This is a genomic window from Streptomyces sp. DH37, assembly GCF_029813835.1.
Lineage (GTDB): Bacteria > Actinomycetota > Actinomycetes > Streptomycetales > Streptomycetaceae > Streptomyces.
In genome coordinates this window covers 1-54,149 of record NZ_JARVKV010000045.1, presented here as the reverse complement: position 1 = coordinate 54,149, position 54,149 = coordinate 1, and the positions used below count along the sequence as shown (strand labels likewise).

Sequence of the window (54,149 nt, the reverse complement as noted above, 5' to 3'; positions counted from 1 at the left end):
CCCCTCCCGAGGGGCGGCGGCCCGGCGCCGGGGAGGAGCGGTCAGACCCGCTCGCGCAGCGACTCGGCCGGGTGCTCGCCCTCGGAGGCCTCCCGGTACTCGCGCCCGAACATCTCCCGGTGCTCGTCGATCACCCGCTCGCTCGGCGGCGCCTCGCCGCCGTGGATCTGCTCCTGCATCCGCTCGAAGCGCTCGTGGGCCTCGCGCACGTACCCCGCGCCCAGCGTCGTCAGGTCCAGCTGGGTGGCCAGCAGCTCGCGGATGTAGCCCTTGTTGGGCTCGAAGGTCAGGACGTTGGGCAGCGCCGGCGCCAGGACCTCCTCCGGCTCGCGGCCGTCGTGCCGCCGCATCAGGTCGCAGGCGATGTGCAGGTGCTCCAGCTCCATGTTCAGGTGCAGCTCCCAGATCGCCTTGACCTTCGGGTCGCTCTCCTGCTGCATGAACGAGTAGTACAGGTAGCACTCGTTGTACTCGTGGTTGACCAGGCGCTCCCACCAGGTCTCGCCCGGGTCCACCAGGGACTCGTAGTGCGTGACGTGCTCCTCCTCGATGAGCCCGATCTCCTGGTAGAGCCGGCGGGCGATGGGCTCCATGTACTGGGGACCGACGTTCATGTAGAAGTTCATGGTCTGCTGCTCGGCCGACATGATCGTCAGCGCGTGCAGCTTGGAGAGCGGGTCCGTGCGGTCCTTGTCGTACGGGTCGCGCACGTTGTCGGCCGGGTGGCGGTGGTGGTACTTGGTGGGCCGGCCCGGGATGACCTCGGTGAGCTGGTCGACGATCTTCTCGGCCTTGCGGTGCTCGATCATCTCGTACAGGTTCGAGTACCGGTACAGGTGGTCGAAGTCCTCCAGGACGCCGAACTGGTACGCCTGCTTGAGATACGGGTCCGGCTCCATCCGGGCGACCCAGGCGGTGAGGTCGACGGCCACCTGCTCGTAGGCGATGGTCGTCTCCAGGACCGAGGAGGTTCCCGGCAGCAGCCAGTTGACCGCCTTCTGCTGCTGCTGCTCGGTGTACCGCACCTCGGCGAGCTGCCGCTTGACGTCCATGTCCGGGCACACCCTGGCGAAGTGGTGGCTGAACATGATCGCCTCGACCTCGATGCCGTTCATGGTGATGATGCGGCAGCGGGTGTACGGGTCGGCGTGGTTCGGGTCGATCGGTTCCACGTCCAGCTCGCGCCAGTTGCGGATCTGCCGGTCCAGCGGGATGCCCCGCTGCTCCAGGGGGTTGAAGGTCACCTGGGTCCTCCTGATCGTGTACGGCGTGGTCGTGTGCGACGTCGGCGCGTCCGGGAGGGCTGCGGCCACCGCTGTTCCACAGCCCTCCCGGCATCTCCCCCGGCGCCGGGCGCGCCGCGCCGGGGTACCCCCGCCACCGGCCCCGAAACGGCGTGATCGGGGCACAGCCCGGACATGTGCCGCGTTTCCGCTGGGTGGCGGCGGGTACCGGCGGGGCGATGACAACGGACCGGATCACCGACGCGTGCGCGCCCCTGACCGACACCGGGACCCGGAGGGAGACCGACCATGGCTGACGAGAACGAGCCCGTCGAGACGGACGAGACCGGCCCCGGGCTGAGCGAGGAGGGCGCCACCGCCACCGACGACGAGACGCCGGGCCTCCCGCCCGAGGGAGAACCCGCCACCGGCCCCAGCCCCGGCGACTCGGCACTGGACGGCGGGGACGACCCGGGCGGCCGCCCGGAGGACGAGGGCATCCCGGACCTGCAGGACGGCATGCCCGAGCAGGAGTGGATGAACGACCCGCAGCAGATGCCCGTCCCCGGGGAGCGCCCGGTGGCCGCCGAGGAGTGGGGCACCACCTACTCCGAGCAGGTGGAGGGCAAGCCCCTGGGCGACCGGCTGGCCGAGGAGGAGCCCGACGTGGGGGAGACCTCCACGGCGTCCGGTCCCCCGGAGGAGGCGACCGGCCAGCTCAGCGACGATCCCCTCGGCGACCGGCCCGCCAACCAGGACGTGTTCTCCCACGAGTCCCCGGCCGAGGGGCTGGGCCCGGAGGAGTCGGCCGTCCACATCGTCGGGGAGGACCGCGACATCGGCCAGCTCAGGGGTGACGAGGACGCCGACCAGACCGGCCCGCCCGAGGGCGTGGGCGAGGTCGGCCCGTCCGGCGAGGGCGAGGGCACCGGCGTGCACCCCGAGTCCGGGGGGAGCGGACGGCCGTGAGCGCGCTCCCCTCGGACCCCTCCGACCGCGGGTCGTACTGGCTGGCGACCGTCCCCGCCGGCGCCGACGTCTCCCACCCGCCGCTGGAGCCCGGCGGCGAGACCGACACCGACGTCGTGGTGGTCGGCGGCGGCATCGCCGGCCTGTGCACCGCGTGGGAGCTCGCCCGGGCCGGACGCCAGGTCACCGTCGTGGAGGCCGACCGGATCGCCGCGGGGGTGACGGGCCACACCACCGCCAAGGTCACCGCCCAGCACGCGCTGATCTACGACGACCTGCGGCGCATGCACGGCGCCGACGGCGCCCGGATGTACGCGCTCTCCCAGCAGGACGCGGTCGAGCACCTGGTCGCCACCGTCCGCGAACTGGGCATCGAGTGCGAGCTGGAACGCCTCCCGGCCTACACCTGGGCCGAGTCCGAGGAGCAGGACGAGAAGCTGCACGCCGAGGCCGAGGCCGCCGCCGAGGCCGGGCTGCCCGCCGCCTACGTCACCGAGACCGGCCTGCCCTTCCCGGTGCGGGGCGCGGTGCGCGTGGCGGACCAGGCGCAGTTCCACCCGCGCAAGTACCTGATGGCGCTCGCCGAGGACCTGGTGCGGCGCGGCGGGCGGATCGCCGAGCGCACCCGCGTGGTGGGCCTGGAGGAGGGCGAGCCGTGCAGGGTGACCGCCGAGAACGGCGCCACGGTCACCGCGAACGCCGTCGTCGTCGCCACCCACTACCCCGTCTTCGACCGGGCGCTGCTGTTCTCCCGGCTGGAGCCCCACCGCGAACTGGTCGTCGCCGCCGCGGTCCCCGCCGACCAGGACCCGGCCGGGATGTACATCACGCCCGAGGACAACACCCGCTCGGTGCGGAGCGCGCCGTACGGCGACGGGCAGCGGCTGCTCCTCATCACCGGCGAGAGCTTCCTGCCCGGCACGGCGGACGTCACCGAGCGCTTCGGGAGGCTGGAGGCCTGGACGCGCGAGCGCTTCCCCGACGCCCGCGTCGTCCACCGCTGGGCCACCCAGGACAACAGCTCCACCGACCGGGTGCCGTACATCGGCCCCTTCCACCCCGGCGCGCGGCACACCTACGTCGCCACCGGCTTCGGCGGCTGGGGGATGAGCAGCGGCGTGCTCGCCGGCCGGCTGCTCGCCCGGTACGTCACCGGCGAGGACCTGCCGGCCTGGGCGAAGCTGTACGACCCCCGGCGGCTGCCCGGTCTGCGCGAGGCGCCCTCGCTGCTGGGCCTCCAGGCCACCGTCGCCAAGCACTTCGTCGGCGACCGGCTGCGTCCCTCCCACGTCGACTCCGTGGCGGAGATCGCCCCCGGCAGCGGTGCGATCGTGCGGGTCGGCGGGAGCCGCTGCGCCGTGCACCGGGACGCCGACGGCCAGTTGCACGCCGTCTCCGCCCGCTGCACGCACCTGGGCTGCCTGGTCCACTTCAACGACGCGGAACTGGCCTGGGAGTGCCCGTGCCACGGCTCGCGCTTCGCCCCCGACGGCTCGGTGCTCCAGGGCCCGGCGACCCACCCGCTGGAACCGCGCGACCTTGAATGACCTTTGAGGGGCCCTTGAGGGGTCCTTGAGTGACCACTGCGCCCACCGCTGCGGCGATGGGCGCGGTGGAACGGCCGTCCACCGGGCGGGGGAGAGCACCTCGCCCAGGGCGGCCGGCCCGGTCAGCGGCCCGGTCAGCGGCGCCCAGGCCACCGCGAGGGCGAGCGGCGAGCCGCCCGGCCCGCCGGCTCGGCGGCGGACAGGCGCCCATCGCCACGGCGCCCGCCGGCAGCCCCCACAGCAGGTCGCGCGGGCGCCGTGACACCAGCAGGGCGACGGCCGACAGCCCGAGCAGCCGGACGGCCACCGCCACCCCGAGCGGCAGGTACCGCAGGGCGAGGTGGATCACGTTCATCCCGCGACGGCCGCGCCGAAGGCCGTCGGTGGCCGGGGCGCTGGGGGTGCTGGAGGAGTCGCGGGATCAGATCCGCACGCCGTGGGCGCGCAGATAGGCCAGCGGGTCGATGTCGGAGCCGTAGCCGGGACCGGTGCGGATCTCGAAGTGCAGGTGCGGGCCGGTGCTGTTGCCGGTGGAGCCCGAACGCCCGATCCGCTGGCCCGCGTTGACCTGCTGGCCGGAGCGCACGGAGATCGCCGACAGATGGGCGTACTGGCTGTAGCGGCCGTCGGAGTGCCGTATGACGACCTGGTAGCCGTACGAGCCGCCCCACCCGGCCGAGACGACCTGCCCGCGGCTGACGGACTGCACCGAGGTGCCCGTGGAGACGGGGAAGTCGACGCCGGTGTGGTAGCCGCTGGACCATCCGCTGCCCGACTGGCGGTACGCGGTGGTGGGGGAGACGCCGCCGACGGGCGCGGCGTAGCCCGGCGCGCTGTCCGCCGAGTTCTTCCGCTCGGACCTCTCCGGTTTGGCCTGGGCCCTGATCTTCTCCTGGGCCCGGGGCTTCTCCCGGACCTCGGGCTTCTCCTGCGTCCTGGGCTTCTCCCGGACCTCCGGCCTGGCCTGCGCCTCCGGCCTCTCCTGGGCCCCGGGCTTCTCCCGGACCTCGGGCTGGGTCTGCGCCTCCGGTCTCTCCTCGGCCTTCGGCGCGCCCTTCTGCCGGGGCACGGTGGCGGTCCGCTCCGGGGCGTCGTCCCGCTTCTCCCGCGCCGCACCGCTCTGCTGCAGGCTGAGCCGCTGCCCGGGGAAGATCAGGTCCGGATCGTCGCCCACGACCGTGCGGTTGCGCTCGTACAGCGTCTGCCAGCCGCCGCGCACGTCCTGCTCGTCGGCGATCCCGGAGAGCGTGTCGCCGCCGGCCACCACGTACGTCCGGCCGCTGTCGGAGGGCTTCTCGCGCGGCTGCCCGGCCTCGGCCGGGGCCGCGGCGGACTTCCTGGCCCGGGGCTGGTCCTGCTCCTGGGCCCGGTCCTGCGTCTGGGGCCGCGGCTGGTTCCGCTCCGCCGGGGCGGCGGTGCCGGAGCCCTGGTGCTCCCAGGTCAGGCCGGCCTGGGCCGAGCACACCGGCCAGGCGGTCGGGCCCTGTCCGTCGAGCACCCGCTCGGCGACGGCTATCTGCTCGTCCCTGGTGGCCAGATCGGCGCGCGGGGCGTAGGCGGTGCCGCCGAATTCCTGCCAGGTGCTCTGCTTGAACTGCAATCCGCCGTAGAAACCGTTTCCGGAGTTGATATTCCACTTACCGCTGCTCTCGCACGCGGCGACCTTGTTCCAGATCTCCTCGGGCGTGGCGTGGGCGGCGGTGGCCCCGATCAGCGGGATGGCGATTCCGGCCCCTCCCGCGGTGACGGTCAGCGATGCGCGGGAAACCGCGTTGGGCTTGTATCGGCGATGACGCCCTCGTCCGGCCACAGCCGGTCCCTCCCCTACGCCGTAACCCGGCGATCCGTCAGTTGAGCTTTCACAGAATTCCGTTGGCGAGCGCGCCAAAGATAGACGCGGCCTTCGCGTGACGGCAAGGGCCGGCCTTTGGCGCCCCCGGCGAAAGCCCCGGAGCGCGGCACGTCACGGCCTCCGCGGCGCACGACGGCGCACGGCGGAGCGGAACGGCGCGGAAACAGAAAAGGAATTCACGCCTCCGCCGCGGCGTCGAGCACCTCGTCGGCGACCTTCCGGTCGAGGGCGGCGCGGACCAGCCCCGCCGCCAGCCGCGGCAGGTCCTCGCCGGGCACCAGCCGCGCCAGCTCCCGCGGGGAGGCGGGCAGCCCCAGCCGCTCCGCGCCCTCGCGCGTCCGCCGGTCGAGGTACGGCGCGAACTCCGGCCAGACGCCCTGCGCCTCGCGCAGGAAGATGTCGGCCCCGGCCGGTCCGATGCCGGGGAACCTCTGGAGCCGCTCGCCCACCCCGCTCTCCTCGCGGAGCCTGCGCAGATCCCCCCGGTAGCGCTGGAGGAGCAGCTCCGCGCCGTCGCCGAGCTGGGTGGCCGTCCGCTCGTCGTACCGCCGGTAGCCGCCCGCGCCCAGCGCGTCCACCCGCCGCTGCCGGCCCGACTCGGCCATGCTCCGCGCGTCGCCCAGCCCGGCGTCGAACAGCGCGCGGGCCGCCGCCACCGCGGTGTCCGCCCGGATGCGGGCGCTCAGCAGCAGCGAGAGCACCAGCAGCCGGTACAGCGGCACGGGGGTGTTCCGCAGCCGGATGCCCGCCTCCTCCGCGTACGTGCGGCCGTGGAGCTCCAGCAGCGCGCGCACCGTCGCGGTGTCGCGCTTCCGCGCTCCCGCGCGTCCCCCCGCGCCGGTCCCCCCGCTCCTGTTCCCGTTCGGCTCGTCCATGGGCGCATCACTCCAGCAGTCCGCTCATCGTCTCGGCGGCGCGGACCGCCGCGTCGCCGCAGCAGTTGTTGAACAGGACGTGCACCCGGTCGGTCCGCTCCGCCAGTGCCCGTATCCGCGGGACCCACTCCGCGAGCTCCTCCCCGGTGTAGCGGTGCCGGTAGGAGTCCTCCTTGGAGCCCGTGCCCCAGTGCGGGCTGCGGCCGTGGAAGCGGACCACCGACAGCTCCGGCACGGTCGCGACGGCGACCGGCGGCACGGACGCGGGCAGGCCCTGCGCGGTGTCCACCGCCACCAGCGCCGCGCCGTGGCGCTTGGCCAGGTCGGCCGTCCCGGCCGACCGCTCGGGCGCGTACCACCGCGGGTCGCGGAACTCCACCGCCGTGCGCCACCCCAGCGCGCCCGCGCGCGTCAGGCACCGCTCCAGGAACGCCTCCGCGCCGGGGCCGGGACGCAGGGACGGCGGGAACTGCATCAGCACCGCGCCCAGCCGCCCGGCCGCGCGCAGCGGCTCCAGCGCGTCGGCGAAGCGCCGCCACACCTCCTCCACGGCCGCCGGTCCCAGCGCGTCGGCCCGCACCCGGGCGCCCGCGGGCGCCCCGGCCGGACGCAGCTCCGCCGGGAGCGAGCCGACCCGGGTGGAATGGCCGGTGAGCAGGGAGAACGCCTTGACGTCGAAGACGAACCCGTCGGGGGTGCGCTCCGCCCACAGTTCGCTGTTGCGTGTGCTGGGCAGCCCGTAGTACGTCGAGTCCACCTCGACCAGGCCGAAACGCCCGGCGTAGTGCCGCAGCCGGCCCTCCGCCCCCCTGGCCGCCGGGGGGTACCACCCGCTGCCGACCAGCGCGGGATCCGTCCACGAGCAGGTGCCCACCAGAATGTTTCCCATGGTCGCCGGGTACCCGCGCCGCGTCGGCGAGATCCGCCGTCAGCAAGTACTCGGGGTACCCGGAGCGCTCGGAGGGAACCGGGGCCCCGGCACCCAGGGAGAGGAGCGAGGCCATGTCCGACGAGGAGAACGGCACGGCCAGGGAGCGGCGCGCCCGCGAGATCGCCGAGGAGGCCGAGCGGACGCGGAACCCGGGGAACGCCATGTACGGCCCGGACGAGGACCTGCCCCGGAGCGGCGAGGACGTGGGCACGGGCGAGGACCACTGGGAGCCCGGCGGCGAGGAGGAGCCGGGCGCGTCCCCGCTGGGCAAGGGCGATGTGCACGCCGTGGCCGCCGACGACATGGAGCAGCCGGAGATCGCCGCGGGGCCCACCGCGGGGATGCAGCCGGGCGAGACCGTGGAGCGCGGCCCCTGGATCCCGCCGGTGGAGGTGGACCCGCCGGCGGGCCGCAACCTGCCCCGTGACGCGGCGGGGGAGCGGGACGCGGTCCGCGAGCAGAAGGAGGAGGGTGGTCCCTGACCGCTCCGCGGGGCGCTCCGGCGCGAGGGGCCCGGGCACGGTGCGGTTCGCCGGGCGGACCGCACCGCTCAGCCGCTCCGCGGGTCGCCCGCCCTCGGGGGCGCGTACGGCGCGCGGTCCGGGGGAGCGCCGGTGCGGGTCCCGCCGCGGCGACTCGTCGGCCTCCTCGCCGGCGTGCCGGCCGGGCGCACCGCTGCGCCCCGTCTCCCCGCGGCGCCGTGCGCGCTGCTTGCCGTGGCCCCTGCCTCCGGGTCCGGGCACGTCGATCACCCCGCCGCGCGCGGGTGCCCGCCCTCCCCGGAGCCGAAACGGCCTCCGCCCCGCCGGCGGGGCGGAGGAGCCGGGTCACTTGTTGATGCAGATGTTCCCGACGGCCGGGTTCAGGGCGCCGAGGAGGTTCACCGAGTTGCCGCAGACGTTGAACTGGGCGTTGATCGGTGCCTGGAGCACGTTGCCGCTGAGGACGCCGGGGGAGCCGAAGGCCACCGCCTCGGCCCGGGCGCCGTAACCGTCCTTGTCGTGACCGTTCTGGCCGTGGCCGTTCTGACCGTGACCGTTCCGGTCGTGGCCGTCCTTGCCGTGACCGTTCTGGCCGTGACCGTTCCGGTCGTGGCCGTCCTTGCCGTGGCCGTCCTTGCCGTGACCGTTCTGGCCGTGACGACCCTGACCGTGGCCGCCCAGGCCGTTGGCGTCCTTGCCGTGGCCGTTCTGGTCGTGGCCGTTCCGGTCGTTGCCGCCCCTGCGGTCCGTCTCGTGACCCCCCTTGCCGTTCTGGCCGTTCTTCCCGTGCTCCTTCTCGGAGCCGCCCTTGTGGTGGCCCTTCTTGCCGTTCTTGCCGTCCTTGCCGTCGTTCTCGTGGCCCTGGTGGTGGCCGCCCCGGTGACCGCCGTCATGGCCCTCACAGGCCGACGAGGCTCCCGCGCCGCCGAGAACCAGGGCGCAGGTGGCCGCGGCGATCGCGGCGGTCTTGGCGATACGGATCATCGCCGTCTCCTTTCGGACATGCGGACTGTGGAGGTTCAGGGCTGTGAATGTCCTGTCGGGAGGCGGCCCAACAGGAATGATGCGCAGGATCACCCGGTGGGCTCACGGGGATCACCGGTCCGGTTCCCCCTCTGAACCGGACTGGCCTACACGGGCCGGGCCGTCCCCGCGCCCCTTTCGGACGATCACACTCTCGGCGCAACCCCCCGCGCGTCTCCCCCGGGGGACGGCTATGCGTCTGTCATGGTTTGCTCCGATTTGGATGGCATCGATCGGAGAAGATCATGCGTGTTTCCCTGGGGCTCACCGGCCGAGGAGTGCTGTGCGCACTGGCATCCGCGGTCCTGGCGATGGCACTGCCGCCGACGGCGGCCGCCCCCGCGCCCTCGCCCGGTGAGGCGCCGCGCATCCCGTTCGGCGAGCGCTACCGCGCCACGCAGCACGGCGGCATCGTGCGCGCCGCCAACTCCGCCGCCACCTGCCTGACGCCCGCCGGCACCGGCGTGCCGTCCTGCGCGGAGGCCCGGGACGGGTCGGCCGCCGGGAACAACGGCGACTACGAGATGACGTACGTCGACGTCGACGACGACCCCAACACCTACAACTCCAGCAGCGCGGAACTGCGCCTGCCCGCCGGAGCGCGCGTCACCTACGCCCGGCTGTACTGGGGCGGCAACCTCCGGGTCGGCGAGCAGAAGCCGCCGGAGGACAACGGCCGGGTGCTGATCGCCGAGCCGGGCGGCCGGTACAAGGAGGTCCTCGCCGACGCCGTCATCGGCCACCGCCGCACCGGCGTCATGGACGGGTACACCGCCTCGGCCGACGTCACCGGCCTCGTCGCGCGGTCGGGCGGCGGCTCGTACACCGTCGGCCAGCTCAACGTCGCCAAGGGACGCACGCCCGCCGGCGCCTGGGGCGGCTGGACGCTGGTGGCCGCCTACGTCCACCCCGGGGAGCCGCTGCGCCACCTGGTGCTCATGGACGGCTACGAGCCCATGACCCCCTCCAGGGGGGCCCTGGACATCACCGCCGAGGACCTGCCGATGCCCCGCGGGGCCTCCGGCGCCGCCGGCGTGGTGGCCTACGACGGCGACCGCGGCCGGGGCGGGGAGACGCTGACCGCGGGGACCGGCGCCTCCCCGGCGTACCGGGTGCGCGACGCGGCCAACCCCGCCGACGACCCCATGAACTCCACGATCACCGACCACGGCCGCCCGGCCCCCCACCGCCTGCCCGCGTACGCCAACACGCTGGGCTACGACTCCGACGTCCACGGCATCACGCCCGCGCTGGCGGGCGGCGGCGACTCGCTGACGCTCCGCTTCACCACCGATGACGAGGGCTACCAGCTGGGCGCGGTCTTCCTGCAGGTCGACGCGCGCCCCTGAGGGCGGCGCGGGCGCGTCCGGCGCCGCCGGCGCGAAGTCATGTCAGGTCGTCGGATGGGGAGTTCACGCATGCTTCGGAGCGATGGGGAAGCGGGTCCTGTGACGGTGCTGCACCTGTCCCAGCCCGTCGACGGCGGTGTGGCCAGGGTCGTCACCGACCTGGTGCGCGCCCAGACCGCGGCGGGGACGCGCGCCGTGGTGGCCTGCCCGCCCGGCGGGGCGCTGGGCAGGGACGCCGCCGCGGCCGGCGCGGAGGTGACCGACTGGCCCGCGCGGCGCGAGCCGGGCCCGGACCTGTACGGCGAGACCGTACGGGCCGCCCGGCTGGTGCGGCGGATCGGGCCCGACCTGGTGCACACGCACAGCGCCAAGGCGGGACTGGCCGTACGCCTCGCCGTGCGGGGCCGCGTTCCCACCGTCCACCAGCCGCACGCCTGGTCCTTCGACGCCGTCGGCGGGACGGCCGCCCGGCTGGCCCTGTACTGGGAGCGGCTGGCGGCCCGGTGGGCGGACCGCGTGCTGTGCGTCGCCGAGGACGAACTGCGGCACGGCCGGGAGGCCGGGGTGCGCGCCCGCTGGGCGGTGGTCCGCAACGGCGTGGACACCGACCGCTTCCGCCCGGCGGACGACTCAGCCCGCGCCCGCGCGCGCACCACGCTGCCCGCGCTCGACGGGGTGCCTCCGCACGCCCCTCTGGCCGTCTGCGTCGGCCGGCTGTGCCGGCAGAAGGGGCAGGACGTGCTGCTGCGGGCCTGGCCCGAGGTCGCCGCCCGTGTGCCCGGCGCCCGGCTGGTCCTGGTCGGCGACGGCCCGTGGCGGCGGGAACTGACCGGGGCGGCGCCCGCGGGAGTGGTGTTCGCCGGGGCCGCCGAGGACCCGACGGCCTGGTACGCGGCGGCCGACGTGGTGGTGCTGCCCTCCCGCTGGGAGGGGATGGCCCTGGTCCCGCTGGAGGCGATGGCCTGCGGCCGCCCGGTGGTGGCCACCGCGGTGACCGGCACGGCCGAGAGCCTCCCGCCGGGCCGTGCCGCCGACTTCCTGGTCCCGCCGGAGGACCCCCGCGCGCTGGCCCGCGCGCTGTCCGCCCTGCTGGCCGACCCGCCGCTCCGGCGCGACCTGGGGCGGCGGGCCGCCGAGCACGTCCGGGCCGCCCACGACGTCCGGCACACGGCCGAGCGGGTCGCGCGGCTGTACGACGAGGTGCTGGCCGAGCGGTCCGCCGCCGGTTCCTCCCCCCGCGCCCCGGCCCGCGCCCCGGCGGACCCCTTCCACCTGCCCGTCCATCCATCCGTTCTTCCCCACCCCGATACCAGGGAGCGCACCAGGCGATGACCACGGAGAACACCGGGACATCCAACCCGAGCCGGGTCCTGCCCCTGCCGGAGCCCATGACCCGCACCACGGCGACCCACCCCGGCCCACCGCGCGGACCGGCGCACCGGTCGCTGCCGCCGCCCCTGCGGGGGAACCCGTACCGGCGCCGCGCAGCCGGCCTGCTCATGGCCGCCGACTGCCTCGCCGCGATCGCGACGGCGGTCGCGGTGGCCGGACCGGACGGCGGCGGGGGCCGGGACGCGTTCACCACCGCGGTGCTCTGCGCCGTCCTGCTGGCCGTCCTGGTGCCGCTCAACGCCCGCGGCGGCCTGTACCGCGTCGCCCTGGCGCCCTCCGCGCTCGGCGAGCTGCCCGCCCTGCTCGGCCGCACGGCCATCGCCTGGTGCGCGGCCGCGGCGCTCCCGGCCGCCGCCCGGGACGGGCAGGCCCAGGGCTGGGCCGCCCTGGCGGTCGCGGTGGCCGGCCACACGGCGCTGGCCTGCGCGGCGCGGGGCGCCGTCCACCTCGCCCGGCGCCGCGCCGGGCGCCGCAGGCCGCGCTCCGCCCTCGTGGTGGGCGCCGGACCGGCGGGGCGGCGGATCACCACCGCCCTGTACGAGCACCCCGAGTACGGGATGCGCCCGGTCGGCGTGGCCGAACCCGGCGGCGAACCGGCCGACGCGGCCCTGGCCGAGGGCGTCTCGGTGCCGGTGCTCACCGGGCGCGAGGACATCGCCCGCGCCGTCATCCAGAACGCCGTGCGCGACGCGGTGTTCACCCGCGACCCCTGGTCGGACCCGGAGACGGCGGCGCTCGTACCGCTCTTCGACGACCTGGACTGCACCGTGTGGGTGGTCGGCGCGACCTCCCCGGCCGCGCACCCGGCCACCGCCCCCCACGTCCGCGGCGACGACCACCTGTGGGGCTTCGCCTGCCGCCGCCTGGACCCGCGGCCCCGGCGCGGCCCGGCCGGACTCCGCTGCAAGCGGGCCCTGGACGTCACGGTCGCCGCCGCGGCGCTGGTGGCCGTCGCACCGGTGCTGCTGGCCTGCGCGCTCGCCGTCCGGATCGCCGACGGGCCCGGGGTGATCTTCCGTCAGGAGCGGATCGGGCTGGGCGGGCGCCCGTTCACCGTGCTGAAGTTCCGCACCCTGCGCCCCCGCGACGAGCACGAGTCGGCGACGCGCTGGAACGTCGCCGAGGACCGCCGGATGAGCAGGGTCGGCCATGTGCTGCGCCGCACGTCGCTCGACGAGCTGCCCCAGCTGTGGAACGTCCTGCGCGGCGACATGAGCCTGGTCGGCCCGAGACCCGAACGCCCCTACTTCGTCCAGCGGTTCAGCCAGCTCCACCCCGGTTACGCGGCCCGCCACCGGATGCCCGCCGGAATCACCGGGCTGGCCCAGGTGCACGGGCTGCGCGGGGACACCTCCATCGAGGACCGGGCGCGGTTCGACAACCACTACATCGACACCTGGTCGCTGTGGCAGGACGTCCGCATCCTGCTGCACACCGCGGGCTCCGTCTTCCGGCTCGGAGGCAGCTGAGGTGACCACGGCCACCACGGCCACCACGGCATCCACGGCGTCCGCTGCCACCACGGCGTCCACGGCGTCCACGGCACCTACGGCATGCGCGCCATACGCGGCGTCCACGCGGCCCGGTGCGCCCACGGCGGGTGCGGTCATCCGTCCTCCCGCGGCCCGCGTCCGGGAACGGGCGGCCGCCCACTGGCCGGTGCTGCCCGCGCTCGCCACCGTCCTGCTGGTGTGCGTGCCCGCCCACCACCCTCCCGGCGGGAGCGGCGCGGGCGCCACCCTCGCCGACGCCGCGTCGGGGATCCTGGTCGTGTGCGGCGCCGTCCTGGCGGTACGGGCCCGTACGCGCCCGCTGGACCGGGTGGCCGTCGCCGTCCTGGCGGCCCCGGTCGCCGCGCTCGCGGCGGCGGCGGCCGCCGCCCAGGATCCCGCGGCCGGCCTCACCGGTTTCGTCCGCCTGATCCAGGTCTTCGTCCTGGTGCCGGCCGCCCTGGTGCTCGTGCTGCGCTCGCGCCGGCACGCCCGGCTGGTCTCCGCCTCGCTGGCGGCGGTCGCGGTGGTACAGGGCGCGATCGGCGTCCACCAGTACCTCACCGGCACCGGCGCCTCCTACCGGGGCGAGGACGTCCGCGCCGTGGGCACCTTCGGCCCGCTGGACGTCATGGGGATGTCCTCCGCCGTGGCCTGCGGCGTCGTCGTCGCCCTGGCGGCGGCGCTCGCTCCGCCCGCCCGCGCCCCCCGGTGGCTGCGGCCGGCGGCGCTGTGCACCGCCGCCGTGCTCCTGGTGCCGCTGGCCCTGTCCTTCAGCCGCGGGGCGTGGATCTCCACCGCCGCCGCCTGCGCCGTGCTGCTGGTCCTGGCGGGCCTGCGGACCGCCCTGCGCGGCCTGGCGGTCCTGCTGGCCGCCGCGGTGGTCCTGGTCGGCGGGTTCGGGGTGGGCGGGGACCTCGTCGCCGAGCGCGCCGGCAGCATCACCGAGGTCGCCGACGACCCCGACCAGTCCGTGACCGACCGCTACGCCATGTGGGCCGCCGCCGCCGGGATCTGGCGCGAGAACCCGGCGACCGGGGTGGGGCCCAGGGGCTTCGCCGGGCACCGCGACGCCCACGCCTCCCTCGCGCTCTCCTCGGCGAGCGACACCGCCGGGGCGGGGCGGGACTTCCACCGCCAGCCGCTGCTGTCCCCGCACAACATGTACCTGCTCCTCCTGGCCGAGCAGGGCCTGGCCGGCGCCGTCGCCCTCGTCGGCGGCTGGGCGGCGCTGCTGGTGCTGGGGGTGCGGCGGCTGCTGCGGGCGCGGGCGGCGGGGCGCGGCACCGACTGCGGGCTGGCGGCGGTGGGCCTGCTCGTCATGGGCTGCGTCGACTTCCTCTACGCCGACATCGGGGGGCCCTCGACCGTGCTGACCGCCGTGTCGTTCGGCCTGGCCGCATGGTGGGCGCTGGCGCCCACGGCGGTGTCGGCGGTATCCACGGCGTCCACGGCGGTGTCCACGGCGGCGTCCGGCGGCGTGCGGAACGCGGAGGGGGCGGACACCCGGTGACCGCCCCGACCGGCGCGCCCACCGCGCCCCCGCCGCCCTCCCGGCCCCGCCCGTCCTCGGGCGCCTCCGGCTCCGCGCCGGGCGGGCGGTTCGTCGCCCGGGCCGCGGCCGCGACCGCCGTCCTCACCGCCGCGGGCTCCTTCTTCGGCCTGGTGCGCGACCAGACCATCGCCCACCTGTTCGGCGCGGGCAGTGACACGGACGCGTTCCTGGTGTCCTGGACGATCCCCGAGTTCGCCTCGACGATCCTCATCGAGGACGCGATGGCGCTGGTGCTGGTCCCGGCCTTCAGCCTGGCGCTGTCGCGCCGCGCGGCGGCCCGCGGCGAGGGCGCCTCCGCGTCCGACCCTGCGTCCGCCTCCGACCCCGCCTCCGATCCCGTACGCGCCCTGCTGGCGGCGACGCTTCCCCGGCTGCTCCTCGCGCTGGCGTGCGCCGCCGGCGCCGTGGTGCTGCTGGCGCCCGTGCTGGTGCGCGCCCTCGCGCCCGGCCTGGCCGACCCCGGCCTCGCGGTGGACTGCACCCGGCTGACCGCCGCCACCGTGCTGGCCTTCGGAACCGCCGGGTACTTCAGCGCGGCCCTGCGCGCCCACCGCAGCTTCGTGCCCCCGGCGGCGATCTACTGCGCGTACAACCTCGCCATCATCGCCGTGGTGCTCGGTCTGCACGCCCGGTGGGGGGTGCGCGCCGCCGCGTTCGGGGTCGCCGCGGGCAGCGTGGCGATGGTCCTGGTCCAGCTCCCGGCGTTCTGGCGGCGCCTGCCCGTCCGCGCCTCCCGCGCCTCCCGCGCGGGACGCGCCGTGCGCCGGGCCGCCCCGCGGACGGCGGCGCTGGTGGGCTGGGCGGTGGTCGCGCCGGTCGCCGTCTTCGCGCTCTCCCGCCAGTCGCAGGTGCTCGTCGAGCGCTTCCTGGCCTCCTCGCTGCCGCCCGGCGCCATCTCGCACCTGAACTACGCGCAGAAGATCGCCCAACTGCCCATGACGTTCTCCCTGCTGCTGTGCACGGTCACCTTCCCCCTGGTCGCCCGGGCCATGGCCGACGGCCAGACCGAGCGGGCCCGGCGGCGGGTGGAACGCGACCTGGTGCTGGCCGCGACGGTGGTGCTGCTCGGCGCCGCGTACGTGATCGCCTACGCCCCCCAGATCGTCCAGCTCCTCTTCCAGCGGGGCGCGTTCGACGCGGCGGACACCGCCGCCACGGCCTCGGTCATGCGCGTCTACGCCGTCGGGCTGCTCGGCCACTGCCTGGCCGGGGCGCTGGTGCGGCCGTTCTTCTCCACCGCCCGGCCCACCTGGTACCCGGCCGCGGCGATGGCCGTCGGCCTGCTGATCACCGTCGCGGCCGGCGCCCTGACCGCCCCCCGCTGGGGCGTCCACGGCATCGCCGCGGCCAACGCCGCGGGGATCACCACCACCGCGCTGCTGCTCCTGTGCGGCCTGCGCACCCGGATCCTGCCCATCCGGGTGCGCGCGGTGGCCGCGGGCCTGGGCCGGCTCTCCCTGGCCGCGGCGGCCGCCACCGCGGCCGGCTGGGCCGCGGCGCCCTTCCTGCCCTCCCCGTTCCCCACCGCCCTGGCCGGGGGCCTGGTCGTCCCGGCCGTGTTCACCGCCGCGGCGCTCGCCGTACGGGCGCCCGAAGTACCGCAGCTCCTCACCGCCGTCACACGAAGGTGCCGCCATGTCCGCTGATCCGACCCACACGCCCGCCCCCGTCTTCGCCGCGGCCCCCGTCACCCGCGCCGCTCCCACCGCCTCGCTGCCCCGGCGCCGGCCGGTGCGCCCCTGGGTGCTGATGTACCACTCGGTGGCCGAGCACACCGAGGACCCCTACAACGTCACCGTCTCGCCGGGCCGCCTGGACCGCCAGCTGCGCTGGCTGCGGCGGCGGGGCCTGCGCGGCGTGGGGGTGGGGGAGCTGCTGCGGGAGAGGGCGGCCGGACGGGCCGACCGCCTGGTGGGCCTGACCTTCGACGACGGGTACGCCGACTTCATCGAGGAGGCCGTGCCGCTGCTGCGCCGCCACGGCTGCGCCGCGACCGTGTTCGTCCTGCCCGGCAGGCTCGGCGGCGGCAACGAGTGGGACCCGCTGGGCCCCCGCAAGCCGCTGCTGACCGAGGCCGGGATCCGCGCCGCGGTCGGCGCCGGCATGGAGATCGGCTCCCACGGGCTGCTCCACCTCGATCTGACCAGGACCGACGACGAGACCCTGCGCCGGGAGACCGAGGGCAGCCGCCTGGCGCTGGAGGAGATCACCGGCCGTCCGGCACGCGGCTTCTGCTACCCCTACGGCACGGTCGACCACCGCGTGGTGCGGGCGGTGCGCGCGGCGGGCTACGAGTACGCCTGCGCCATCGACCCCGGCCCGCTGACCGGCGTCCACGCCCTGCCCCGCGTCCACGTCGGCGAGGAGGACACCGCGCTGCGGCTGTACGCCAAGCGGCTGCTGCACCCCCTGCGCCGCCGCGCCCTGCCCAGCGGGCCCGCCGCGCCGGCCGCCGGAACCCCCCTCGCCGGGGCCGGGCGGTGAGCCCGGCACGGGCCTGGGCGCGGAACCCGGCGCGGACGGGGGAGAGCCGATGAGAGTGCTGCACGTCATCACCGGCCTCGGCGCGGGCGGCGCCGAGCAGCAGCTGCGGCTGCTGCTGCGCCACCTGCCGCTGTGCTGCGACGTCGTCACCCTGACCAACCCCGGCGCGGTCGCCGACGGCATCGAGGCCGACGGGACCGCCGTCACCCACCTGGGCATGAACGGCAACCGCGACCTGTCGGCCCTGCCCCGGCTGGTGGACCTGGTCCGCGCCGGGCGCTACGACATCGTCCACACCCATCTGTACCGGGCCTGCGTCTACGGGCGGATCGCCGCGCGGCTGGCCGGGACGCGCACCGTGGTGGCCACCGAGCACTCCCTGGGCGAGCGGCGGATCGAGGGCCGCCCGCTCACCCAGGGCACCCGCGCCCTGTACCTGGCCACCGAGCGCATGGGCACCGCGACCGTCGCGGTCTCCACCACCGTCGCCGCCCGGCTGCGCCGCTGGGGCGTGCCCGGCTCCCGCATCCGCGTCATCCCCAACGGCATCGACGCCGCGCGGTTCCGCTTCGACCCGGTGGTGCGCGCGTCGGTGCGCACGCGCCTGGACCTGCCCGCCCACGCCCTGGTGGTCGGCGGAGTCGGGCGGCTGGTGCCCGGCAAGCGCTTCGACATCGCGCTCCGGGCCGTCGCCCAGCTCCCCGGGGCCCATCTGGTCCTGGCCGGGGACGGACCGGAGCGCGCCCGGCTGCGCGAACTGGCCGCCGGACTCGGCATCACCGACCGCGTACGGCTGCTGGGGGAGTGCGGGGGAGCGGTGGCGGGCGAGCCCGGCGCGCGCGGCGCCGCCCCGGACGTCCCCGGGCTGCTCAGCGCGATGGACGTCTTCGTCTCGCCGTCGGCCGAGGAGTCCTTCGGACTGGCCGTGCTGGAGGCGCTGGCGGCCGGACTGCCCGTGCTCCACGTGACCTGCCCGGCCGTCGACGAGCTGCCGCCCGGCCACGCCCCCGGGGCGCACCGCGTCGCGCCGGGGGTCGCGAGCCTGGTGGCGGCGCTGCGGGAGCCGTCGTCGGTGCCGGCCGGCCGGCGCCGGGCGCCCCTGTGCGAGGCCGTACGCCGCTACGACGTGGCCCGCAGCGCCGACCGGCTCATGGCCCTGTACGAGGAGCTCCACGGCCGCGCCCCCGCACGCCCGGCCGTGCGCACCGCCGTACGCGCTGCCGGGCGCACCGCCGTACGCGCCCCCGCGCGTGCCGCGGCCCCCGTCCTGCCCGCGCCGAACGCCTCGGCGCGGACCGCCCCGACCCCGACCGCCCCGACCCCGACCGCCCCGACCCCGACCGCCCCGACGACGAAGAGGTAGTACCGCCTTGACCCAGTCGCTCACGACCGAACCCTCCGCACCGCCGAGCCGTCCCGGCCCGCCGATCCGCCCGCTGCCGTGGCGGGTGCCCGCCCTGTCCGCCCTGTCGGCCCTGCCCGCCTGGTGGCCGCTGGCCCTGGGACTCCTGCTGGGGCTGGTCGGCGGAACGGCCTACGGCCTGCTCGCCACGCCCCGGTACACCGCGACCAGCTACGTGGTCGCGGTACCCGGCGCCGGGGTGGACGCGGCGACGGCCCTCGGCTTCGCCCAGGCGTACGGCCGCGTGGCCACCGACCGGGCCGTCCTGACCGAGGCGCGGGCGACGGCGGGGATGCCCGTGGACGAACTGCGGGCCGCCGTGCGGTCGGCCACCTCCCCGGACGCGCCCATGGTGGAGATCACCGGGACGGCCTCCAGCCCCGACCGCGCCGCCGCCGTCTCCAACGCGGTGGCCAACGCCCTGACCCGGACCGGCAACCAGGCCGCGAGCAGCACGGGGGTGCAGCTCTCGCTGTTCGCCCCGGCGTTCGACCCCACCGAGCCGACCTCGCCCTCCCTGCCGCTCTCCGTCGCGGTGGGCGTCTGCGCGGGCGGGCTCGTCGGCGGTCTCGCGCTCCTGGCCGCGCCCCGGGGCCGCCGCGACCCGGCCTTCCCCGGCGTACCGGCCCCCGCTGCCCCCTCCGACCCCGGCGACCGCGGCGGCAGCGGCGGCGACCGCGCGGAGCAGTCCGTCCCCGGCCCGGCCGCACCCGCCACCGCGCCCGCCGCCACCGCACCCGCCACCGCGCCCGCCGCCACCGCGCCCGCCGTCACGGCCGCCGCCAAGGCAGCGGCGGCAGCGGCGGCGTCCGTCTCCGCGGCCACCGGCGGCGGTGCCGCCGCGGACAAGGCGCCGGAGGAGCGCCGACGGCTCGGCCGCCGGTCCGCCCGGTGACCCGTCGGGCGGCCGGCGCGGCGGTGACGTGCCGTCAGCGGCGCCCCACCACCCTGCGCGGCGCCGAGCCGTACGAGCCCCACCGGCGGCCCGGGGCGGTCACCGGCCGGCGGCGGCCGGCGGCCCGCCCCGCGTCGGCGCCCCCGCCGTACCACTGGCGCGCGAGCCTGGCCGGGGCGCGGTGAGCGCGGACCGCGCCCCGGCGTACGGGCTAGGGCCTCCGCCCCCAGGAGAGGGTGACGCACAGACGCCGGTCGCCGAACCAGAACCCCAGCCAGTCGCCCAGGTCCAGGCAGAACTCCGGCCGGTTCCGTCCGGGCCGCGACGCGCCGGGCGTCAGCATCGTCCGGAACACCGCGGAGGACTTCGGGTTCTCCTCGCACCGCCACACACCGTGCGGGCAGTAGTCGCTGATGGTGTGGTAGAGCGGCTTCTGCTCGGCGATCCACTCCAGCATGCGGCGCACGTACTCGGCGTTGTCGCCCCTGCGGAACAGTCCCCATTCGGGGTAGGAAATGGGTTTTCCGCGCGCGGCGGCGAAATCCACCTGATGCTGCAGGCCGTAGGGTTGCCGCACCTGGTCGTCGAAGGTCTCGCCCGGCGGCTGGTCGTAGGAGTCCATCCCGATGATGTCGACCACGTCGTCACCCGGATAACACTCGGTCCAGCCGATCGCATCCCTTCCCCGACTGGGTGCGAAATCGAAGCGGAATTTCTGCCCGGAAACCGATCGCATGGCGGTGACGATGCGCCTCCAGTACGTCTTCCACGCCTGCGGATCCGGGGCGCAGCGGTGCGTGTAGGTGGTGCCGTTCATCTCCCAGCCCAGCACGATCACCGTGTCGGGCACCCCCGCGGAGACCAGGTGCCCGGCCAGGGTGCGGAAGTGGTGGTCGAAGCGGCCCCCGGCCCCCCGGGCGAGCAGTTCGCGCACCTCGTGGTCGGGCAGGCCGGCCTCGTTGCGCTCCTGCATCGGCACGTTGAGGACGAGCAGCCGGTCGGGATCGGCCCGCCGCCACTCGGCCCAGGGCCGCAGGAAGTACGGGTCGCTCTCGATGCGCTCCCAGGTGTCGCCCGGCAGGTAGGTGTGTCCCACCCGCAGGTCGGCGCCGCCGAGCCACGTGCTCAGCCCCGCCATCCGCCGCACCCCGTCCGAGCCCGATCCGAGGAAGGCGCCCATGGCGACGGTGGAGGACGCCGCCGCACCCGGCCCGCGCGGTTTCGCGCCGCCGCCCTCGAACACGTCGGTCGCGACGGCGCCGCCCGCGACGAGCGCCCCGGCGGTGACGGCCCCGACGCAGGCGGACACCAGCCTGCGGCGCCGGGCGGGCGCCGTGGGCTTGCGGTGCCGGCCGGTCCTCCCCGGTCTCCGGTGTCGATGGGGCATCGTGCCTCCTTGCTGCGTCGCCAGAACGGTGTGCTCGTTCTCCCCGGCCCTGCGCATCTTCCTCACGACACTAATCGGAGAATCTCTCAAATGAGCCGCCCGCCTGCTTTCTGATAACCCGTTCGCGGTTTTCGTCGCTCACTCGGACCAGTGTGAGGGGAAATTCGCGGGCGCCGACGACGCCAAGGAGTCGATACCCGGTAAGACCGTCGGCAAGACATCCGAGAAAACCAACAGGAACACCGAGGATTCCGCGCCATGCCGTCATCATTCGACACCGACGTACCCGTACTGCTGCTGAGGCTCGACCGAAATCCCTTCCACCACGGCACACTGGGGGCCATCAGGTCCCTGGGCCGCGCCGGTGTCGAGGTCCACGCCGTCGTCGAGTCGCCGCACTGCCCCATCGGCCGCTCCCGGTACCTGCACCAGGGGCACCACCTCCCGGCGGACGGCGTCCACGGAACCTGCCGCACGGGCGAGACGGTCGACGCCGCCGGCGCCTCGGACGACCGGCTGGAGCGGACGCTCCGTCAGATCTCCGACCGCATCGGGCGGCCCGCCGTCCTGATCCCGATGGACGACATGGGCGCCATCGCCGCGGCCCGGCTCGCGGACCGGCTCTCCGGACGCTTCCTGCTGCCCGACCAGCCCCCCGGACTGCCGCAGCGGGTGGCCGACAAGGCGGAACTCGCCTCGATGTGCCGGGAGCTGGGCATCCCGCACCCGCCGACCGCGGTGCCGCGCAGTGCCGGCGAGGCGGCCGCCGCGGCCCGGGAGCTGGGCCTGCCCCTGATCGCCAAGTGGAGCCGTCCCTGGCTGCTGCCCCAGGGCAGCGGGCTGCGCAGCACCACCGTGGTCGCCACGGCCGACCAGGCGCGCGCCCTGTACCGGCGCAGCGGCGAGGCGGGCAGCCCGCTGCTGCTCCAGCGGTGCGTGCCCGGCGGCCCGGAGACCGACTGGTTCTTCCACGGCTGCTTCGCCGACGGAGCGGCGCGCCTGGCCGGCGGCGCCGGGCGCAAGGAGCGCTCCTGGCCGGTGCGCGCCGGGCTGACGGCGGTCGGCCGGTGGCTGCCGAACCCGGAAGTCGAGGAGGCGGCACGGCTGCTGGCCAAGCACCTGGACTACCGGGGCATCCTCGACCTGGACTTCCGGCTCGACACCGCCACCGGCGCCTACCAGCTGCTGGACTTCAACCCGCGCCCCGGCGCGCAGTTCCGGCTGTTCACCGACCGCTCGGGGCTGGATGTCGTACGGGCCCTGCACCTGAACCTCACCGGCCGCGCCGTCCCCCCGGCCGACCCCGCACCGGGCCGCGTCTTCGTCGCGGAGAACTACGCCCTGCTGTCCTCGCTGGCGGCCCTGCCCTCCGCGGATTCGCCGTTCACCGCCGCCCGGCGCGGCCGTACGGCCCGGGAGGGGGGCGGAGCGCGGGAGACGGAGACCGCCTGGTTCGCCGCCGACGACCCGGCGCCCTTCCTCGCCATGAGCGCCGCCTGGCTCGGGCAGGGCGGGCGGAAGGTCCTGCGGCGCGCGGGGCGGCGCGTGCTGCGCCCGCGGCCGCGCACCGCCTCCGGGGCCGGGCCCGAGCCCGGCCCCGGGCCGCGGCCGGGCGGCGGGAGCGGCGCCCCAGGCCCCTCCGAACACCCCGACCGCACGACAAACCCACGATGAGAGAGCGGTAACCAGCCATGTACGACCTGGTAGTGGTGGGCGCGGGCCCCTACGGACTGTCGATCGCGTCCCACGCGGCGGCGGCCGGAATCGGACTGCGCGTCCTCGGCCGCCCGATGGCCTCCTGGCGCGACCACATGCCCGGGGGGATGTTCCTCAAGTCCGAGCCCTGGTCCTCCAACCTGTCCGATCCCTCCGGCGAGCACACCCTGGCCGCCTACTGCGCCTCGCGGGGGCTGCGCGCCGAGCACGGCACCCCGCTGCCGATCGACGTCTTCACCGACTACGGGCTGTGGTTCGGGCGGTCCGCCGTGCCGGCGGTCGAGGAGGAGACGGTCATCTCCGTGCGCCTCCGGACGGACGGCTTCCTGGTGGAGACCGAGGGAGGCGAAACGATTCTGACGCGGACCGTCGCCCTGGCGGTCGGCGTGATGCCGTTCGTGCACCGCCCGGAGCCGCTGCGGGCGCTGCCCCGCGAACTCGTCACGCACAGCAGCCACCACAAGGACCTGTCCCGCTTCCGCGGCCGGGACGTCACGGTGATCGGCGCCGGGCAGGCCGCCCTGGAGACCGCCGCGCTGCTGGCCGAGTGCGGCGCCCACCCCCGGGTGGTGGCCCGCGCCGACCGCGTCAACTGGAACACCCCGCCCCAGCCCCTGGAGCGCTCCCTGCTGCGCTCCCTGCGCGACCCGCACTGCGGGCTGGGCACCGGCTGGCCCAGCTGGGTGTGGTCCGAGACCCCCTGGGCGGTACGGCGGCTGCCCGGCGCCCTGCGGACGCGGATCGCGGCCACGGCGCTGGGCCCGGCCGGTGCCTGGTGGCTGCGGGAACGGGTGGAGAGCAGGATCCCGGTGCTGCTCGGGCAACGGCTGCGGGCGGCCGTCCCGGCGGGCCACGGGGTGCGGCTGAGCCTGGAGAGCGCGGCGGGGTCGGTCACGACCCTGGAGACCGACCACGTGGTGGCCGCCACCGGCTTCGTCCCGGACATCGGACGGCTGGGCCTGCTGGACCCGTACGTGCGCAACCGCCTGCGGCTGGCGGGGTCCGGCCGGGCGCCGGAGGTGGACGGCCGGTTCGAGTCCTCGGTGCCGGGCCTGTTCTTCGCCGGTCTGCTCACGGCGCCGTCCTTCGGCCCGTCCATGCGGTTCGTCTACGGGGCCGGTTTCACGGCGGAGCGGCTGGTGCGCGGGGTGAGACGCCGGCTGGGCGCCCACCGCTCCCCCCCGGTGCCCCCCAGCCGGCGGTCCGCCGGCTCCCGCGCCGCGGTGCCCCTGGGCTGAGCCGCCGGTCCCGGGTCCGCCGTACGGCACCGGCGCCGTACGGCGGACCCGTCCGCCGCCGTGGCCAGCCGTCACCTCCCCGCGTCGCTGGGGGAGTCCGGCCCGCGGGCCGTCCGGCACCGGGAACCCGTTGGTGGTGTCCGACGTCTTGACGCTGTCTGTCATGCACCCCACGATGCATGGGAGCGCTCCCATCCGTAGGGGGGTGCCACCTCGTCATGCCGTCGCGTCGCCCCCGTCCGTTTTCCCACGCCGGAAGGACCGAACTGTGACACCTCATCCGTCCCGTCAGCCCCAGGCGCCGGGCCGCCCGCGCCGCGGCAGACGCCGCGTGCTGGGCGCCGTGGCCGCCGCCGGACTGCTGGCCGGCGTCCTCACCGCTCCCGCCTTCGCGGCCGGGGCCGCCGACGGCCCCGAACTGATCACCAACGGCGACTTCTCCAGCGGCACCACCGGCTGGTGGTGGACGGAGAACACCCCCGGGAAGATCGTCGACGGACGCCTGTGCGCCGACGTACCCGCCGGCACGGAGAACCCCTGGGACGCCATCGTCGGGCAGAACGACCTCCCGCTCGCCGCGGGCGAGGGCTACGAGCTGAGCTTCACCGCCAGCGCCACGGCGCCGATCACCGTCCGCACCAACGTGCAGATGGCCACCGAGCCCTGGACCACGGAGCACGCCTCGGCCGACCGGATCGACACGGAGGCGAAGACCTTCACCCACGTCTTCACCGCCAAGGCCGACCACGAGGCCGCCCAGCTCGCCTTCCAGATCGGCGGCGGCGACCAGGCGTACACCTTCTGCGTGGACGACGTCTCGCTCACCGGCGGCGCCGAGCCGCCCGTGTACGAGCCCGACACCGGCTCGCCCGTGCGGGTCAACCAGGTCGGCTACCTCGCCCAGGGCCCCAAGAGCGGCACCTTCGTCACCGACAGCACCTCGGCCCTGACCTGGACGCTCAAGAACGCCGACGGCGCGGTGAAGGCCACCGGCACCACCACCCCCAAGGGCGTCGACCCGACCTCGCGCCAGAACGTCCACACCTTCGACTTCAGCGGGTTCACCGAGGCGGGCGAGGGCTACACGGTCACCGTCGACGGCCAGACCAGCGAGCCCTTCGGCATCGGCGACGACCTGTACGCCTCGCTGCGCTCGGACGCGCTCGCGTACTTCTACCACAACCGCAGCGGCATCGAGATCGACGCCGACCTCGTGGGCGAGGAGTACGCCCGCCCCGCCGGCCACGTGGGCGTCGCGCCCAACCAGGGCGACACGGAGGTCCCGTGCCAGCCGGGGGTGTGCGACTACACCCTCGACGTCTCCGGCGGCTGGTACGACGCCGGCGACCACGGCAAGTACGTCGTCAACGGCGGCATCTCCGTCGCCCAGGTGATGGCCACCTACGAGCGCACCCTCACCACCGAGGACACCGGCGGCGAGAAGCTCGGCGACGGCAAGCTGCGGGTCCCCGAGCGCGGCAACGGCGTCCCGGACATCCTGGACGAGGCCCGCTGGCAGATGGACTTCATGATGAGCATGATGGTCCCCGAGGGCGAGCCGCTGGCCGGCATGGCGCACCACAAGATCCACGACAAGGCGTGGACGGGCCTGCCGCTGCTGCCGCACCAGGACCCGCAGCCGCGCGAGCTGCACCCGCCGTCCACCGCCGCCACCCTCAACGTGGCCGCCTCCGCCGCCCAGTGCGCCCGCCTCTTCGAGGAGTACGACGCGGACTTCGCCGAGAGGTGCCTGGACGCCGCCGAGACCGCCTGGGCCGCCGCCAAGGCGCACCCGGACGTGCTCGCCGACCCCAACGACGGCACCGGCGGCGGCGCCTACAGCGACGACGACGTCCGCGACGAGTTCTACTGGGCCGCCGCCGAACTGTTCGTCACCACCGGCAAGGACACCTACCGTCAGGCCGTCCTGGGCTCCCCGCTGCACGGCGACGCCGACGCCGTCTTCCCGCGCGGCGGCATGTCCTGGGGCGCCACCGCGGGCCTGGGCGCGCTGAGCCTGGCCACCGTGCCCAACCAGCTCACCGCGAGCCAGCTCCAGGCGGTGCGCGCCATGGTCACCGAGGCCGCCGACGGCTACGCCGCCGACTCGCGCGCCGCCGCGTACGGCGTGCCCTACGCCCCGCAGGACAACCACTACGTGTGGGGCTCCAACAGCCAGGTGCTCAACAACATGGTCGTCCTCGGCACCGCCCACGACCTGACCGGCGAGGCGAAGTACCGCGACGCGGTGCTGCGCGGCCTGGACTACCTGCTCGGCCGCAACCCGCTCAACCAGTCCTACGTCACCGGCTACGGCGAGCGCGACTCCCGCAACCAGCACCACCGGTTCTGGGCCAACCAGCTCGACCCCGACCTGCCCAACCCGGCCCCCGGCTCCGTCGCGGGCGGCCCGAACGTCGACATCCAGGACCCGGTCGCCCAGGACAAGCTCAAGGGCTGCGCCCCGGCGATGTGCTACATCGACCACATCGAGTCCTGGGCCACCAACGAGATCACCATCAACTGGAACGCCCCGCTGGCCTGGGTCGCCTCCTACGTCGACGACCTCGGCCAGGGCGGCGACGAGGGTCCGGGCGGCGAGGAGCCCGGCACCCCCACCTGCGAGGTCACCTACTCCTCGAACCGGTGGAACAGCGGCTTCAGCACCAATGTGACGGTGCGGAACACCGGTGCCCAGACGGTCAGCCCGTGGGAGCTGACCTGGTCCTTCGCCGACGACCAGAAGATCACCCAGGCGTGGAGCGCCCAGGTCACCCAGACCGGCCGGAACGTCGTCGCCAAGCCGGCGCCGTGGAACACCACCATCCCGGCGGGCGGTTCGGTGAACTTCGGCTTCAACGGCACCTCCAGCGGCCAGGCGGCCAACCCGGCCGCCGTCTCCCTGAACGGGAAGGCCTGCGCGGTCAAGTGACCTGACACACCACCGACCGCACGCCTCCCGACCGGAGGGCCGGGACACCCCGCGACGGGGCGTCCCGGCCCTCCGCCGTCACCCCCGCCCGCCCCGGGCGCCGACGACGACGGTGGCGTACAGCTCCTCGCAGACGGCCACCTCCGGTACCAGCCCGGCCCGTGCGACGGCCTCCGCCGTCCCCGGCGCCTGCCGCTCGCCGGTCTCCACCAGCAGCCGGCCGCCCGGCGCCAGCCACCGCGGCGCCTCCCCGATCACCCGCCGCTGGACGGCGAGCCCGTCCGAGCCGCCGTCGAGCGCCGCCGGCGGCTCGTGGACCCGGGCCTCCGGCGGCAGCAGCCCGATCTCGCCGGTGGGCACGTAGGGCGCGTTGGCGACCAGGACGTCGACGCGGCCGCGCAGCGCGGCGGGCAGCGGCCCGTACAGATCGCCCTCGTACACCCGGCCTCCGGCGGAGGCGAGGTTGCGGCGGGCGCACCGCACCGCGGCGGGGTCGACGTCGGCGGCGTACAGCTCCACCCCCTCCACGGCCGCGGCCACCGCGGCGCCCACCGCGCCCGAGCCGCAGCACAGGTCGACGACGACGGCGCGGGACCGCCCGCGGGCCCGCCGGGCGAGCGCCGCGGCCCGCCGGGCGAGGAACTCGGTACGGCGGCGGGGCACGAAGACCCCGGGGTCCACGGCGATGCGCAGACCGCAGAACTCGGCCCAGCCCAGGACGTGTTCGAGCGGCAGGCCGCCCGCCCGGCGCTCCACCATGGCGGCGAGCTCGCCCGGCGTACGGGCGGCGGACAGCAGGAGCCGCGCCTCGTCCTCGGCGAAGACGCAGCCGGAGGCCCGGAGCCGGGCGGCGACGGCGGACAGGGACGGAGACGGGGGCGGAGACGGGAGGGGAGAGGGAAGTGGCATGAGGGCCTTCCGGGATGCCGAAGGGCGCTCTCGCGGTCACCCGCGCCGGAGAACCGGCGCCTTCGCGGGGCCGCGGGGCGAGAGCACCCAGCCTGACCTGGCGTCGATGGATCCCACCTCCTCGGCCGCGCGCCGCTGCGGAACGGCAACGCTACAGGACCGGGGCCGGGCGGTACACGCTCCTCCCGCTGCCGCCCTGCCGCCGCCCCGCGTCCGCGTCGTGCCGGTGGCACGGCGGCCTGCCGTCCCCGGCGCCCGGCCCCGTCCCGGCTTTCCGCCGCACGGTCAACCTGATCGACGCCCCCGGCCACCCGGACCTCATCGCCGAGGTGGAACGGGCGCTCGGCGTGCTCGACGGCGCCGTGCCGGTGGTCTCCGCCGTCGAGGGCGTGCAGGCGCGGACCCGTGTGTTGATGCGGACGCTGCGGCGGCTGCGCGCCCCACCCCGCTCCCCGTCGACAAGGCCGACCGACAAGGCCGACCGGACCGGCGCCCGGTGCGGGCGCGTGCTGCGCGACATCGCCGGGAAGCCGGCACCCGCGACCGTCCCGATGGGAACGGTGCGCGGCCAGGGCACCCGCGACTGCGCCTTCGTCCCCCACGGCCCGTCCGACGCCGCCTTCACCGCACGGCTGACCGAACTGCTCGCCGAGCACGACGACGCCTCCCCGGCCGCGTACGCCGGGGACGGGCCGCCACCCCCGTACGGCCGGCTCCGCGCCGGGCTCGCGGAGCGGACCGGGGGCGCCGGCGCCCCCGGTGTTCCTCGGCTCGCCGAACGGGACCCCCTGATCGGCCTGCGGTACGACGGGGTCCGGCTGGAGGTCGAGCCCGGCTCGATGCCGTCCGCCTTCTTCGGGGCAGTTGGGGAGACCGTGCGCGCGACCCTCCGTCAGGGGCTGTACGGGTGGCGGATCCCCGACTGCGCCCTCACCGTGACGCACTCCGGCCACTGCCCACGGCAGAGCCACTCCCACGCCGTCTTCGACAAGAGCATCCCGAGCACGGCCGGGGACTTCCGCGACCTGACCCCGCTGGTCCCGACCGGGGCGCTGAGGCGGGCCGGCACCAGGGTGCACGAACCGGTGCACCGCTTCCGCCCGGATTCCGCCCGGAGGTTCCGGCGGAGGCGTTCGCGGCGGTGCTGCCCGTGCCGACGCACCTGGGCGCGGTGCCGCGGACGACGGGGCCCGGGGCTCGCCCCACCTGCCGGAGGGCGACATCCCGGCGGCCCGGGTGCGCGCGCCGGGGCAGCGGCTGCCGGCGCTGACCAGCGGCGAGGGGGTGCCGGAGACCGCCTTCGACCCCTACCGGCCGGTCACCGGCCAGCCCCCGGCCCGTCCGCGCACGGACCACGACCCGCTCGACCGCGAGGAGTACCTGCTGCGGGTGGTACGGCGGGTCGGCGGAGGGGGTTCTGGGTAGCGGTGCTGTCAGGCCCACCGCCGCTGGTCCTCCTCCGGTCCGGTCCGGCGGGGTGAAACGAAGGGAAGGCAGTCATGCCTCAGCAGGTACGCGCAGTCGTGGCCCGTTCGAAGGGCGAGCCGGTCGGGGTGGAGACGGTGGTGGTGCCCGATCCGGGGCCGGGGGAGGCGGTGGTGGAGGTGCGGGCCTGCGGGGTGTGCCACACCGACCTCCACTACCGCCAGGGCGGCATCACCGACGACTTCCCGTTCCTGCTGGGGCACGAGGCCGCGGGTGTGGTGGAGGCGGTGGGGGAGGGGGTGAGCGAGGTGGCGCCCGGGGACTTCGTGGTGCTGAACTGGCGCGCGGTGTGCGGGCAGTGCCGCGCCTGCCGGCGCGGGCGCCCCTGGTACTGCTTCGCCACCCACAACGCCGCCCGGCCGATGACGCTGGAGGACGGCACCGAGCTGTCCGCGGCGCTGGGCATCGGGGCCTTCGCCGACAAGACCCTGGTCCACGCCGGGCAGTGCACCAAGGTCGATCCGGCCGCCTCTCCGGCCGTGGCCGGACTGCTGGGCTGCGGGGTGATGGCCGGGCTCGGGGCGGCCCTGAACACCGGGAACGTGGGCCGCGGTGACAGTGTGGCCGTCATCGGCTGCGGCGGGGTGGGCGGGGCGGCGGTGATGGGCGCCAACCTGGCCGGGGCCTCCAAGGTCATCGCCGTCGACATCGACGAGCGCAAGCTCGCCACCGCGCGGAAGCTGGGCGCCACCCACACCGTCGACTCGCGCTCCGCCGACCCCGTCGAGGCGATCCGGGAGCTGACCGGCGGATTCGGGGCGGACGTGGTCATCGACGCGGTCGGGGTGCCCGAGACCTACCGGCAGGCCTTCTACGCCCGGGACCTGGCGGGCACGGTGGTGCTGGTGGGGGTGCCCACCCCCGAGATGACGCTGGAACTGCCGCTGCTGGACGTCTTCGGCCGCGGCGGCGCGCTGAAGTCCTCCTGGTACGGCGACTGCCTGCCCTCCCGGGACTTCCCCGCGCTGATCGACCTCCACCTCCAGGGCCGGCTGGACCTGGGGGCGTTCGTGTCCGAGACCATCGCGCTGGAGGACGTGGAGGAGGCCTTCGCCCGCATGGGCGCGGGCGAGGTGCTGCGCTCGGTGGTGGTCTGGTGACCGCGCGGATCGACCATCTGACCACCTCCGGCACCTTCTCCCTGGACGGCGGTGTCTGGGAGGTGGACAACAACGTCTGGATCGTCGGCGACAAGGACGAGGCGATCGTCGTCGACGCCGCCCACGACGCCGACGCCATCGCACGGGCCCTGGCCGGGAGGCGGCTGACCGCCATCGTCTGCACCCACGCCCACGACGACCACGTCGGCGCCGCTCCGGCGCTGGCCGAGGCCACCGGCGCGCCGGTGCTGCTCCACCCCGAGGACCGGCCGCTGTGGGAGCGCACGCATCCGGACCGGGCGCCGGAGGGGGAGCTGGCCGACGGGCAGGTGCTGACCGTGGCCGGCACCGAGCTGACGGTGCTGCACACCCCCGGTCACGCGCCGGGCGCGGTCTGCCTGTACGCGCCGGCGCTGGGCACGGTCTTCACCGGGGACACCCTCTTCGCGGGCGGGCCCGGCGCGACGGGGCGGTCCTTCTCCGATTTCCCCACGATCATCGACTCCATCCGCACCCGTCTGCTGACCCTGCCCCCCGAGACGGTGGTCCGCACCGGTCACGGTCCCTCCACCACCATCGGCGCCGAGGCCCCCCACCTCCAGGAGTGGATCACCCGCGGCCACTGACCCCGCGCCCGGAACCGGGTCAGCCGCGGGTGACGCGGGCGACCAGGTCGAGCCAGCCCGCCTCCAGGCGGTCCAGCGGCATGCCGCGCTGCCGGGTGAGGTGGTGCAGGAGCGCCACGTCCAGATAGCCCGCGAGGGTGTGGGCGAGCAGTTCGGCGTCGCCGCCGGAGCCCGCCTCGCGCAGCAGCGCGGTGACGTGGGTGAGGTACAGGCGGCGGGGCGGGGCCTCGAAGCGCTTGCACGCCTCCGGCTCGGCGGCCAGCAGCACGGCGCGGTGGGCGGCCAGGTGCCTGAGCGTGGCGGTGCCGAACGCCTCCAGCCGCCGTACGGCGGGCGCTCCGGGACCCAGCGGCGGGGGGCCGGTGAGGAAGGACTCCTGGTGGAGGCGCTCGGAGTGGTCGAGCAGGGCCATGAGCAGGCCGTTGCGGTCGCCGAAGCGCCGGAAGACGGTCCCCTTGCCGACCGAGGCGGCGGTCGCGACGGCCTCCATGGTCAGGTGCTCCGGGCCGCGCTCGGCCACCAGGCGGGCGGCGGCCTCCAGCAGGCGGATCCGGTTGCGGGCCGCGTCCGCACGCATGGGAGGCGTCTGCCCGGCCAGGGGCAGCAGCGTCTGCCCGGCCTGTTCCTGTCGGTCGTCGGGCGGCGCGGTTGAGGTCACGGTCATCAGGTTACCTCTCCGGGAAGAAAATGGACCGCGGTCCGGTTGTCGTGCTAGAAAGTATGCGGACCACGGTCCGTTTACCTTTCCGACCTGTTGCCCCCCGATCCCCACTGGAGACGTCATGTCCGTCCGCATCCTCGGTCTCGTCGGCAGCCTCCGCGCCGGCTCCCACAACCGCCAGCTCGCCGAGGCCGCCGTGAAGCACGCCCCCGACGGTGTCGAGATCGTCCTCTACGAAGGCCTCGGCGACCTTCCCTTCTACAACGAGGACATCGACGTCGAGGGCTCCGTGCCCGCCGAGGCCGAGCGGCTGCGCGAGGTGGCCGGCGGAGCCGACGCCTTCCTGCTGTTCTCGCCCGAGTACAACGGCACCATCCCGGCCGTGCTGAAGAACGCGATCGACTGGCTCTCCCGCCCCTACGGCGCCGGCGCCCTGTCGGGCAGGCCGGTGGCCGTCGTCGGCACCGCCTTCGGGCAGTACGGCGGTGTGTGGGCGCAGGACGAGGCCCGCAAGGCCGTGGGCATCGCGGGCGCCACCCCGCTGGAGGACGTGAAGCTGTCCATCCCCAACTCGGTCGGGCGCTTCGCCGAGACCCACCCGGCCGACGACGCCGAGGTCGCCGGGCAGCTCGTCGAGGTCCTCACCAAGGTCTCGGCCGCCGTCGCCGGGCCCAGCGCCTCCTGATCCGCGCCCGCCGGGCGGAACGAGACCCGCGGCGCGCCGGTGACGTGCCGCGGACGGGGCCCCTCCACGGATCCGTGGAGGGGCCCCGTCCGCGCGTTTCCGCGGCTCGCTACGGCACCTCCTCGACGACCTCCAGGTTGACGAAGCGGGGCTCCTTGCTGCACAGCCCCCTGATCTGCTCGGAGATGCGCTGCGTCTCCGGCAGCTCGCTGTTCCTCATCGCCTGCTCGTAGGAGGGGAACTCGACGATGTCCACGTAGTGCGCGGGGTTGTCGCGGTCCTTGCCGTGCAGCTCACGGGAGAGGGTCCGCTTGCCCTCGGTCATCCGCATCCACTGGTCCCAGAGATCCATCATCTCCTTGTCGTGCGTCGTCTCGTACTCGATGAGCTGTACGAACGTCATGGGGTTCCTCCTCCCCGGGGCGTCCGCGCGGACCTGGCGTACTCCTCCGCCATGGCGCCGGCGAAGTCGTACACCACGACGGCCTCGTCGCCGACGACCCAGGCGTCGTGCCCCGGCGGGCAGACGAAGACGTCGCCCGGCCCGACCTCGGCCTCCTGGCCGTCGTCCATGCGGAGCCGCATCCGCCCCCGGACCACACAGCCGTTGTGGTGGATCCGGCAGCTCTCCGTCCCGGCGATCGGCCCGACCGACTCGGACCAGCGCCAGCCGGGCTCGAACGTGGCCACGGCGAAGTCCAGCCCGGTGAGGTGGAGGGCTTCGAGGTGGCCACGGGGGAAGTCGCGCCGCTCGTCCGGCTTCTCGATGGTCTTGACTTCCAACATGGCTGGACCTCCGTTCCACGCCATGTCTCCATGATGCGCGCGTACTCCGCGCCGAGGGGCGAATAATCGCGAAAATCGGCGAAATTTCCGTGTCGCCGCGGCCCTCGGTGACGGCCGCCGCCCACAGGTCGCCCGTGCCCAGGTGCTCGGCCGGACCGCGCAGCGTCCGGTCCGTCCGGTCGCCGCAGTGCCCGAGCGGGGCCGACGGGTCCGCGTCGAGGCAGGCGCGGAAGGAGTCGAGTCCGCGCCGCGTCCGGGAGAGGGGGAGGTGGGGTCCGTGACGGGATCCGACCAGGGCCCGGCGGCCCGGACCGGACTACCAGGGCAGGAAGGCGTGGATCTCCTTGCCGTCCTGCAGCGGGTGGACGCTGAGCCGGTCGGCGATGCGCTCGACGATGGCCCATCCGAAACCGCCCGCGCCGCTGTTCAGGTCGGCCTGACGGGGGCGCGGCGGGGTGGGGTCGCCGTCGCGGACGGTGATCTGCACCCGGTCCGCGGTGAACGACAGGCACAGGGTGAGGGGGCCGGGTGCGTGGCGTACGGCGTTGGTGACCAGCTCGGAGACCACCAGCAGCACATCGCTGTGCGAGCGGTCCCGGGCGGGCGGCGCGGTGCCCGCCAGCGCGGTCAGGAAGGCGTCGGCGGCGTCGCGTGCCCGGGCGATGGTCCCCGGACGGCCGTCGAAGTCGGCGCGCAAGTGGGGAGCCCCCAGACCCTCGCTCAGCAGTTCCATCGCCGGTCCCCCAGTCAACACAGCGGTGTCTGTGATGCGTGTGCCCGCTGGTGAGCACACCATACGCCGGTGCCCCCACGTCGCGCCCGCACCCACCGCCGGGCGGGCCGGTGCGCGGGGGGCGCGACGGGACGGCCGGCCCGGCGGAGGGGCCGGGAGGTCAGCGGGCGACCGTGAAGAACTCCGCCAGTCCCACCAGCTCCAGCAGTCTGCCGGGCTGCTCGCCGACGCCGGTCAGGGTCAGGGGGACGCCGCGCTCCCGGCAGCCGCGTTCGAGGGAGAGCAGGGCGTGCAGACCGGCGGAGTCCATGAAGGGCACGCCGGTCAGGTCCACGGCCAGACCCCGCCACGGCTGTTCCAGCTCCTCCAGGACACCGGTCAGGACCGGCGCGCTGTCGTGGTCGACGTCACCGCGCGGGTGCAGGACGACGGTGTCGTGGCGGCGGCTGACGGCGACGGACAGAGTGCGCATGGCCCTTCGACCCCCTTCCGGGGTGGATCGGCCCGCGCCGGCCGGAGGCGCTTCCGGGACCGTTCGGGTCGGAAGGCGTCCCGGCCGCCTCGGGCGCAGGAGCACGACCCGGCCAGACGGCGGGGCGGCTCCCCCCACCGTCACACACCCGGAGCCGCCGCGCCACCATCGTTGTCCCAAATCGGGGCCGACCCGCACATCCGGGTGAGCCCGCGGCCGGCCCGCGACCGGTGCCGCGCACCGGTCGCGGCGGACGGGCGGCGCCGGTTCCGGCCGGCGCGGGGCACGCCGCCGCGCCGGCCGGGGCCGGGCCCGGGACGGCGGAACGGCCGTACGCGCCGGGACGGTTCACCGCAGCAGCGCCGCCCACCGGTCCAGGGAGCGCAGCACCCGGGGCAGCTCCCGCGCGGCCGCGGTGACGAGGTCCAGGCCGAAGGCGCGCCGGGCGGCGTCGGCCCGCCGGTGCCCCAGGGCCAGCCACAGGCACCAGGCGGTGGAGGCGAGCTGGCCGCGCAGCATGCCCGCGAACGCCGAGGCGTCGGCCGGCCCGGCGGGGCCTCCCCGGTCGAGGTAGCCCTCGACCAGCGGGCGCACCACCCGGGGGTCGCCCTCGGCCGCGGGGCCGTTGAAGGGGGTGGCGAACCGGAAGGCCACGCCGACCGCGTCCCACCACGGCACCTCCGCGCCCGCGCTGTCCCAGTCGATCAGGGCGAACCCGGCGGGGGTGCGCAGCACGTTGGCGCGGGAGACGTCCCCGTGCACCAGGACGGCCCGGGGCCGCTCCCGCAGCGCCTCCAGGACCAGCGCGGTGGCCTCCTCGACGACCGGCAGCAGCGACCGGGCGGGCGCGGCGACCGCGTGGCCGCCGGCCTCGGCCTCCGCCACCCACTCCCGCCACTCGTCCACCGGGTGCGGCGGCCGGCCGCCATCGCGGCCGTCGGCGTCCTCCAGGCCGAGCAGGGCGATGCGGCCGAGCGTCCGTCCCGTCCAGCCGGCCGCCTCGGCGAGGGAGGCGTCCGCCGGGCCGTAGCGCCGCAGGTCGTGCCCCTCGACCCACTCGGTCACCCGCACCGCCTCCCCTCCGGCCGGGACGTGCCAGTAGCCCGCGGCGGGACGCGGCGGTTCGACGGGGCGCGGCATCGGGACGCCCGCCGCGAGGGCCGCGCTCTCCAGGCGGTGGGTCCGGCGCATCTCCTCGCGGTGCCAGTCGCCGAGCAGCCGGCCGGTCTTGACCGTCCACCGGCCGCGTTCGGTGGTCAGCACACGGGTGCCGGACGGATGGTCGCCGTTGGCGAGGGGGCGGGGACCGCCGAGCGGCCGTCCCAGGCCGAACGCGGCGGCGATGCCGGAGGGTTCCAGGGGCATCGGGGCAGTCTGCCGCCCGCCGGGCGTTCGCGCAGCCGGTTTTCCCGGCGTCAGACGGTGCGCGCGTCCGGGGGACGGGTGAGGAGGGCGAGGTGGAGGTCCAGGGGCTGGGCGCGCTCCGGGAGGGGGTCGCCCGGCGCCCACCAGCGCACGGCCGCGATCTCCTCGTCCGCCCGGAAGGGGCGGGGAGCGGCGGTGCGGCCCGTGAACAGCGCCCCGTACTCGGCCCGCCCGTCGGGCGCTAGGCGGAAGGCGGGGTATCCGGCGAACCGCAGCGGCCCGTCGGGCCGCTGCCCGCTCTCCTCCAGCAGTTCGCGCAGGGCCGCCTCGCGGGGCGTCTCCCCCGGCTCGATCCCGCCTCCCGGCAGCTCCCAGGTCCCCCGGCGCCGGTCGAGGACCAGCAGCACCCGGCCGGCGTGCCACAGGGCCGTCAGCGCCAGGGGGAGCGGAGCGTCGGCCGGGGGCGCGTCCTCCGCCGCGCGCGCCAAGGACATCAGGGCGTTCCCGTCGCCGTCGACGACGAGCGGCCGTGCCCGGGGAGCCGTCATGCACTCATCCTTCCCCGAGCCGCCGGCGACCGTGCCGGGTCGGGGCGGCCGGGTGGCGGCAGGGCAGCCGGGCGGCAGGGTGGTTGGGCCGGGGCGACCGCTCAGCCGGGGCCGTCCGCGTCGCGGAGCGCCGGGTGGCCGGCGAGCGCCTCCTCGACGGTGGAGGCGCGGGCCAGGATCTGGTCCAGACCGGTCATGCGCAGCAGGCGGTCCAGCCGGCCGGGCACGGAGCACAGGACCAGCGAGCCGCCGTCCGCCCGGGCGTTGTGCCAGAGGTTGATCAGGGCGCTCAGGCCGGAGGAGTCGCAGAAGGCGACCCCCGACACGTCCAGGACCACATGGGGGTGGCCGCCCCGGACCAGCTCCAGCACCCCGGAGCGCAGTCCGGGGGAGGAGTGGTGGTCGAGCTCGCCGGTGACGGCCACCACGGTGACGGTGCCGCGGACGTGTTCGACGGTCAGGCCGGGGGCGTCGCTCATGTGTCAGCGCTCCTGTGCTCGGAGGGTTCCGGCGCCCCGGGCGCCCGGGACCGGGTCTCTTCGGACGGCGTGTTCGGGTGCGGGACGCCCGGGCGCGGGGCCGCGCGAGGCGGGGCCGCGGCGCGGTGGGCGGAGGTCCGCCCCTCCGGGGCGTCCCCGGCGGGGGCGGGCGGCACGCTCAGCGCCAGCAGCGCCACGTCGTCGCCGGTCCCCTCCGGCAGGTCCGCCAGCAGCGCGGCGGTCCCCTCCACCAGCGCCGCCGCGCCGACCGGCGCCGCGCGGGAGGCCAGGAAGCCGGTCAGCCCGCCCTCGCCCAGCAGCGCGCCGTCGCCGGTACGGGCCTCGGTCAGCCCGTCGGTGTACAGCAGCAGTCCCTCGCCGGGGGCCAGCCGGATGGTCCGGGAGGTGAACCGGGCCTCGGCGAACGCGCCTATCAGCATGCCGCCCCGGAGCCGCACGGGCTCGACGGCCACCCGCTCCCCGCTCCCGCGGCGCCGCAGGTGGTAGGCCGGAGGGTGCCCGCCGGAGGCCGCCGTCACCGTGAAGGAGCCGTCGGGCAGCGGGTCCAGGACGCCGAAGACGGCGGTGCAGAAGCGGCTGCCCGCCGACGGGTCCAGCAGCAGCGCCTTGTTCAGGGCCTCCAGCACCGCCACGGGATCGGGGTCGAGGTGCGCGGCGGCCCGCAGGGTGTAGCGGGTCAGCGAGGTGACGGCGGCGGCCCCCGCACCCTTGCCGCACACGTCGCCCAGGAAGAAGGCCCAGCGGTCCCCGCCCAGGGGGAAGACGTCGTAGAAGTCGCCGCCGACGTCCCCCGCGGCGGCGGTGTGGTAGTGGCAGGCCAGCTCCAGGCCCGGCACGGCCGGCAGGGCCGGGGGCAGCAGGGTGCGCTGGAGCGTGGCGGCGAAGGAGGCCAGCACGGCCCTGTCCAGCTCGGCCCGCTGCCGCGCCGCCTGCTCCTCCTCCGCCCGCCGCCGCTCGGCGGCGCGCAGTTCCCGCTCGGCGCGCACCGCCGTCAGCGCGGACAGGCGCAGCTCCAGCTGGTCCATGACCACCGCGGCCAGGTCCGCGAGGGTGGCGGTGTCCTCCTCGGTGACCAGGCGGGGGCGGGTGTCCAGGACGTTGACGGTGCCCAGCCGGTGGCCGTCGGCGGTCACGATGGGGGCGGCGGCGTAGAAGCGCACTCCCGGCGGGCCGGTGACCAGCGGGTTGGCGCCGGCGGCCGGATCGGAGAGGGTGTCGGGGATCACCAGGACGCCGTCGCGGCGGATGGCCGAGGCGCACAGCCCCGGACCCCGGCCCACCTCCGTCACCCCCTCCAGTCCCGTGACCGCCTTGAACCAGACGCGATCGGCGTCCACGATCGTCACCGAGGCCACCGGGGTGTCCAGCAGGCGCGCGGCCAGGGCGGCCACCCGGTCGAACGCGCCGTCCGGTGGGGTGTCGAGGATGTCGTAGCGGCGTACGGCGGCCAGCCGCGCCTCCTCGTCCCCCGGGGAGGGCCCTCTTCCAGCCGGCTCGCCGGATGCCGCGACCTGCTGTGACATGGGGTCTCCGTCTCCCGCGCGTGCCGGTGCCCCGAGGCGGGCGCCGGTCCCTGGCAGTCTGCTGGCAGTCTGGACGGATGCCCGGGAGGCCCGGAGGGAAACGAATGTCGGGTTGCCCACGGTCGGCCCGGAGGGGGAGGGAGGGAGGGCGGGGGGAAGTCGAGGGTGCCGCCCGTCTTGTCACACCGCCCGGGGTGCCCATAGAGTCCGCCGCGCAGTGGTTGGGAGCGCTCCCAGAGGCTCCCTGTCCCGCTCCTGTCGAAAGGACACCATGACATCCCCCCTGCGCACCCCCCTCCGCCTCCCCTTCCGCCCCCTGCCGCGGATACGCGTCGCCCTGCTGGCGCTCCTGCTGGTCGCGGGCGCACTGACGGCCATGGCGACCACGGCGCAGTCCGCCCGGGCCGACGAGCAGATCTGCGCCCAGTACGGGAGCACCACCATCCAGGGCAAGTACGTGGTGCAGAACAACCGCTGGGGCACCAGCGCCACCCAGTGCATCAACGTGACCAGCACCGGCTTCCGGCTCACCCAGGCCGACGGCTCCGTCCCGACCAACGGGGCGCCCAAGTCGTACCCCTCGGTCTACTACGGCTGCCACTACACCAACTGCTCCCCGGGCACCAACCTGCCGATGCAGGTCGGCTCGATCGGCAGCGCGCCCAGCAGCATCTCGTACACCTACGTCAACAACGCGGTCTACAACGCCTCGTACGACATCTGGCTCGACCCCACGCCGAAGAAGGACGGGGTCAACCGGACCGAGATCATGATCTGGCTGAACCGGGTGGGCCCGATCCAGCCCATCGGCTCGCGGGTCGGCACGGCGAACATCGGCGGTCGCAGCTGGGAGGTGTGGACCGGCAGCAACGGCTCCAACGACGTCATCTCCTTCATCGCCCCCTCGGCGATCGCGAGCATGAGCTTCGACGTCATGGACTTCGTCGACGAGACGGTCAACCGCGGCATGGCCCAGCGCTCGTGGTACCTGACGAGCATCCAGGCCGGTTTCGAGCCCTGGCAGAACGGCGCCGGCCTGGCCGTCAACTCCTTCTCCGCGTCCGTCAACACCGGCAGCGGTGACGGCGGGGGCACGGGCGGGGGCACCGGCGGCGGCGGTGAGCCCGCGCCGAGCGGCTGCGAGGTCACGTACACCACCAACTCCTGGTCGAACGGCTTCACCGCCGACGTCGGCATCAAGAACACCGGCTCCACCGCGATCAACGGCTGGGAGATGAACTTCGCGCTGCCCAGCGGGCAGTCGGTCACCAGCGCCTGGAACGCCACGGTCTCCACCAGCGGCGGCACGGTGACGGCCCGCCCCGTCGACCACAACAGGAACATCGCGCCGGGCGGGACCCAGTCGTTCGGCTTCCAGGGCACCCACACGGGAGGCACGCCCGGCGAGCCGACCCGGTTCACCCTCAACGGCACCGTCTGCACGGTGAGGTGATCCGCGCACGGTAGGCGCCGCCCGACGGCACGGGGCCCGGACCGCACAGAGGGCGCGGTCCGGGCCCAGCCGTGCCCGGGAGGTACACCCCGGGCTGCGGGACCGGACTGCGGGCCCGGGCCGCCGTCGGACGGCCCGGCCGTCAGCCCAGCCGCGCCGCCACCTCGTCGCGCAGCCGCGGCAGCATGTCGTGGAGCACCCCGGGGCACAGCGTGCCGGCGACGAAGTCCTTGTGGCCGTGGAGCCGCGCGGGCGCGATGCCGTACCGCTCGCAGACGTACGCGCACAGGACCACCAGCACCTCCCACTGCGCCTGCGGCGGCACCGCGCCCGCGTGGTACGAGCCCTCGCACGCGATCCCGACCGCCTGGTCGTTCTGCCCGGAGGTGTGGGCGCCGAGCACGAAGGAGGTGCCGCCGGTGAGGGCCCGCAGACTGCCGTGCCGCCCCTCGGTGATCCACCCTCCCCGGCTGACGGCGAAGTGGTAGCCGGTGTCGATCCAGCCGTTGCCGTCCATGTGGAGGTCCTGGACCCAGTGGGCGTGGGCGTGGGCCCGGGCGCGGGAGAGGTCGGAGGTGTTCGCGCTCACCGTGTGGTGGACGACGATCCGGCTCGGCCGGTACCCCAGGACGGTGACGCTCCCCCGGGGCGGCCGCGCGTTCCACTCCCGGGTGCCGTCGACGTCGGGCTCGACGGCGCCCGACGCCGACGCCGCGGCGGCGCCCGGCAGGGCGGCAGCGGCGGCGAGCCCGGCGGTGCCGGTGAGCAGGAGGCGGCGGCGCAGCGGTTTCTCACCGTTCACGGTCAGCTCCTCGAGGAGTCGCGCGGGGCGGGCGGGTCGTGGGGAGGGGAGGCGGTGGAGCCGGCGGGCGGCCCGCCCCACCGCGCGGCGCCGTCCGGCGCCCCCGGGACTACGGCGTGTTGTTGGCCAGGGCGAGGAGCCGGTCCCTGGTGCCGTTGAACTTGTTGCGGTCGACGTTCCCGGAGACGCCGCCGACCGAGCCGGTGCTGGTGTACTGCCACACCGTCCAGGTGGGGAAGCCGCTCGGGATGGTGGGGGTCTCGCTGGACGTCCAGTGCGCGACCCACAGCGGGCTCTTGCCGGACATGCCGGTCCAGTTGCCGGTGCAGGTGTTCCACCAGCCCGCGGTCGTGTAGATCACCACGTCACGGGTGGTGCGCGCCTTGTAGGCGTTGTAGAAGTCGGTGATCCAGGCGCGCATCTGGGTGGTGGACAGGCCGTAGCACATCGCCCCGTACGGGTTGTGCTCGATGTCCAGGACGCCCGGCAGGGTCAGGTTGTCCCTCGACCAGGCGCCGCCGTTGGAGGCGAAGTAGGCCGCCTGGGTCGAGCCGCCGGAGACGTCGGGGCGGGCGAAGTGGTAGGCGCCGCGGATCACGCCGGCGTTGTACGCGGCCGTGTAGTTGGTGTTGAACCGCGAGTCCTTGTAGGAGGTGCCCTCGGTCGCCTTGATCCAGGCGAACTGGATGCCCGCATTCCGCACCGAGGTCCAGTTGATGGCCCCCTGCCAGTGCGAGACGTCGATCCCCTGGACGCCGCTGGTGTGGGCCAGCGCCCCCGGCGACGGGTCCTCCTGCGCGTCGCCGCCCTCGTGGAGGCGGTAGCCGGCGCCCATGAACGCGGTGCCCGGCTTGAGGCGCTCCTTGGCGGGCGGCGCTCCGCCGGCGTCGGGAGGAGGGGGATCTGTGCGAGAGCATGGCTGCCTCCTGGCACGTCATGGGTGGAGTGTGGGGGAGGTGCTGGGTGGTGCCGTCGCGCGGATCTCAGCGATTGACGTGAACGCGTCATTAGTGACGCACGGGGGCGGCGCGCTGTAAAGACGCTCCCTGCACTCTCTGTGGTCTGGACCGGTGGAGGAGTGGGCGAGCTGCCGCTACGGGCCCGCTCCGGAGGAAACTTTCACCGCGCGGAAAACGCGGAGAGGAGACGGCGCGTCCCGGAGCGCTTCGGGCGCTCCGGGACGCACCGACGGAACGGGGCGTACGGGGTCAGTCCGCGGACCGGTTCCGCCCGGCCCCCTCGCCGCCCCCGGGGGGCGGGGCCTGCTCCGGGGGCCCGTCCGGCTCCCGGAACTCCGGTGCCAGGGGGCCGCGGTCCTCCTCGTCCTCCGTGGTGAGGGGCGTGGCGGTGACGTCGTCGGAGGCCGCCTGCCGCACCGCCGGATCCTCCTCCAGCGGGACCCGCTCCGGTTCCGGGCCGGAGCCGCCCGAGGGCTTCGCCTGCCGGTCGGACATGGGATTCCTCCTCCCGTCGTCGGTCCCGCCGGGTACCCCGTGCGGCGGCGCGAACCCCGCCGGCCGCTCCGGGGAGGCCCGCACCGTCCGGCGCCGCACCGTCCGGCGCCGCACCGTCCGGCGTTCGGCCGTTCGGGTGACCTTCGCGGCGGGTTCCGGGGTCCGGAGGGGCAGGCGTTTCCGGCGCTTTCCGCCCCGTCCGGCCTCGTACGGGAAAAGGCGGGAAATTCTGCGGTGGCCGCCCGTAAGTGGCCGGAGTACCTTTCCTTGAGTGCGGAAAAGCGCGGGAAAACCGCCCAACGGGCGCAACCCTCCGGGGTATTGCCCCGCGCACCGGAAAGACCGTCCGGCAACGCGGGCGATCACTCCGCGAGACCCGCGCCCGGCAGTCTCGGGCTCCTGTCGGTCGATCCCACCCGGCGAAAGCCGCCGGGAGGTCGAACACCGATCGCGGTGGAGGTGAATCCATGGCGACGCAGACGGAACCCCTGATCGAGACGCCCGGAATCCAGGACGGTGCCGCGGTGTGGCGCATCGCCCGCGACTCCCGGGTGCTCGACCTCAACTCCCCCTACAGCTACCTGCTGTGGTTCCGGGACTTCGCCCGCACCTCCGCGGTGGCGCGCGGCGAGCGCGGGACCCCGGTCGGCTTCGTCACCGGCTACCTGCGCCCCGACCGGCCCGGCACGCTGGTCGTCTGGCAGGTCGCCGTGGACGGGGCCCACCGGGGGCGCGGCCTGGCCGGCGCCATGCTGGACCACCTGGCCGCCCGGCAGGCCGCGCGGGGTGTGCGGTACCTGGAGACCACCGTCACGCCGGGGAACACCGCGTCCGACCGGCTGTTCACCGTCTTCGCCCGGCGGCACGGCGCCGCGCTGGAGCGCCAGGTGCTGTTCGACGCGGGACTCTTCCCGGACGGCCACGACCCCGAGGTGCTGTACCGCGTCGGGCCGCTGTCCTGACCCGGCCGTACGGCCGTCGCCGATCCGTCCGTCCGGAACCCCCACCCACCGAGGAGCGCATCGCCATGACCATCACCCCAGCCGAGACGTCCGTCTTCGACACCCTGGAGTCGGAGGTGCGCAGCTACTGCCGCAGCTGGCCGAGGGTCTTCGAGTCCGCGCACGGCAGCCGCCTCCACGACGAGGACGGCCATGTGTACCTGGACTTCTTCGCAGGGGCGGGCGCCCTCAATTACGGCCACAACCCCCCGGTCCTCAAGCGCGCCCTGCTGGACTACCTGGAGCGCGACGGCATCACCCACGGCCTGGACATGAACACCACGGCCAAGCGCGACTTCCTGGAGACGTTCCGCGACCTCGTCCTCCGGCCGCGCGGTCTGGACCACAAGGTGATGTTCCCCGGGCCCACCGGCGCCAACGCCGTCGAGGCGGCCCTGAAACTGGCGCGCAAGGTCAAGCGGCGCGAGACGGTGGTGTCGTTCACCAACGCCTTCCACGGGATGTCGCTCGGCGCGCTGGCGGTGACCGGCAACGCCTTCAAACGGGCGGGCGCCGGCATACCCCTGGTGCACGGCATGCCCATGCCGTTCGACCGGTACCTGGACGACGACCAGGGCTTCGCGTGGTTCGAGCGGCTGCTGGAGGACCGCGGCTCCGGACTCAGCCGGCCCGCCGCCGTGATCGTCGAGACGGTCCAGGGCGAGGGCGGCGTCAACGTGGCCCGGCCCGAGTGGCTGCGCGCCCTGGCCGACCTGTGCCGCCGCTGGGACATGCTGCTGATCGTCGACGACATCCAGATGGGCTGCGGCCGCACCGGCGGCTTCTTCTCCTTCGAGGAGGCGGGGATCGTCCCGGACGCCGTCACCCTGTCCAAGTCCATCAGCGGCTACGGCCTGCCGATGTCGCTGCTGCTGTTCCGGCCCGAGCTGGACGTCTGGGAGCCGGGCGAGCACAACGGCACCTTCCGCGGCAACAACCCCGCCTTCGTCACCGCCACCGCGGCCCTGAACGCCTACTGGGCGGACAGCGGGACGGAGAAGCAGACCCTGGCCCGCGGCGAGCAGGTGGAGTCCGCCCTGTGCGAGATCGCCGCCGAGCACCGCCGCAGCGGAGCCGAGTGCCGCGGCCGCGGCCTGGCCCGGGGGCTGAGCTTCACCGACAGGGGACGTGCCGCCCGGGTGTGCTCGCGGGCCTTCGAGCTCGGCCTGCTGATCGAGACCTCCGGTCCCGAGAACGAGGTCGTCAAGCTGCTCCCGCCGCTCACCGCCACCCCGGAGGAGCTGGACGAGGGGCTGCGCACCCTGGCCCGCGCCGTCGACGAGACCGCCTGACGTACCGCCGGGCCCCCGCCCGCCGCCCCTCACGGCGCGCTCCTCGCGGCGGGGGCCGCCGCCCGTCCCGGCGGCGCGCCGACGCACGCGAAGCGACATAATGGTCCTGTATGGCTGATATCCGGCGTTCCCGGTGTGGAGTGCCGCCCCCCGGGCGGACGGGTGCGGCGCTCCGGTGCCCTCCGGCGCCCGCCGCCGGAGGCCCGCCCGGCCGCGGCCGGCGCCCCGGACCGGTTCCGCGGGGGGTGCGCGGTGGCCGGCGTCCGTGACCCGGCGGGCGGACACGACCCGCTGGAGACGGCGTTCCTGGAGACGGTGCGCGGCACCGGGGCGTCCGCCGGCGGCCTCTACCTGCTGGCCCCGGACGGGGACGTGCTGCGCCTGTCGATGCTGTGCGGGGTGCCGGTCGAGCTCATCGCGCCGTGGACGGGGGTCGCGCTGGCCGCGCCGATCCCGGTGGCCGACGCGGTGCGCGAGGACCGCCTGGTGTGGGTGGGGGGCCAGGAGGACCTGGCCCAGGCCTACCCGCGTGCGGCGGTGGCCCTGCCCTACCGCTTCGCCCTGGCCGCCGCTCCCGTCGTCACGGACCGCCCCTGGGGCGCCCTGCTGCTGATGTGGCCCGGCACCCATCCACCACGGATCACCCGGCGGCAGCGCGACCACATCGTCACCAGCTGCCGGCAGCTGGCCCGCCTGCTGGAGGAGGCGGCCGACGCGGGACGGCCGGTCACCCCGCCGGACCAGCCGCGCGTGCTGAGCACCGACGCCGCCCGGCCCGTCAGGCGGCAGTCGCCGCTGGCCGCCGTCGACTTCGCCGAGCGCCTGCCCGGCGGCGGCTGCGCGCTGGACCTGGAGGGCCGGTTCACCTTCCTCACCTCGGGCGCCGTCGAACTGCTGGGCCGCAGCGCCGACCAGTTGCTGGGCACGCGCCCGTGGCACGCGCTGCCCTGGCTGGACGACCCGGTCTACGAGGACCGCTACCGGGCCGCGGTCGTCAGCCGCCAGCCCGTCTCCTTCACCGCCTGCCGGCCGCCCGACCGGTGGCTGGATTTCCGGCTCTACCCGGACGCCAGCGGCATCAGCGTGCGCATCAACCCCGCCGGCGCCGGCCCCCGGCCCTCACCGGTGGCGAGAGAGCGCCGCGACGCCGTCATGCCGGCCCGCGCCGGGCAGCTCTACCAGCTGATGCACCTGGCGGCGGCCCTGACCGAGACCGTCGGGGTGCGCGACGTGGTCGACCTCGTCGCCGACCAGATCATGCCCGCCTTCGACGCCAAGGGGCTGGTCCTGCTCATCGCGGACGCCAGCCGGCTGCGCATCGTCGGCCAGCGCGGCTACGAGCGCGCCGCCCTCGACCAGTTCGAGGGCGCCCCCCTGGGCACCTCCCTCACCCCGGCCACGCAGACCCTCGCCAGCGGCGTACCCGCCTTCTTCCCCTCCCCGGAGGAGATGGGGCGCGACTACCCGGACGTGCCGCGGACGACCGGCAAGCAGGCGTGGGCCTTCCTGCCGCTGACGATCTCGGGGCGGTCCGTGGGCTGCTGCGTCCTGTCCTACGACCGGCCCCACGTGTTCGCGGCGGAGGAGCGCGCCGTGCTGACCTCCCTGGCCGGGCTCATCGCCCAGGCGCTGGACCGGGCGCGCCTGTACGACACCAAGCACCAGCTCGCCCACGGCCTCCAGCAGGCCCTGCTGCCCCACACCCTCCCCGCCGTCCCGGGGCTGCGGGTGGCCGCCCGCTACCTGCCGGCCACCCGCGGCATGGAGATCGGCGGCGACTTCTACGACCTCATCCGCCTCAGCGGCAGCACCGCGGCCGCCGTCATCGGCGACGTCCAGGGGCACAACGTCGCGGCCGCCGCCCTCATGGGCCAGGTCCGCACCGCCATCCACGCCAACGCCACCGCCGGGGTCCCTCCCGACCAGGTGCTCTCCCGCACCAACCGGCTCCTGGCCGACCTCGACCCCGGGCTGTTCACGAGCTGCCTGTACGTCCACCTCGACCTCGCCCGGAAGCGCGCGAGCATCGCCAGCGCCGGCCACCCCTCCCCGCTCCTGCGCAGGCCCGGCGGCCGTACCCACCCCTTCGACGTCCCGCCCGGTCTGCTCCTGGGGGTCGAGCCGGACGCCGCCTACCAGGTCCTCGACATCGCCCTGCCGCCGGGCGCGATCCTCGCCCTCTACACCGACGGCCTCGTCGAGACCCCCGGCGCCGACCCCGACCAGGGCGCCGCCGACCTCGCCCGCCACCTCGCCCACGCCTCCGGCGGCGATCTGGAGCGCATCGTCGACACCCTCCTCCAGCAGGCCCGCCCGGCCCGGCAGCGCACCGACGACATCGCCCTGCTCCTGCTCCGGACCGCTTCCGGGCCCGAGTGAGCAAAAGCGTTCGCAGCATTGACAGGAAAGCGCTTGCTCCGTAGGTTCTCCGTGCTTCGGTCGGTTCACGCGTGTGAACGGACAGGTTCGAACCCCCCATCGAGGAGCATCGTGGCACCCACCGAGAACCGTCGGCGCGCGGCCAGGTCCGCCGCCGTACTCCTGTCGGCACTGGCTCTGGCCCTCCCCACCGCGATGGCGGCGGACACCTCCGCCGCCGCGGCCTCCTGGCCGTCGCCGACAGGGCAGCAGGCCGTCTCCAGCACGATCAAGGTGAGCGGGACCAGGGACGGCGGCATGGTCCGCTACTACGGCAGCGGAGACCTGGGCTCCGGCGGCCAGGACGAGGACCAGGGGCCGCTGTTCGAACTGGCCGACGGCGCCACCCTCAAGAACGTGGTGCTGGGAGCCCCGGCCGCCGACGGCATCCACTGCAGGGGGACCTGCACGCTGCAGAACGTCTGGTGGGAGGACGTCGGCGAGGACGCCGCCACCTTCAAGGGCACCTCCGCGTCCCAGACGATGACCGTCGACGGCGGCGGCGCCCGCAAGGCGTCCGACAAGGTGTTCCAGCACAACGGCCCCGGCCGCATGGTGATCAGGAACTTCCAGGTGGAGGACTTCGGGAAGCTCTACCGGGCGTGCGGCAACTGCAGCCGGCAGTACCAGCGCCACGTGGTGATCGAGAACGTCACCGCCACCGCCCCCGGCAAGTCGCTGGCCGGAATCAACTCCAACTACGGGGACACCGCCCGGCTCTCGCGGGTCACGATCGTCGGCGACTCCAGCCGCAAGATCGTCCCCTGCGAGCGCTACAAGGGCGTCACCAGCGGTGAGCCCACCAGGATCGGAAGCGGCCCGGACGGCACGCACTGCCTCTACAGCGCCTCCGACATCACCTACAGGTGACCGGCGCGCCCTGCGGCCGCCCCGCGCCCGCGGGGCGGCCGGACCCGGCCTCCGGCCTCGGCCACCGGGCCGCGGGGCGCGTCCGCCGGGCGCGGACACGGCGGCGAGCCGCGCGACACCCGCGGTGACCAGCGGCCCGGCCACGGCCCCGAGCGGTCCGCCGGGCGTTTACCGCCCCCCGTCCGGGACACGCGGCAAGAGCCGTCACGCGGGAGGCCACCTCTGTGCCCACCTCACCCGGAGCCGCCGGTGAGCCGTCGGTCCGGCCGACCCGGCGGCGGCCCGTACCGGCCCCGGGAGCGGGCTCCGCCGCGCGGACGCCGTCGGACGCCGTCCCGCGTCCGCCTCCGGCGGAGCCCGGGAGACCGGCGGAGACCGCGCACGGCGGCGCACCGTACGGCCGGCCGGGAATCGAGGGAGGCCATGGTCACCATCGGGGTGGAGGAGGAGTACCTGCTCCTGGACCCGGACACCGGGCTGCCGGTGCCGCAGGCGGAGAGGGTGTGCGCGACGGCCGGGCTGCAGCCCGCCCTGGGCAGCGGGGAGGTGCACCCCGAACTGCTCCAGGCCCAGGTGGAGGTCGCCACGCCCGTCTGCGAGACCCTGGAGGAGGTGGGGGGCCACCTGCTGCGGCTGCGCCACGCCCTGGCCGCCGCCGCCGAGCAGGCCGGCTGCCGGATCGCCGCCTGCGGCTCGGCCCCCTTCGCCCCCGGCGCGCCCTCGCCCGTCACGGACACCCCCCGCTACCGTGCGCTGCACGCCAGGGCGCCGCGGCTGGTCGACGAGCAGCTGATCAACGGCATGCACGTGCACGTGGCCGTCCCCGACCGCGCCGCCGGGGTGGCGGTGCTGAACCGGCTGCGGCCGTGGCTGCCGGTCCTGGTGGCGATGTCGGCGAACTCGCCGCTGTGGGGCGGGTCCGACACCGGATTCGCCAGCTGGCGCACCGTGGTCTTCGGCCGGTGGCCGGTCAGCGGCCCCCCGCCGCTCTTCACCGACGCCGCCGACTACGACCGGCGCACCACGGGCCTCCTGACCACCGGCGCCATCCGCGACCTGGGGCAGCTGTACTGGCAGGCACGCCTGTCCGAGCGCTACCCGACCGTCGAGATCCGCGCCATGGACGTGCAACTGCGCGCGGACGACGCCGTCATGCTCACCGGGCTCGTCCGCGCCCTGGTGGCGACCGTCCTGCGCGAGGCGGAGGCGGGCCTCCCCCTCCCCGTGCCGCCTCCCGAGATCCTGGCCGCGGCCGGCTGGCACGCCGCCCGTCACGGCATGACGGACACGCTGCTCGATCCGCACGCCCACCAGCCCCGCAAGGTCGGTGACGTCGTCAGCGGACTGGTGCGGTACCTCACCCCCGCCCTGGAGGAGGCCGGCGACGCACGCGAGGTGCTCGCCCTGGTCCACCGGCTGCTGCAGGAGGGCACCGCCGCCGACCGGCAGCGGCGGGCGCTGCGGGAGGGCGAGGGCGCGCTGCTGCGCATGCTCGCCACCCAGACGGCCGCCTCGTCCTGGTGACGCCGGCCGCCGCTCCGTCCCGTACGGCTCCTCCGCGCGTGGACCCGTTCCCGCATCGGCGGCTCCCGGGGAACCCGGTGCCGCCCCACCCGCGCCCCGCGATGGACGCACCGTGCGGGGGGACCCGTGAAGGAGGAGACGACATGCCTGGACGCCGGTTGCTCGGACCTCCGGTCGCCGCGGCCGGTGACACCGCGGGCGGGACGGCCCCCGACCCGCCGCGGGCGGTGCTGCTCGGGCTGAACCGCCGGGAGGGGATGGCGCCCGACGGCGCAGACCCCGGGCAGGGTCCCGATGTCCTGGACGAACGGGAGAACCCGGCGCAGACCGACGGGATCGCCGTCGTCGGCCGGCTCGTACAGACCCGCGCCCACCCCGGCGCGGTGCGGGTGTCCGCCCTGACCGGTGAGGGAACCGACGGCCTGCGGCAGGCCGTCCGCGCACGGCTCCAGAGGACCGGAGGGGAGTGACGGGCCGGGCCGTCCGCGCCCCGCGAGTGCCGCCGGGAAATCCCCGCGCCCGCCGTGAGCGGGCGCGGGGAGGGGGAACGAGACGGCCATGCACGCGACCGGACGACAGACGCACGCGGTCCGCTGGGACGAGGCGGCCGGGCACAGGGTACGGAGCCTGTACACGGGCGGGAACCGTCCGCGGGGGACCCAGGTGGTCATGATCCCCGGGCTGGGAGCCCTGGGCTACCTCACGGACACCCTGGAGGGGTGCGGCGCATGGGCGAGATCGTTCCTCCTGGACGTCCCCGGATTCGGCCACCGGCAGCCCCGTGCCTGCCCCGCGCGGATCCCCGCGCTGGCGGAGGCGGTCTCCGCCTGGCTGGCCGCGGTGCCCCGGGAACCGGTCGTGCTGGTGGGGCACTCCACCGGTGCCCAGATCGCCCTGCGAGTGGCCGCGGACCACCCCGGAAGGGTGCGGTCGCTGGTGCTGATGGGGCCGACCTTCCCGCCCGCGCTGCGCCGTGTGCCCGGTCTGCTCGGGGCCCTCCCGCGCACCCTGGTGCACGAGTCGGCCGGCGAGATCGGCGCCACCGTGCCCTACTACGTCCGCGGGGGGATGCGCGAGCTGCTGCGGTACGTGCGCTCCGCGCTGCACGACGCACCCGAGCGGACCATCTCCCGGGTGGTCTGCCCGACGCTGGTCCTGCGGGGCGAACACGACGCGCTCGCCCCCGAGGAATGGGCCCTCCGGCTGGCGGCCACGGCGGCGCACGGGCGGGCGGAGACGGTTCCGGGGGCGCACAACTTCCCCTACGGGCACGGCGGACTCACCGCCGCCCTCATCGCCGAGGCCGCCCGGCACCGGTGACCGGCCCGCTCCCCGGCGCACACCGGGGCGGACACGGGAAGGCCCCGGCCGAGGCGGGGGAACTCGACCGGGGCCGGTCCGTGGTGCGGGCGCCGACGGGCGGCTGCCCCCTCGCGGCGAGCGGTACCGCGGGGCTCGGCCCGACGGCCCTCACCGCAGGCGGTGGCGGGGCCCGGGGGCACCGTCCCGCCGGGCGCGCGCCGCTTCCCCGTCCCGGCCGGCGGCTCGCCGCGCGGCGTCCCGCCGCCCCGCGCGGTCGGACTCAGTCCTGCCGGGCGGGGACGGAATCCTGTGCGGTCTCCGTACGGCCCTGGTGCATCAGGATCCGCAGGGCGTCGGCGGAACTCGAGTCGTTCGGGGTGTAGATCTCGAGCCGGTGGTCAGGGCTTTCGGGCTGGAGCCAGACCTGGTAGTCGACGCTCGCGGCGCCGACGGTGGGGTGTTGCAGGTGCATGGTGCCGACCGTGCAGTCGGAGACCTCCCCGGCGGCCCACATCATCGCGAAATCGTTGCTGCGCATCGTGAGCTCCCCGATCAGCTCCGCCAGTCGCGCGTCGGTGGGGAAGCGGCCGGCGGTGAGCCGGAGGTAGGCGACGTGGACACGGGCGAGCTCGTCCCAGTTGCGGTACATGTCGCGGGTGAGCGGGTCGAGGAAGAACATCCGGGGGATGGAGGGGCGGCGCGTCGGCTCCTGCGGTGCGTTGAAGTCGACGTGCTCGGCGATGAGCGCGTGGCCCGTGCGGTTCCACGCGAGCACGTCCCCCCGCCGGCCCAGCACGATCGCCGGCGTCGCCTCGTCCAGGGACTCCAGGAGCGTGAGCACCCGCGGGTGGGGCGTCTCCCGGCGCGGTTCGGACAGTCCGGGGTCCGAGGGCTGCCGAGCGAGGTTGTGCAGGTGGACGCGTTCGATCTCGTCGAGTTGCAGAACTCTTGCGAGGGCGTTGAGAACCTGCTCGGAGGCGGTTTCCACCTGCCCCTGCTCCAAACGCGTGTAATACCCCGCGCTCACTCCCGCGAGCTGCGCGAGTTCCTCGCGCCGCAGTCCCGGAACCCGGCGAGCGGTTCCATAGGTGCGTAATCCGATCTCGGCCGGTGTGACCCGGTCCCGGCGGCTCTTCAAGAACGCTCCAAGACTCTCCACGATATCGAGAATAGGTCCTCCGGGCACCTCGGTGGGTGTACCTGTTGGGTGTACCCACACCAGGGGGATGGCTGCCGAACAGGCAGTACCCGACCGTGGAGGCATGTCTGGACAGCAATCGCATAACCCGCCCGGCCGACGGGCCTGGCTCGGACTCCTGGTAATCCTCGGGCCCGTACTCCTGGTTTCCATGGACGGGTCGATCCTGTTTCTGGCGATGCCCCGGGTCAGCCAGGCACTCACGCCAACCGCGGATCAGGCCCTGTGGATCCTGGACATCTACGGTTTCGCCGTCGGCTCCCTGCTGATCGCGTTCGGCAGTATCGGAGACCGGTACGGCCGGCTGAGACTGCTCATGATCGGTGCGACGGTCTTCGGCATCGGCTCCGCGGCGGCGGCACTCGCGCCCACCCCGGAATTCCTCATCGCCGCCCGTGCGCTCATGGGTGTGGCGGGATCGACGCTCCTGCCCTCCGCCCTGGCGGTGCTGAGCGAACTGTTCGGCGACCCTCGGCGGCGAGCGCAGGCCATCGGCATCTTCGCCGCAGCGTTCGCCGCCGGGTTCGCCATCGGCCCGATCGTCGGCGGCCTCCTGCTGGAGCGGTTCTGGTGGGGATCGGTCTTCCTGGTCAACCTTCCCGTCATCGCCCTGTTCCTGATCTTCGCGCCGGTCCTGCTCGGTGAGGTACGCGCGACCCGGCCGGGCCGTGTCGACGCGTTCAGCGTCGTGACCTCCGCGGTCGGCCTCCTGCTCGCCATCTACGGCCTCAAGCACGCCGCGGCCGAGGGCCTCTCGGCCGTCCCCGTCCTCGCCGTACTGGCGGGAGCGGCGCTGCTGACGTGGTTCGCCCTGCGCCAGCGGCGCCTCGAGTACCCGCTGATGGACTTCTCGCTCTTCCGCGACCGCGTCTTCACGGTCGCGATCATCACCGGTCTGCTGCCGCTGGCCGCGTGGTCGGCGGCCGCCTACCTGGCGGGCATCTACCTCCAGTCCGTCCTCGAACTGTCGGTCCTGCACGCCGCGTTCCTCGCGCTGCCCGGGGCCGTGGTGCTCACCGCCACGTGCATCGTCACACCGTACGTGGTCGATCGCATCGGCAAGCGAACCGCCCTGATCGTCTGCCACTTCTCCATCGCGACGGGTCTGCTGCTCCTGCTCCCGACCCTGACCACCGGCGGGGTCGGCTGGTACGTCGCCTCCACGGTCGTCGCGGGCGTCGGTTACGGCATCTCGTTCGCCGTCGTCGCCGACACGGCCGTCGGCGCCGTCCCCGCGGAACGAGCCGGCTCGGCGGGAGCGATCGCCGAGACCAGCAACGAGATCGGCAACGCCCTCGGCATCGCGCTCCTGGGTTCCCTCGCCGCGCTGATCTTCCGGCTCCAGGGACCCGACCTCGCGCCCACCCTCGACGAAACGCTCCAGCTCCCGAACCTGGCGTCCCCCATCATCGAGGATGCGAAGTCGGCCTTCGTCACCGGTCTGCACGCGGCCGCCGTGGTGGCCAGCCTCCTGCACGTGGCGCTCGGCGTCCTCGCGCTTCGCTGGCTTCCCCGGTCGGAGACGCCGCAGGACACCGCTGAGGCCCCTGCCGAGGACAGGGCGGATCGAGCGGAGAGCATCGCCTGACGCCCGCACACCGGCGCACTCCCGTCGCGGTGAGGACGGGAGTGCCGCGGGACCGCGCGGCCGGAGCGGGCCGGCCGGGGGAGCAGCCACCGGGTGGCTGCTCCCCCTCCGGTTCCGGCGGCGGTCGAACGCGGGTCTCCGGCCGGGGACCTCGCCGCGGTGACGGCACGGACGACATGGACGGCGTGGACGACATGACGGCAGGGCCTTCCGCACCGCTCCCGGGTGTCGCACCCATGGAGGAGGGTCGGGAGGCCCTGCTCCGTCGTGTGGGGCCGCCTCGCGCGTCACCGGCCGGCTCCGCCGGACCCGGCAGCCGGCTCCCGGCGGGTCACCGCCCTCCGCCCGGCTCGGGTCCGGTCGGCGAGGCTCCGCGGGACGCGCAGGCGGTCCGTCCGGCGGCACCGACGGGCGAGTCCTCCCCGCTCGCCCGTCGGTGCCCGCGCCCTCGCCGCGTCCGGCGCCGACGGCTCCTTCCCGGCTGCCGCGCCGGGCACCCGCCCCGGCCCGGACCTCCCGTGCCGGAACCGGCACCGCCGATCCGCGCGCGGCCGGTGGCCCGTCGCCGCCGCTTCCGTTCGGCTTGGACGCGGTCGGCGGACCCGACCCCGGATCCCGTACACCGACCGTACGGCCGCTGCCGGGAGTGGGGCGTTGTGCCGCGGACCGTCTCATGGGCGACCGGGCCGTGCCGTCCGGGCGCGTCCGGTGCGGCACCTGCACCGGCGGGCCGGTCGGAAGGGGAGTGGGAGGGGAGCGGGAGGGAGCACGTCGTGGCCGGCGTCCGTCATGACGACGATTCCCCGGATCGCCCGCACACCGCTGCCCGGCCGCGACCGGCCGGCCGGTGGTCGGTCCTGCGCATCCGCCGGGCGGCGGCGCCGGTGGCATCGTCCCGGAGGACGGGACAGGACGGGACGGGCGGCGTCGGCCGCGCCGTATGCCGCGGAGCGCGTGCCGTGGAGTGGAGGTGATGGTCGGTCAGGCGGCGATCTCCGCGTGGGCGGCGAGGAGCATCGCCGGGTCCGGGCCTTCCAGCACGGCGGGCCGGGCCAGACCGTCCAGCACGATGAAACGCAGCCGGTCGCCCCGGGTCTTCTTGTCCACCCGCA

At 75.3% G+C, this 54,149-nt stretch carries 45 protein-coding genes and 3 pseudogenes; 27 read left to right on the top strand and 21 right to left on the bottom strand.

Annotated features, from left to right (window positions below):
• Window positions 1–41: 41 nt before the first annotated feature.
• Window positions 42–1,244: a hypothetical protein gene (locus QC029_RS21025; RefSeq protein ID WP_279557270.1), complete on the bottom strand. Its 1,203-nt coding sequence runs from the start codon at window positions 1,242–1,244 to the stop codon at window positions 42–44.
• Between the two features lie 288 nt (window positions 1,245–1,532).
• Here QC029_RS21025 and QC029_RS21020 point away from each other — a divergent pair, with 288 nt between their 5' ends.
• Both QC029_RS21020 and QC029_RS21015 read left to right on the top strand, forming a co-directional pair.
• The gene (locus tag QC029_RS21020; RefSeq protein ID WP_279557269.1) at window positions 1,533–2,192 is read left to right on the top strand and encodes a hypothetical protein; all 660 of its coding nucleotides are present in this window, start codon (window positions 1,533–1,535) and stop codon (window positions 2,190–2,192) included.
• A 41-nt stretch (window positions 2,193–2,233) separates the two neighbouring features.
• Complete coding sequence (locus tag QC029_RS21015) at window positions 2,234–3,739, top strand: FAD-dependent oxidoreductase (RefSeq protein WP_279557277.1); 1,506 nt, start codon at window positions 2,234–2,236, stop codon at window positions 3,737–3,739.
• A gap of 421 nt (window positions 3,740–4,160) precedes the next feature.
• Here QC029_RS21015 and QC029_RS21010 read toward each other — a convergent pair whose 3' ends face one another.
• From QC029_RS21010 to QC029_RS21000, 3 genes are all read right to left on the bottom strand, one after another.
• Window positions 4,161–5,549: a transglycosylase family protein gene (locus QC029_RS21010; protein ID WP_279557268.1), complete on the bottom strand. Its 1,389-nt coding sequence runs from the start codon at window positions 5,547–5,549 to the stop codon at window positions 4,161–4,163.
• A gap of 218 nt (window positions 5,550–5,767) precedes the next feature.
• Window positions 5,768–6,466 carry an endonuclease gene (locus tag QC029_RS21005; protein ID WP_279557267.1) on the bottom strand — a complete coding sequence of 233 codons (699 nt, stop codon included), beginning with the start codon at window positions 6,464–6,466 and terminating at the stop codon, window positions 5,768–5,770.
• Between the two features lie 7 nt (window positions 6,467–6,473).
• Window positions 6,474–7,355, bottom strand: coding sequence for a DUF72 domain-containing protein (locus QC029_RS21000; protein ID WP_279557266.1), 882 nt, complete (start codon window positions 7,353–7,355; stop codon window positions 6,474–6,476).
• A 113-nt stretch (window positions 7,356–7,468) separates the two neighbouring features.
• Here QC029_RS21000 and QC029_RS20995 point away from each other — a divergent pair, with 113 nt between their 5' ends.
• Window positions 7,469–7,879, top strand: coding sequence for a hypothetical protein (locus tag QC029_RS20995; protein ID WP_279557265.1), 411 nt, complete (start codon window positions 7,469–7,471; stop codon window positions 7,877–7,879).
• Window positions 7,880–8,224: 345 nt separating this feature from the next.
• Here the strand turns inward: QC029_RS20995 and QC029_RS20990 are convergent, their stop codons facing one another.
• Window positions 8,225–8,863: a chaplin gene (locus QC029_RS20990; protein WP_279557264.1), complete on the bottom strand. Its 639-nt coding sequence runs from the start codon at window positions 8,861–8,863 to the stop codon at window positions 8,225–8,227.
• Window positions 8,864–9,147: 284 nt separating this feature from the next.
• Here QC029_RS20990 and QC029_RS20985 point away from each other — a divergent pair, with 284 nt between their 5' ends.
• The 8 genes from QC029_RS20985 to QC029_RS20950 all read left to right on the top strand — a co-directional run bounded on the left by QC029_RS20985 (window position 9,148) and on the right by QC029_RS20950 (window position 19,469).
• Window positions 9,148–10,251, top strand: coding sequence for a hypothetical protein (locus QC029_RS20985; RefSeq protein ID WP_279557263.1), 1,104 nt, complete (start codon window positions 9,148–9,150; stop codon window positions 10,249–10,251).
• Window positions 10,252–10,320: 69 nt separating this feature from the next.
• Complete coding sequence (locus QC029_RS20980; RefSeq protein ID WP_279557262.1) at window positions 10,321–11,583, top strand: glycosyltransferase; 1,263 nt, start codon at window positions 10,321–10,323, stop codon at window positions 11,581–11,583.
• Entirely contained in the window at window positions 11,580–13,112 is a 1,533-nt protein-coding gene (locus QC029_RS20975; protein WP_279557261.1) for an exopolysaccharide biosynthesis polyprenyl glycosylphosphotransferase, read from the top strand. Before QC029_RS20980 ends, QC029_RS20975 begins: the two co-directional genes overlap by 4 nt.
• Before the next feature lie 139 nt (window positions 13,113–13,251).
• Window positions 13,252–14,646 carry an O-antigen ligase gene (locus QC029_RS20970; RefSeq protein WP_279557276.1) on the top strand — a complete coding sequence of 465 codons (1,395 nt, stop codon included), beginning with the start codon at window positions 13,252–13,254 and terminating at the stop codon, window positions 14,644–14,646.
• Window positions 14,643–16,334, top strand: a complete 1,692-nt coding sequence (murJ, locus tag QC029_RS20965) for a lipid II flippase MurJ (RefSeq protein ID WP_279557260.1) — start codon at window positions 14,643–14,645, stop codon at window positions 16,332–16,334. The genes QC029_RS20970 and murJ overlap by 4 nt, the downstream gene beginning before the upstream one ends.
• Window positions 16,335–16,437: 103 nt before the next feature.
• A complete protein-coding gene (locus tag QC029_RS20960; protein WP_336621606.1) occupies window positions 16,438–17,172 on the top strand; it encodes a polysaccharide deacetylase family protein in 735 nt (244 codons plus the stop codon).
• 49 nt (window positions 17,173–17,221) lie between these two features.
• Window positions 17,222–18,535 carry a glycosyltransferase gene (locus QC029_RS20955; protein ID WP_279557258.1) on the top strand — a complete coding sequence of 438 codons (1,314 nt, stop codon included), beginning with the start codon at window positions 17,222–17,224 and terminating at the stop codon, window positions 18,533–18,535.
• A gap of 7 nt (window positions 18,536–18,542) precedes the next feature.
• Complete coding sequence (locus QC029_RS20950; protein ID WP_279557257.1) at window positions 18,543–19,469, top strand: hypothetical protein; 927 nt, start codon at window positions 18,543–18,545, stop codon at window positions 19,467–19,469.
• Window positions 19,470–19,680: 211 nt separating this feature from the next.
• Here the strand turns inward: QC029_RS20950 and QC029_RS20945 are convergent, their stop codons facing one another.
• Window positions 19,681–20,856, bottom strand: a complete 1,176-nt coding sequence (locus QC029_RS20945; RefSeq protein WP_279557256.1) for a glycoside hydrolase family 26 protein — start codon at window positions 20,854–20,856, stop codon at window positions 19,681–19,683.
• 258 nt (window positions 20,857–21,114) lie between these two features.
• Between QC029_RS20945 and QC029_RS20940 the strand changes: the two genes are divergently transcribed.
• The 3 genes from QC029_RS20940 to QC029_RS20930 all read left to right on the top strand — a co-directional run bounded on the left by QC029_RS20940 (window position 21,115) and on the right by QC029_RS20930 (window position 26,742).
• Window positions 21,115–22,530, top strand: a complete 1,416-nt coding sequence (locus QC029_RS20940) for an ATP-grasp domain-containing protein (protein ID WP_279557255.1) — start codon at window positions 21,115–21,117, stop codon at window positions 22,528–22,530.
• 17 nt (window positions 22,531–22,547) lie between these two features.
• Window positions 22,548–23,810, top strand: a complete 1,263-nt coding sequence (locus QC029_RS20935) for an NAD(P)-binding domain-containing protein (protein ID WP_279557254.1) — start codon at window positions 22,548–22,550, stop codon at window positions 23,808–23,810.
• Window positions 23,811–24,141: 331 nt separating this feature from the next.
• The gene (locus tag QC029_RS20930) at window positions 24,142–26,742 is read left to right on the top strand and encodes a glycoside hydrolase family 9 protein (protein ID WP_279557275.1); all 2,601 of its coding nucleotides are present in this window, start codon (window positions 24,142–24,144) and stop codon (window positions 26,740–26,742) included.
• A 78-nt stretch (window positions 26,743–26,820) separates the two neighbouring features.
• On the opposite strand, the gene QC029_RS20925 is transcribed toward QC029_RS20930, so the two are convergent.
• A complete protein-coding gene (locus QC029_RS20925) occupies window positions 26,821–27,651 on the bottom strand; it encodes a putative protein N(5)-glutamine methyltransferase (RefSeq protein ID WP_279557253.1) in 831 nt (276 codons plus the stop codon).
• Between the two features lie 281 nt (window positions 27,652–27,932).
• On the opposite strand from QC029_RS20925, the pseudogene QC029_RS20920 reads away from it, so the two are divergent.
• The 3 genes and pseudogenes from QC029_RS20920 to QC029_RS20910 form a co-directional block, all read left to right on the top strand.
• Window positions 27,933–29,076 (top strand): annotated as a pseudogene (locus tag QC029_RS20920) (GTP-binding protein); the annotation flags it as partial.
• Window positions 29,077–29,150: 74 nt separating this feature from the next.
• Entirely contained in the window at window positions 29,151–30,236 is a 1,086-nt protein-coding gene (locus tag QC029_RS20915) for an S-(hydroxymethyl)mycothiol dehydrogenase (RefSeq protein WP_279557252.1), read from the top strand.
• The gene (locus tag QC029_RS20910) at window positions 30,233–30,862 is read left to right on the top strand and encodes an MBL fold metallo-hydrolase (RefSeq protein WP_279557251.1); all 630 of its coding nucleotides are present in this window, start codon (window positions 30,233–30,235) and stop codon (window positions 30,860–30,862) included. Before QC029_RS20915 ends, QC029_RS20910 begins: the two co-directional genes overlap by 4 nt.
• Before the next feature lie 19 nt (window positions 30,863–30,881).
• Here the strand turns inward: QC029_RS20910 and QC029_RS20905 are convergent, their stop codons facing one another.
• Window positions 30,882–31,439, bottom strand: a complete 558-nt coding sequence (locus tag QC029_RS20905) for a TetR/AcrR family transcriptional regulator (RefSeq protein ID WP_279557274.1) — start codon at window positions 31,437–31,439, stop codon at window positions 30,882–30,884.
• 205 nt (window positions 31,440–31,644) lie between these two features.
• Between QC029_RS20905 and QC029_RS20900 the strand changes: the two genes are divergently transcribed.
• Window positions 31,645–32,208 carry an NAD(P)H-dependent oxidoreductase gene (locus tag QC029_RS20900; RefSeq protein WP_279557250.1) on the top strand — a complete coding sequence of 188 codons (564 nt, stop codon included), beginning with the start codon at window positions 31,645–31,647 and terminating at the stop codon, window positions 32,206–32,208.
• 109 nt (window positions 32,209–32,317) lie between these two features.
• On the opposite strand, the gene QC029_RS20895 is transcribed toward QC029_RS20900, so the two are convergent.
• From QC029_RS20895 to QC029_RS20860, 8 genes are all read right to left on the bottom strand, one after another.
• On the bottom strand, window positions 32,318–32,611 hold the full coding sequence (locus QC029_RS20895; protein ID WP_279557249.1) for a hypothetical protein: 294 nt from the start codon (window positions 32,609–32,611) through the stop codon (window positions 32,318–32,320).
• Window positions 32,608–32,994, bottom strand: coding sequence for a cupin domain-containing protein (locus QC029_RS20890; RefSeq protein WP_279557248.1), 387 nt, complete (start codon window positions 32,992–32,994; stop codon window positions 32,608–32,610). The genes QC029_RS20895 and QC029_RS20890 overlap by 4 nt, the downstream gene beginning before the upstream one ends.
• 316 nt (window positions 32,995–33,310) lie before the next feature.
• The gene (locus QC029_RS20885; protein WP_279557247.1) at window positions 33,311–33,727 is read right to left on the bottom strand and encodes an ATP-binding protein; all 417 of its coding nucleotides are present in this window, start codon (window positions 33,725–33,727) and stop codon (window positions 33,311–33,313) included.
• A gap of 160 nt (window positions 33,728–33,887) precedes the next feature.
• Window positions 33,888–34,199: an STAS domain-containing protein gene (locus tag QC029_RS20880; protein ID WP_279557246.1), complete on the bottom strand. Its 312-nt coding sequence runs from the start codon at window positions 34,197–34,199 to the stop codon at window positions 33,888–33,890.
• 348 nt (window positions 34,200–34,547) lie between these two features.
• Window positions 34,548–35,564 carry a phosphotransferase enzyme family protein gene (locus QC029_RS20875; RefSeq protein WP_279557245.1) on the bottom strand — a complete coding sequence of 339 codons (1,017 nt, stop codon included), beginning with the start codon at window positions 35,562–35,564 and terminating at the stop codon, window positions 34,548–34,550.
• A 50-nt stretch (window positions 35,565–35,614) separates the two neighbouring features.
• Window positions 35,615–36,112, bottom strand: coding sequence for an NUDIX domain-containing protein (locus QC029_RS20870; protein WP_279557244.1), 498 nt, complete (start codon window positions 36,110–36,112; stop codon window positions 35,615–35,617).
• A gap of 101 nt (window positions 36,113–36,213) precedes the next feature.
• The gene (locus tag QC029_RS20865) at window positions 36,214–36,591 is read right to left on the bottom strand and encodes an STAS domain-containing protein (protein WP_279557243.1); all 378 of its coding nucleotides are present in this window, start codon (window positions 36,589–36,591) and stop codon (window positions 36,214–36,216) included.
• Window positions 36,588–38,135, bottom strand: coding sequence for a PP2C family protein-serine/threonine phosphatase (locus tag QC029_RS20860; protein ID WP_279557242.1), 1,548 nt, complete (start codon window positions 38,133–38,135; stop codon window positions 36,588–36,590). Before QC029_RS20860 ends, QC029_RS20865 begins: the two co-directional genes overlap by 4 nt.
• 376 nt (window positions 38,136–38,511) lie before the next feature.
• Here QC029_RS20860 and QC029_RS20855 point away from each other — a divergent pair, with 376 nt between their 5' ends.
• Window positions 38,512–39,588, top strand: coding sequence for a cellulose binding domain-containing protein (locus QC029_RS20855; protein ID WP_279557273.1), 1,077 nt, complete (start codon window positions 38,512–38,514; stop codon window positions 39,586–39,588).
• Window positions 39,589–39,730: 142 nt separating this feature from the next.
• Here QC029_RS20855 and QC029_RS20850 read toward each other — a convergent pair whose 3' ends face one another.
• From QC029_RS20850 to QC029_RS20840, 3 genes and pseudogenes are all read right to left on the bottom strand, one after another.
• The gene (locus QC029_RS20850) at window positions 39,731–40,390 is read right to left on the bottom strand and encodes a peptidoglycan recognition family protein (RefSeq protein ID WP_279557241.1); all 660 of its coding nucleotides are present in this window, start codon (window positions 40,388–40,390) and stop codon (window positions 39,731–39,733) included.
• 109 nt (window positions 40,391–40,499) lie between these two features.
• Window positions 40,500–41,307: pseudogene (locus QC029_RS20845) on the bottom strand (lysozyme).
• A gap of 291 nt (window positions 41,308–41,598) precedes the next feature.
• A complete protein-coding gene (locus QC029_RS20840; protein WP_279557240.1) occupies window positions 41,599–41,844 on the bottom strand; it encodes a hypothetical protein in 246 nt (81 codons plus the stop codon).
• A 467-nt stretch (window positions 41,845–42,311) separates the two neighbouring features.
• Between QC029_RS20840 and ectA the strand changes: the two genes are divergently transcribed.
• From ectA to QC029_RS20805, 7 genes are all read left to right on the top strand, one after another.
• Window positions 42,312–42,806, top strand: coding sequence for a diaminobutyrate acetyltransferase (gene ectA / locus QC029_RS20835; RefSeq protein WP_279557239.1), 495 nt, complete (start codon window positions 42,312–42,314; stop codon window positions 42,804–42,806).
• A 65-nt stretch (window positions 42,807–42,871) separates the two neighbouring features.
• The gene (ectB, locus tag QC029_RS20830) at window positions 42,872–44,137 is read left to right on the top strand and encodes a diaminobutyrate--2-oxoglutarate transaminase (protein ID WP_279557238.1); all 1,266 of its coding nucleotides are present in this window, start codon (window positions 42,872–42,874) and stop codon (window positions 44,135–44,137) included.
• Between the two features lie 252 nt (window positions 44,138–44,389).
• Window positions 44,390–46,516: a SpoIIE family protein phosphatase gene (locus QC029_RS20825; RefSeq protein WP_279557237.1), complete on the top strand. Its 2,127-nt coding sequence runs from the start codon at window positions 44,390–44,392 to the stop codon at window positions 46,514–46,516.
• A 195-nt stretch (window positions 46,517–46,711) separates the two neighbouring features.
• Entirely contained in the window at window positions 46,712–47,425 is a 714-nt protein-coding gene (locus tag QC029_RS20820; RefSeq protein WP_279557272.1) for a pectate lyase, read from the top strand.
• A gap of 423 nt (window positions 47,426–47,848) precedes the next feature.
• The gene (locus tag QC029_RS20815) at window positions 47,849–48,949 is read left to right on the top strand and encodes a glutamate--cysteine ligase (RefSeq protein ID WP_279557236.1); all 1,101 of its coding nucleotides are present in this window, start codon (window positions 47,849–47,851) and stop codon (window positions 48,947–48,949) included.
• Window positions 48,950–49,092: 143 nt separating this feature from the next.
• On the top strand, window positions 49,093–49,419 hold the full coding sequence (locus QC029_RS20810; protein ID WP_279557235.1) for a hypothetical protein: 327 nt from the start codon (window positions 49,093–49,095) through the stop codon (window positions 49,417–49,419).
• Window positions 49,420–49,507: 88 nt separating this feature from the next.
• Entirely contained in the window at window positions 49,508–50,269 is a 762-nt protein-coding gene (locus QC029_RS20805) for an alpha/beta fold hydrolase (RefSeq protein WP_279557234.1), read from the top strand.
• 262 nt (window positions 50,270–50,531) lie between these two features.
• On the opposite strand, the gene QC029_RS20800 is transcribed toward QC029_RS20805, so the two are convergent.
• Window positions 50,532–51,422, bottom strand: a complete 891-nt coding sequence (locus QC029_RS20800; protein WP_279557271.1) for a helix-turn-helix transcriptional regulator — start codon at window positions 51,420–51,422, stop codon at window positions 50,532–50,534.
• A 91-nt stretch (window positions 51,423–51,513) separates the two neighbouring features.
• Between QC029_RS20800 and QC029_RS20795 the strand changes: the two genes are divergently transcribed.
• The gene (locus QC029_RS20795; protein ID WP_279557233.1) at window positions 51,514–53,037 is read left to right on the top strand and encodes an MFS transporter; all 1,524 of its coding nucleotides are present in this window, start codon (window positions 51,514–51,516) and stop codon (window positions 53,035–53,037) included.
• A 981-nt stretch (window positions 53,038–54,018) separates the two neighbouring features.
• Here the strand turns inward: QC029_RS20795 and QC029_RS20790 are convergent.
• Window positions 54,019–54,149, bottom strand: a pseudogene (locus QC029_RS20790) (3-dehydroquinate synthase); the annotation flags it as partial.

What these genes read in the sequence shown, in the direction of transcription:
- QC029_RS20820 (WP_279557272.1), top strand. Translation starts at nt 46,712, where the DNA reads ATGGCGGCGGACACCTCCGCCGCCGCGGCCTCCTGGCCGTCGCCGACA.
- QC029_RS20985 (WP_279557263.1), top strand. Translation starts at nt 9,148, where the DNA reads ATGCGTGTTTCCCTGGGGCTCACCGGCCGAGGAGTGCTGTGCGCACTG.
- QC029_RS20900 (WP_279557250.1), top strand. Translation starts at nt 31,645, where the DNA reads ATGTCCGTCCGCATCCTCGGTCTCGTCGGCAGCCTCCGCGCCGGCTCC.
- QC029_RS20880 (WP_279557246.1), bottom strand. Translation starts at nt 34,199, where the DNA reads ATGCGCACTCTGTCCGTCGCCGTCAGCCGCCGCCACGACACCGTCGTC.
- QC029_RS20860 (WP_279557242.1), bottom strand. Translation starts at nt 38,135, where the DNA reads ATGTCACAGCAGGTCGCGGCATCCGGCGAGCCGGCTGGAAGAGGGCCC.
- QC029_RS20925 (WP_279557253.1), bottom strand. Translation starts at nt 27,651, where the DNA reads ATGCCACTTCCCTCTCCCCTCCCGTCTCCGCCCCCGTCTCCGTCCCTG.
- QC029_RS20865 (WP_279557243.1), bottom strand. Translation starts at nt 36,591, where the DNA reads ATGAGCGACGCCCCCGGCCTGACCGTCGAACACGTCCGCGGCACCGTC.
- QC029_RS20805 (WP_279557234.1), top strand. Translation starts at nt 49,508, where the DNA reads ATGCACGCGACCGGACGACAGACGCACGCGGTCCGCTGGGACGAGGCG.
- QC029_RS21000 (WP_279557266.1), bottom strand. Translation starts at nt 7,355, where the DNA reads ATGGGAAACATTCTGGTGGGCACCTGCTCGTGGACGGATCCCGCGCTG.
- QC029_RS20885 (WP_279557247.1), bottom strand. Translation starts at nt 33,727, where the DNA reads ATGGAACTGCTGAGCGAGGGTCTGGGGGCTCCCCACTTGCGCGCCGAC.
- QC029_RS20815 (WP_279557236.1), top strand. Translation starts at nt 47,849, where the DNA reads ATGGTCACCATCGGGGTGGAGGAGGAGTACCTGCTCCTGGACCCGGAC.
- QC029_RS20940 (WP_279557255.1), top strand. Translation starts at nt 21,115, where the DNA reads ATGCCGTCATCATTCGACACCGACGTACCCGTACTGCTGCTGAGGCTC.
- QC029_RS20960 (WP_336621606.1), top strand. Translation starts at nt 16,438, where the DNA reads ATGTACCACTCGGTGGCCGAGCACACCGAGGACCCCTACAACGTCACC.
- QC029_RS20955 (WP_279557258.1), top strand. Translation starts at nt 17,222, where the DNA reads ATGAGAGTGCTGCACGTCATCACCGGCCTCGGCGCGGGCGGCGCCGAG.
- QC029_RS20945 (WP_279557256.1), bottom strand. Translation starts at nt 20,856, where the DNA reads ATGCCCCATCGACACCGGAGACCGGGGAGGACCGGCCGGCACCGCAAG.
- QC029_RS20905 (WP_279557274.1), bottom strand. Translation starts at nt 31,439, where the DNA reads ATGCGTGCGGACGCGGCCCGCAACCGGATCCGCCTGCTGGAGGCCGCC.
- QC029_RS20890 (WP_279557248.1), bottom strand. Translation starts at nt 32,994, where the DNA reads ATGTTGGAAGTCAAGACCATCGAGAAGCCGGACGAGCGGCGCGACTTC.
- QC029_RS20895 (WP_279557249.1), bottom strand. Translation starts at nt 32,611, where the DNA reads ATGACGTTCGTACAGCTCATCGAGTACGAGACGACGCACGACAAGGAG.
- QC029_RS20995 (WP_279557265.1), top strand. Translation starts at nt 7,469, where the DNA reads ATGTCCGACGAGGAGAACGGCACGGCCAGGGAGCGGCGCGCCCGCGAG.
- QC029_RS20855 (WP_279557273.1), top strand. Translation starts at nt 38,512, where the DNA reads ATGGCGACCACGGCGCAGTCCGCCCGGGCCGACGAGCAGATCTGCGCC.
- QC029_RS20810 (WP_279557235.1), top strand. Translation starts at nt 49,093, where the DNA reads ATGCCTGGACGCCGGTTGCTCGGACCTCCGGTCGCCGCGGCCGGTGAC.
- QC029_RS20915 (WP_279557252.1), top strand. Translation starts at nt 29,151, where the DNA reads ATGCCTCAGCAGGTACGCGCAGTCGTGGCCCGTTCGAAGGGCGAGCCG.
- QC029_RS20795 (WP_279557233.1), top strand. Translation starts at nt 51,514, where the DNA reads ATGTCTGGACAGCAATCGCATAACCCGCCCGGCCGACGGGCCTGGCTC.
- ectB (WP_279557238.1), top strand. Translation starts at nt 42,872, where the DNA reads ATGACCATCACCCCAGCCGAGACGTCCGTCTTCGACACCCTGGAGTCG.
- QC029_RS20990 (WP_279557264.1), bottom strand. Translation starts at nt 8,863, where the DNA reads ATGATCCGTATCGCCAAGACCGCCGCGATCGCCGCGGCCACCTGCGCC.
- QC029_RS20875 (WP_279557245.1), bottom strand. Translation starts at nt 35,564, where the DNA reads ATGCCCCTGGAACCCTCCGGCATCGCCGCCGCGTTCGGCCTGGGACGG.
- QC029_RS20870 (WP_279557244.1), bottom strand. Translation starts at nt 36,112, where the DNA reads ATGACGGCTCCCCGGGCACGGCCGCTCGTCGTCGACGGCGACGGGAAC.
- QC029_RS20975 (WP_279557261.1), top strand. Translation starts at nt 11,580, where the DNA reads ATGACCACGGAGAACACCGGGACATCCAACCCGAGCCGGGTCCTGCCC.
- QC029_RS20935 (WP_279557254.1), top strand. Translation starts at nt 22,548, where the DNA reads ATGTACGACCTGGTAGTGGTGGGCGCGGGCCCCTACGGACTGTCGATC.
- QC029_RS20980 (WP_279557262.1), top strand. Translation starts at nt 10,321, where the DNA reads ATGCTTCGGAGCGATGGGGAAGCGGGTCCTGTGACGGTGCTGCACCTG.
- QC029_RS21005 (WP_279557267.1), bottom strand. Translation starts at nt 6,466, where the DNA reads ATGGACGAGCCGAACGGGAACAGGAGCGGGGGGACCGGCGCGGGGGGA.
- QC029_RS21020 (WP_279557269.1), top strand. Translation starts at nt 1,533, where the DNA reads ATGGCTGACGAGAACGAGCCCGTCGAGACGGACGAGACCGGCCCCGGG.
- ectA (WP_279557239.1), top strand. Translation starts at nt 42,312, where the DNA reads ATGGCGACGCAGACGGAACCCCTGATCGAGACGCCCGGAATCCAGGAC.
- QC029_RS20840 (WP_279557240.1), bottom strand. Translation starts at nt 41,844, where the DNA reads ATGTCCGACCGGCAGGCGAAGCCCTCGGGCGGCTCCGGCCCGGAACCG.